This is a genomic window from Ensifer sp. PDNC004, from assembly GCF_016919405.1.
GTDB lineage: Bacteria > Pseudomonadota > Alphaproteobacteria > Rhizobiales > Rhizobiaceae > Ensifer.
This window is the reverse complement of the sequence record NZ_CP070354.1, coordinates 57,672-114,121: the sequence shown is the minus strand read 5'-3', so window position 1 is coordinate 114,121 and position 56,450 is coordinate 57,672. Positions and strand designations below refer to the sequence as shown.

Annotated in this window: 56 protein-coding genes (2 of these 56 cut by a window edge); 31 read left to right on the top strand and 25 right to left on the bottom strand. The window is 61.1% G+C overall.

Features of this window, described 5'->3' with window-relative positions:
• The 7 genes from JVX98_RS28875 to JVX98_RS28845 form a co-directional block, all read left to right on the top strand.
• Positions 1-685: the 3' portion of an amidohydrolase family protein gene (locus tag JVX98_RS28875; protein WP_192449025.1), read on the top strand. It extends 611 nt beyond the left edge of the window; the window shows 685 of its 1,296 coding nt (coding positions 612-1,296); the start codon falls outside the window, past its left edge; its stop codon occupies positions 683-685.
• Positions 686-739: 54 nt separating this feature from the next.
• On the top strand, positions 740-1,729 hold the full coding sequence (locus tag JVX98_RS28870; protein WP_246765110.1) for a BMP family protein: 990 nt from the start codon (positions 740-742) through the stop codon (positions 1,727-1,729).
• 70 nt (positions 1,730-1,799) lie between these two features.
• Positions 1,800-2,894 (top strand): ABC transporter permease, encoded by a 1,095-nt coding sequence (locus JVX98_RS28865; RefSeq protein WP_205239877.1) that lies wholly within the window; start codon positions 1,800-1,802, stop codon positions 2,892-2,894.
• A gap of 79 nt (positions 2,895-2,973) precedes the next feature.
• Positions 2,974-3,906 (top strand): ABC transporter permease, encoded by a 933-nt coding sequence (locus tag JVX98_RS28860; RefSeq protein ID WP_205239876.1) that lies wholly within the window; start codon positions 2,974-2,976, stop codon positions 3,904-3,906.
• Between the two features lie 5 nt (positions 3,907-3,911).
• On the top strand, positions 3,912-5,444 hold the full coding sequence (locus JVX98_RS28855; RefSeq protein WP_205239875.1) for an ABC transporter ATP-binding protein: 1,533 nt from the start codon (positions 3,912-3,914) through the stop codon (positions 5,442-5,444).
• Positions 5,445-5,501: 57 nt separating this feature from the next.
• Complete coding sequence (locus tag JVX98_RS28850) at positions 5,502-6,398, top strand: LysR family transcriptional regulator (protein ID WP_192449022.1); 897 nt, start codon at positions 5,502-5,504, stop codon at positions 6,396-6,398.
• 516 nt (positions 6,399-6,914) lie between these two features.
• Entirely contained in the window at positions 6,915-7,982 is a 1,068-nt protein-coding gene (locus JVX98_RS28845; protein WP_205239874.1) for a DUF2325 domain-containing protein, read from the top strand.
• A 42-nt stretch (positions 7,983-8,024) separates the two neighbouring features.
• Here JVX98_RS28845 and JVX98_RS28840 read toward each other — a convergent pair whose 3' ends face one another.
• The 3 genes from JVX98_RS28840 to JVX98_RS28830 are packed head-to-tail and all read right to left on the bottom strand — an operon-like array spanning position 8,025 to position 11,493.
• On the bottom strand, positions 8,025-8,732 hold the full coding sequence (locus tag JVX98_RS28840; protein WP_043621646.1) for a sulfite exporter TauE/SafE family protein: 708 nt from the start codon (positions 8,730-8,732) through the stop codon (positions 8,025-8,027).
• Positions 8,729-10,129 (bottom strand): amidohydrolase family protein, encoded by a 1,401-nt coding sequence (locus tag JVX98_RS28835; RefSeq protein WP_205239873.1) that lies wholly within the window; start codon positions 10,127-10,129, stop codon positions 8,729-8,731. Before JVX98_RS28835 ends, JVX98_RS28840 begins: the two co-directional genes overlap by 4 nt.
• Positions 10,126-11,493: a uracil-xanthine permease family protein gene (locus JVX98_RS28830; RefSeq protein ID WP_205239872.1), complete on the bottom strand. Its 1,368-nt coding sequence runs from the start codon at positions 11,491-11,493 to the stop codon at positions 10,126-10,128. The genes JVX98_RS28835 and JVX98_RS28830 overlap by 4 nt, the downstream gene beginning before the upstream one ends.
• Positions 11,494-11,630: 137 nt before the next feature.
• Here JVX98_RS28830 and JVX98_RS28825 point away from each other — a divergent pair, with 137 nt between their 5' ends.
• From JVX98_RS28825 to JVX98_RS28780, 10 genes are all read left to right on the top strand, one after another.
• The gene (locus JVX98_RS28825) at positions 11,631-12,641 is read left to right on the top strand and encodes a substrate-binding domain-containing protein (protein ID WP_205239871.1); all 1,011 of its coding nucleotides are present in this window, start codon (positions 11,631-11,633) and stop codon (positions 12,639-12,641) included.
• A gap of 276 nt (positions 12,642-12,917) precedes the next feature.
• A complete protein-coding gene (locus tag JVX98_RS28820; RefSeq protein WP_205239870.1) occupies positions 12,918-13,664 on the top strand; it encodes a GntR family transcriptional regulator in 747 nt (248 codons plus the stop codon).
• Positions 13,665-13,733: 69 nt separating this feature from the next.
• A complete protein-coding gene (locus tag JVX98_RS28815) occupies positions 13,734-14,420 on the top strand; it encodes an N-acetylmannosamine-6-phosphate 2-epimerase (protein ID WP_246765109.1) in 687 nt (228 codons plus the stop codon).
• Between the two features lie 2 nt (positions 14,421-14,422).
• Positions 14,423-15,295: an ROK family protein gene (locus tag JVX98_RS28810; RefSeq protein WP_205239869.1), complete on the top strand. Its 873-nt coding sequence runs from the start codon at positions 14,423-14,425 to the stop codon at positions 15,293-15,295.
• The gene (locus JVX98_RS28805; protein ID WP_043621630.1) at positions 15,292-16,626 is read left to right on the top strand and encodes an extracellular solute-binding protein; all 1,335 of its coding nucleotides are present in this window, start codon (positions 15,292-15,294) and stop codon (positions 16,624-16,626) included. The genes JVX98_RS28810 and JVX98_RS28805 overlap by 4 nt, the downstream gene beginning before the upstream one ends.
• Before the next feature lie 180 nt (positions 16,627-16,806).
• Positions 16,807-17,694: a carbohydrate ABC transporter permease gene (locus JVX98_RS28800; protein ID WP_205239868.1), complete on the top strand. Its 888-nt coding sequence runs from the start codon at positions 16,807-16,809 to the stop codon at positions 17,692-17,694.
• Positions 17,691-18,512, top strand: coding sequence for a carbohydrate ABC transporter permease (locus tag JVX98_RS28795; protein ID WP_205239867.1), 822 nt, complete (start codon positions 17,691-17,693; stop codon positions 18,510-18,512). Before JVX98_RS28800 ends, JVX98_RS28795 begins: the two co-directional genes overlap by 4 nt.
• Before the next feature lie 17 nt (positions 18,513-18,529).
• Positions 18,530-19,597: an ABC transporter ATP-binding protein gene (locus tag JVX98_RS28790; RefSeq protein ID WP_205239866.1), complete on the top strand. Its 1,068-nt coding sequence runs from the start codon at positions 18,530-18,532 to the stop codon at positions 19,595-19,597.
• A gap of 232 nt (positions 19,598-19,829) precedes the next feature.
• Complete coding sequence (locus JVX98_RS28785) at positions 19,830-21,077, top strand: low temperature requirement protein A (protein ID WP_205239865.1); 1,248 nt, start codon at positions 19,830-19,832, stop codon at positions 21,075-21,077.
• 156 nt (positions 21,078-21,233) lie between these two features.
• A complete protein-coding gene (locus JVX98_RS28780; RefSeq protein ID WP_205239864.1) occupies positions 21,234-22,154 on the top strand; it encodes a LysR family transcriptional regulator in 921 nt (306 codons plus the stop codon).
• Positions 22,155-22,185: 31 nt separating this feature from the next.
• Here JVX98_RS28780 and JVX98_RS28775 read toward each other — a convergent pair whose 3' ends face one another.
• The 5 genes from JVX98_RS28775 to JVX98_RS28755 all read right to left on the bottom strand — a co-directional run bounded on the left by JVX98_RS28775 (position 22,186) and on the right by JVX98_RS28755 (position 26,827).
• The gene (locus JVX98_RS28775) at positions 22,186-23,430 is read right to left on the bottom strand and encodes a Zn-dependent hydrolase (RefSeq protein ID WP_205239863.1); all 1,245 of its coding nucleotides are present in this window, start codon (positions 23,428-23,430) and stop codon (positions 22,186-22,188) included.
• 35 nt (positions 23,431-23,465) lie between these two features.
• The gene (locus tag JVX98_RS28770) at positions 23,466-24,746 is read right to left on the bottom strand and encodes a TRAP transporter large permease (RefSeq protein ID WP_205239862.1); all 1,281 of its coding nucleotides are present in this window, start codon (positions 24,744-24,746) and stop codon (positions 23,466-23,468) included.
• Positions 24,743-25,219 (bottom strand): TRAP transporter small permease, encoded by a 477-nt coding sequence (locus tag JVX98_RS28765; protein WP_205239861.1) that lies wholly within the window; start codon positions 25,217-25,219, stop codon positions 24,743-24,745. Before JVX98_RS28765 ends, JVX98_RS28770 begins: the two co-directional genes overlap by 4 nt.
• A gap of 80 nt (positions 25,220-25,299) precedes the next feature.
• Positions 25,300-26,298: a DctP family TRAP transporter solute-binding subunit gene (locus JVX98_RS28760; RefSeq protein WP_192449008.1), complete on the bottom strand. Its 999-nt coding sequence runs from the start codon at positions 26,296-26,298 to the stop codon at positions 25,300-25,302.
• Positions 26,299-26,434: 136 nt separating this feature from the next.
• A complete protein-coding gene (locus JVX98_RS28755) occupies positions 26,435-26,827 on the bottom strand; it encodes a RidA family protein (protein ID WP_205239860.1) in 393 nt (130 codons plus the stop codon).
• A gap of 445 nt (positions 26,828-27,272) precedes the next feature.
• Here JVX98_RS28755 and JVX98_RS28750 point away from each other — a divergent pair, with 445 nt between their 5' ends.
• On the top strand, positions 27,273-28,238 hold the full coding sequence (locus JVX98_RS28750) for a magnesium and cobalt transport protein CorA (protein ID WP_192449006.1): 966 nt from the start codon (positions 27,273-27,275) through the stop codon (positions 28,236-28,238).
• Here JVX98_RS28750 and JVX98_RS28745 read toward each other — a convergent pair.
• Positions 28,216-29,619, bottom strand: a complete 1,404-nt coding sequence (locus JVX98_RS28745) for an NAD(P)/FAD-dependent oxidoreductase (protein WP_205239859.1) — start codon at positions 29,617-29,619, stop codon at positions 28,216-28,218. The genes JVX98_RS28750 and JVX98_RS28745 overlap by 23 nt on opposite strands.
• On the opposite strand from JVX98_RS28745, the gene JVX98_RS28740 reads away from it, so the two are divergent.
• Complete coding sequence (locus JVX98_RS28740; RefSeq protein ID WP_246765108.1) at positions 29,619-30,389, top strand: sigma-70 family RNA polymerase sigma factor; 771 nt, start codon at positions 29,619-29,621, stop codon at positions 30,387-30,389. The two genes, JVX98_RS28745 and JVX98_RS28740, sit on opposite strands and share 1 nt — an antisense overlap.
• Entirely contained in the window at positions 30,386-31,039 is a 654-nt protein-coding gene (locus tag JVX98_RS28735; protein ID WP_192449005.1) for a ChrR family anti-sigma-E factor, read from the top strand. The genes JVX98_RS28740 and JVX98_RS28735 overlap by 4 nt, the downstream gene beginning before the upstream one ends.
• Before the next feature lie 153 nt (positions 31,040-31,192).
• Here JVX98_RS28735 and JVX98_RS28730 read toward each other — a convergent pair whose 3' ends face one another.
• Positions 31,193-31,594 carry a DUF2177 family protein gene (locus tag JVX98_RS28730; protein ID WP_205239858.1) on the bottom strand — a complete coding sequence of 134 codons (402 nt, stop codon included), beginning with the start codon at positions 31,592-31,594 and terminating at the stop codon, positions 31,193-31,195.
• A gap of 112 nt (positions 31,595-31,706) precedes the next feature.
• On the opposite strand from JVX98_RS28730, the gene JVX98_RS28725 reads away from it, so the two are divergent.
• Both JVX98_RS28725 and JVX98_RS28720 read left to right on the top strand, forming a co-directional pair.
• The gene (locus tag JVX98_RS28725; RefSeq protein WP_205239857.1) at positions 31,707-32,084 is read left to right on the top strand and encodes a DUF2147 domain-containing protein; all 378 of its coding nucleotides are present in this window, start codon (positions 31,707-31,709) and stop codon (positions 32,082-32,084) included.
• Between the two features lie 19 nt (positions 32,085-32,103).
• Positions 32,104-32,937, top strand: a complete 834-nt coding sequence (locus tag JVX98_RS28720) for a DUF1365 domain-containing protein (RefSeq protein WP_205239856.1) — start codon at positions 32,104-32,106, stop codon at positions 32,935-32,937.
• A gap of 593 nt (positions 32,938-33,530) precedes the next feature.
• Here the strand turns inward: JVX98_RS28720 and JVX98_RS28715 are convergent.
• The 3 genes from JVX98_RS28715 to JVX98_RS28705 all read right to left on the bottom strand — a co-directional run bounded on the left by JVX98_RS28715 (position 33,531) and on the right by JVX98_RS28705 (position 35,102).
• Positions 33,531-34,034 (bottom strand): SRPBCC family protein, encoded by a 504-nt coding sequence (locus tag JVX98_RS28715; protein ID WP_043621604.1) that lies wholly within the window; start codon positions 34,032-34,034, stop codon positions 33,531-33,533.
• The gene (locus JVX98_RS28710) at positions 34,027-34,374 is read right to left on the bottom strand and encodes a helix-turn-helix transcriptional regulator (protein ID WP_205239855.1); all 348 of its coding nucleotides are present in this window, start codon (positions 34,372-34,374) and stop codon (positions 34,027-34,029) included. Before JVX98_RS28710 ends, JVX98_RS28715 begins: the two co-directional genes overlap by 8 nt.
• Before the next feature lie 161 nt (positions 34,375-34,535).
• Positions 34,536-35,102 (bottom strand): TetR/AcrR family transcriptional regulator, encoded by a 567-nt coding sequence (locus tag JVX98_RS28705; protein WP_246810706.1) that lies wholly within the window; start codon positions 35,100-35,102, stop codon positions 34,536-34,538.
• 72 nt (positions 35,103-35,174) lie between these two features.
• Here JVX98_RS28705 and JVX98_RS28700 point away from each other — a divergent pair, with 72 nt between their 5' ends.
• Positions 35,175-36,065 (top strand): NAD(P)-dependent oxidoreductase, encoded by an 891-nt coding sequence (locus tag JVX98_RS28700; RefSeq protein WP_205239854.1) that lies wholly within the window; start codon positions 35,175-35,177, stop codon positions 36,063-36,065.
• Between the two features lie 239 nt (positions 36,066-36,304).
• Positions 36,305-37,414 carry an NAD(P)/FAD-dependent oxidoreductase gene (locus JVX98_RS28695; protein ID WP_205239853.1) on the top strand — a complete coding sequence of 370 codons (1,110 nt, stop codon included), beginning with the start codon at positions 36,305-36,307 and terminating at the stop codon, positions 37,412-37,414.
• 182 nt (positions 37,415-37,596) lie between these two features.
• Here the strand turns inward: JVX98_RS28695 and JVX98_RS28690 are convergent, their stop codons facing one another.
• From JVX98_RS28690 to JVX98_RS28660, 7 genes are all read right to left on the bottom strand, one after another.
• Positions 37,597-38,895, bottom strand: coding sequence for a DUF763 domain-containing protein (locus JVX98_RS28690; protein ID WP_205239852.1), 1,299 nt, complete (start codon positions 38,893-38,895; stop codon positions 37,597-37,599).
• Positions 38,896-39,082: 187 nt separating this feature from the next.
• Positions 39,083-39,553 (bottom strand): GNAT family N-acetyltransferase, encoded by a 471-nt coding sequence (locus JVX98_RS28685; RefSeq protein WP_205239851.1) that lies wholly within the window; start codon positions 39,551-39,553, stop codon positions 39,083-39,085.
• 251 nt (positions 39,554-39,804) lie between these two features.
• The gene (locus tag JVX98_RS28680) at positions 39,805-40,863 is read right to left on the bottom strand and encodes a response regulator (protein ID WP_192448995.1); all 1,059 of its coding nucleotides are present in this window, start codon (positions 40,861-40,863) and stop codon (positions 39,805-39,807) included.
• A gap of 8 nt (positions 40,864-40,871) precedes the next feature.
• Complete coding sequence (locus JVX98_RS28675; protein ID WP_043621596.1) at positions 40,872-41,438, bottom strand: chemotaxis protein CheB; 567 nt, start codon at positions 41,436-41,438, stop codon at positions 40,872-40,874.
• Complete coding sequence (locus JVX98_RS28670) at positions 41,435-42,274, bottom strand: protein-glutamate O-methyltransferase CheR (RefSeq protein WP_246765107.1); 840 nt, start codon at positions 42,272-42,274, stop codon at positions 41,435-41,437. The genes JVX98_RS28675 and JVX98_RS28670 overlap by 4 nt, the downstream gene beginning before the upstream one ends.
• The gene (locus JVX98_RS28665) at positions 42,271-45,717 is read right to left on the bottom strand and encodes a response regulator (protein WP_205239849.1); all 3,447 of its coding nucleotides are present in this window, start codon (positions 45,715-45,717) and stop codon (positions 42,271-42,273) included. The genes JVX98_RS28670 and JVX98_RS28665 overlap by 4 nt, the downstream gene beginning before the upstream one ends.
• Before the next feature lie 371 nt (positions 45,718-46,088).
• Entirely contained in the window at positions 46,089-47,114 is a 1,026-nt protein-coding gene (locus tag JVX98_RS28660) for a PAS domain S-box protein (RefSeq protein WP_205239848.1), read from the bottom strand.
• A gap of 273 nt (positions 47,115-47,387) precedes the next feature.
• Between JVX98_RS28660 and JVX98_RS28655 the strand changes: the two genes are divergently transcribed.
• The 3 genes from JVX98_RS28655 (at position 47,388) to JVX98_RS28645 (ending at position 49,193) form a co-directional block, all read left to right on the top strand.
• Positions 47,388-48,245 (top strand): TIGR02587 family membrane protein, encoded by an 858-nt coding sequence (locus JVX98_RS28655; RefSeq protein WP_205239847.1) that lies wholly within the window; start codon positions 47,388-47,390, stop codon positions 48,243-48,245.
• 8 nt (positions 48,246-48,253) lie between these two features.
• Entirely contained in the window at positions 48,254-48,661 is a 408-nt protein-coding gene (locus tag JVX98_RS28650; protein ID WP_205239846.1) for a TIGR02588 family protein, read from the top strand.
• Between the two features lie 85 nt (positions 48,662-48,746).
• Positions 48,747-49,193: a pyridoxamine 5'-phosphate oxidase family protein gene (locus tag JVX98_RS28645; RefSeq protein ID WP_205239845.1), complete on the top strand. Its 447-nt coding sequence runs from the start codon at positions 48,747-48,749 to the stop codon at positions 49,191-49,193.
• Positions 49,194-49,422: 229 nt separating this feature from the next.
• Here JVX98_RS28645 and JVX98_RS32385 read toward each other — a convergent pair whose 3' ends face one another.
• Positions 49,423-49,617, bottom strand: a complete 195-nt coding sequence (locus JVX98_RS32385; RefSeq protein WP_246765105.1) for a putative zinc-binding metallopeptidase — start codon at positions 49,615-49,617, stop codon at positions 49,423-49,425.
• Between the two features lie 275 nt (positions 49,618-49,892).
• On the opposite strand from JVX98_RS32385, the gene JVX98_RS28635 reads away from it, so the two are divergent.
• From JVX98_RS28635 to JVX98_RS28620, 4 genes are all read left to right on the top strand, one after another.
• The gene (locus tag JVX98_RS28635; RefSeq protein ID WP_043621874.1) at positions 49,893-50,144 is read left to right on the top strand and encodes a hypothetical protein; all 252 of its coding nucleotides are present in this window, start codon (positions 49,893-49,895) and stop codon (positions 50,142-50,144) included.
• 158 nt (positions 50,145-50,302) lie between these two features.
• Positions 50,303-50,623: a PepSY domain-containing protein gene (locus tag JVX98_RS28630; RefSeq protein ID WP_192448987.1), complete on the top strand. Its 321-nt coding sequence runs from the start codon at positions 50,303-50,305 to the stop codon at positions 50,621-50,623.
• 22 nt (positions 50,624-50,645) lie between these two features.
• Complete coding sequence (locus JVX98_RS28625) at positions 50,646-51,245, top strand: general stress protein (protein ID WP_043621578.1); 600 nt, start codon at positions 50,646-50,648, stop codon at positions 51,243-51,245.
• Positions 51,246-51,598: 353 nt separating this feature from the next.
• Positions 51,599-51,805 carry a CsbD family protein gene (locus tag JVX98_RS28620; RefSeq protein ID WP_043621574.1) on the top strand — a complete coding sequence of 69 codons (207 nt, stop codon included), beginning with the start codon at positions 51,599-51,601 and terminating at the stop codon, positions 51,803-51,805.
• A gap of 76 nt (positions 51,806-51,881) precedes the next feature.
• Here the strand turns inward: JVX98_RS28620 and JVX98_RS28615 are convergent, their stop codons facing one another.
• The 4 genes from JVX98_RS28615 to JVX98_RS28600 form a co-directional block, all read right to left on the bottom strand.
• On the bottom strand, positions 51,882-53,117 hold the full coding sequence (locus JVX98_RS28615) for an FAD-binding oxidoreductase (protein ID WP_205239844.1): 1,236 nt from the start codon (positions 53,115-53,117) through the stop codon (positions 51,882-51,884).
• 155 nt (positions 53,118-53,272) lie between these two features.
• Positions 53,273-53,905, bottom strand: a complete 633-nt coding sequence (locus JVX98_RS28610; RefSeq protein ID WP_205239843.1) for a BA14K family protein — start codon at positions 53,903-53,905, stop codon at positions 53,273-53,275.
• A 360-nt stretch (positions 53,906-54,265) separates the two neighbouring features.
• A complete protein-coding gene (locus tag JVX98_RS28605; protein ID WP_205239842.1) occupies positions 54,266-56,407 on the bottom strand; it encodes a response regulator in 2,142 nt (713 codons plus the stop codon).
• Between the two features lie 29 nt (positions 56,408-56,436).
• Positions 56,437-56,450, bottom strand: partial view of an HWE histidine kinase domain-containing protein gene (locus JVX98_RS28600; RefSeq protein WP_205239841.1) — the 3' portion only. It continues 2,593 nt past the right edge of the window; only the last 14 of its 2,607 coding nucleotides appear in the window; the start codon falls outside the window, past its right edge; it ends in the stop codon at positions 56,437-56,439.

The following is a 56,450-nucleotide window of genomic DNA, read 5'->3' as shown; positions in this document are numbered from 1 at the left end:
GGACCCGCCGCGCTACCTCGACATCCTGTTTTCCGCCGCTGTGAAATCCGGCAAGCCGATCGACCTGCATCTCGACGAACACCTCAATGCCGGCGTTCATCTTCTCGATGCCGCACTCGATCGCGTCGAGCGCTTCGGCATGCAGGGGCGCTGCGTCTTCAGCCACGTCTCGGTGCTGAGCGCCCTGCCGCGCCGCGATTTCCTTCGAATAGCGGAGCGTCTGAAGAAACTGGACGTCGGCGTCGTGACGCTGCCGGCCGCAAACCTCTATCTGCAGGGCCGCGACTACGACGTTCTGCCGCCGCGCGGAGTGACGCGTGTCGCCGAACTCTACCGCGCCGGCATCACCATCGCCACAGCGTCGGACAACATCCAGGATCCGTTCGTCCCGACCGGTTCGGGCGACATGCTGGAAATCGCCCGCTGGACACTGCTTGCCGGCCATCTGCGCGGAGACGAGCTCGCCGCCGCGCACAACATGATCACCGCGGCCCCTGCCCGGCTGATGGGGCTTGGCAAGGACTACGGTTTCAGACCCGGCGCGCGCGCCGACTTCGTCATTACCGACTGCATCGATACCGACACGCTGGTTGCCGGCGGGCCGGATCGGGCTTTCGTCTTCTCGAATGGGCGCCTTGTCTCGCACAGCGCCACAGAAAACATCCGCCTGAAGGAGGACGCATAAAAGGGAACGGCTGCTCCGGGGGGATTGGGACTTCAATCTAATGGGAGGAATGAAATGATTATCGATATTTCGCGTCGTTCACTGCTTGCGTCCACACTCGGACTGGCCCTTGCCGGAACGCTTTGGCTGGACCACGCACGAGCCGAAGACTTCAAGATGGGCCTGCTGGTGCCCGGTAGCGTTTCCGAGGAGGGATGGAACCGGATCGGCTACAACGCGCTCAAGGGCGTGGAAGAGCAGCTTGGCGCCAAGATCAGCTATGTCGAACTGCAGCAGAACCCGGCCTCGTTCGAGAAGGCGTTTCGCGACTATGCCAGCCAGGGCTACAAGGTCATCCTCGGGCACGGCTTCGAATTCCAGGACGCCGCACGGGACGTCGCAGTCGATTATCCGGACACCTATTTCCTGATTTCGTCGAGTGCGATCCATGAAGGCAACGTCATCGGGCTCAACACCGATACCAGCCAGCCCTTCTACCTGATGGGCGTGATCGCTGCGAAAATGGGCGGCAAGGCGGGCCTTGTCGGCGGCATGGAAATCCCGCCGATCCAGCAGGCTTTCACCGGCTTCAAGAACGGCGCAAAAAGCGTCAATCCGAACTTCCCGATCAGCGAAGCCTATATCGGCAACTTCACCGATACGACGGCCGCCAAGGAAGCGGCGCTCAGCATGATTTCGCAAGGTGCTGACTTCGTCGTGCCGAACGCTTCGGGCGCAACCGTCGGCGGCTACCAGGCGATTGCCGAATCCGGCCCGGACGTGCGCTCCTTCTCGATCTTCAGCGACTTTACCGAGGTTGCGCCCAACAATATCCTGGGGCTCTACGTCGCCGACTATGCACAAGGCGTGGTCGAAGTCGTCCGCGCGATCAAGGACGGCAATCCGCCGACGGAGAACGTGGTCTTCGGCCTGAAGGATCCGAAGGTCATCTCGTTCACCTTCCGCGACGACGGCCCGGTCTCCGTGCCGGAGGATGTTCGCGCCGAGGTAAAGGCGATCAGCGCCAAGATCGCCTCTGGCGAGATCAATACCGGCGGCCAATAGCTGCCTCCATGCTGCGGCAGGAGTTCCGGCCGCAGCCCTTCCCGCGTCACACCAATATCCGGACACACCCATGGCTGAGATAAACCAGGGAGTGCGTGAGACCGTGAATTCTCAAGCAGCCCAAGCTTTCTACAGGACACTTTCGCAGGCTGCGATCAGTGCCCTGACACCCATCGCGGCGGTTCTGGTCGCGCTCGCCTTCGGCGCGCTCCTCCTCTGGCTGAACGGCTTCAATGGCAGCGACGTCGTCACCGTCATGGTCTTCGGCTCGTTCCAGGACATGCGCTCGGTCGGAGAAATTCTCCTGAAGGCCACGCCGCTGATCCTGATCGGCGCGGGGCTCTGCGTCGCGTTCCGCTGTTCGATCTGGAACATCGGCGCCGAAGGCCAGCTTTATGTCGGCGCGATCGCCGCAACGCTCGTGGGCACCACCATCGACGGTCTTTCCGTCTGGGTGCACGCGCCGCTGGTGATGTTGGCCGGCGCATTGGCGGGCGCCGCCTGGGCTGGCATCGCTGGCTATCTGAAGGTGCGCTTTCAGGCGAGCGAGATCGTCACCACGATCATGCTCAACTACATCGCGCTCATCTTGACGAGCTATCTCGTCACCGGCCCGATGCGCGACGCGAGTGCCGCCTATCCGCAATCGGCAAGGCTGGTGCGCGAAGCCTGGACGCCACGCCTGGTGACCGACCTCAGGCTTCACATCGGCATCCTCGTCGCGGTGGTTCTGGCGGTTGCGCTCTACATTTTTCTGCGGAGAAGCAGCCGCGGCTTTGCGCTGCGCGTCGTCGGTCTCAACCCGCATGCCGCCCGCTACGCCGGCATGAACGTCGCCCGAAACATAATGATCGCGATGTGCATCAGCGGCGCGATGGCGGGTCTTGCCGGCGCCTTCGAGGTGGCGGGCGTCACACGTCGGCTCTACCAGAACATTTCGCCGGGCTATGGCTTCGAGGGCATCGCTGTGGCGCTCCTGGCGGGCAACAATCCGTTGGCGGCGATCCTGTCTGGCGGGCTTTTTGCGACGCTTCGCTCCGGCTCGGAAGTCCTCCAGATCACCTCCCAGGTCCCGCAGGTCCTGGTGCTGGTCATTCAGGGCATCGTCATCCTCTCGGTCGTCGCCTTCGCAAAGCTGCGCGACATCCTCAGGACAGTGGCTTGAAAGCATGGAAACTCCCATGTGGCTGTAGACCGCCCGCGGGAAAACAAAACTTTGGCGACATTCCTGGAGGGTCGACCCCATGGACGACATGATTTCTCTCACCTTTCTCGCGACGCTCGTCGGGGCCGCCTGGAGGCTTGCCACGCCCCTGATATTCGCCTCGATCGGCGAGGTCTTTTCCGAGCGCGCCGGCGTGCTCAACATCGGTCTCGAAGGCACGATGCTGGTCGGCGCCTTCTCAGGCTTCGCTGCGGCCTCAGCCACCGGCAATATTCCGCTCGGGCTACTGGCCGGCGTTGCCGGCGGCATGCTGTTCGGGCTCGTCTTCGCCTTCTTCACGATCACCATCAAGGCGGACCAGATCGTCGTCGGCGCGGCCCTCAACCTGCTCGGGATGGGGCTGACGGCTTTTCTCTTCCGCACCTATTACGTTTCGACCGGCAAGGGCATCGAGATCGCCCAGCCGGTCCACATTCCCTGGCTGAGCGACCTGCCCTTTCTCGGCGAGGCGCTCTTCCGCCAAAACCTCATCGTCTATTCCACCGTGCTTGTCGCCATCCTCGCCACCCTGGTGCTTTACCGCACGTCCTTCGGCCTGACGCTCCGCGCCGTCGGCGAGCACCCGAAGGCCGTCGACGTCGCCGGTCGCAGCGTCGTTGGCTACCGCTATGGCGCCGTGCTCGTTGGCACAGGGCTTGCGGGGCTCGGAGGCGCGTTCCTGACGCTCGGCCATTCCAACCAGTTCGTCGAAGGCATCACCTCCGGCCGCGGCTTCATCGCCCTCGCCGTCGTGGTCTTTGCCCGCTGGTCGCCGATCGGCGCCTTCTTCGTTTCGTTGCTCTTCGGCCTCTTTTACGCGCTGCAGCTCATGCTCCAGGCACAGGCATCCGTCGTCGTGCCCTACCAGGTGCTCCAGGCGCTTCCCTACATCATGACGATCGTCACGCTGGTCGCCTTCCGCGGCAAGGGCGCCGCACCCAGCAAGCTTGGCCAGCCCTACGAAATGAGGTGATAGACATGTCGAAAAAACCGTTCCTGCGCATCGACAATATCCGCAAACGTTTCGGCCCGATCGTCGCCAGCGATGGTGTTTCGCTCGAAATCGAGGAAGGCGAGATCCATTCGCTGCTCGGCGAAAACGGTGCCGGCAAGAGCGTGCTGATGAGCATGATATGCGGCATGGTACGGCCGGATGAGGGCGAGATCATCTACAAGGGGCAATCGGTGCGGTTCGCAAGCCCGCGCGACGCGATCCGCCAGCGCATCGGCATGGTGCACCAGCACTTCATGTTGGTGCCGAACCTGACGGTCGCGGAAAACTACATCCTCGGCCAGGGTTCAGCGTTCAGCGTCATATCCGATATCGACAAGGTCCACCGAAAGATCCGCGCCCTTTCCGAGCGCTACGCCCTCGACGTACGTCCCGACGCAATCGTCGAAGACCTCTCGGTCGGCGAGCAGCAGCGAGTGGAAATCTTGAAAGTGCTGTTTCACGGTATCGACCTGCTCATCCTTGACGAGCCCACCGCCGTTCTCACGCCACAGGAGACCGACCGTCTCCTGTCCCTGATGGGCGATCTCGTGAAGGACGGTAAGACCGTCGTCTTCATTTCGCACAAGCTGGACGAGGTGATGCGGGTCAGCAATCGCATCAGCGTCATGCGTGACGGGCGCGTCGTCAACACGGTTAAGGTCGGGGAGACGAATGCGCGTGAGCTCGCGCGCATGATGGTCGGTCGTGACGTCCGCATGGAGCTGCCGCGCAGCCCCAAACCTCCCGGCCGTATCGTGCTTTCAGTGGAGAACCTCACCTGCCGCGCCGAGACCGGCCTTCCGGCCGTGCGCGGTGTAAGCCTAAATGTGCGCGCCGGCGAAATCGTCGGCATCGCCGGCGTATCCGGCAATGGCCAGACGGAACTGTCGCTGGCGCTCTCCGGCCTGCTGCCGGTCGATGCCGGGCGTGTCATTCTCAACGGAAACGACATAACCGGGCTCGACCCGGCCGAAATCAATGCCCGGCGCTTTTCCCACATTCCGGAAGACCGCCACAAACACGGCATCGTGCTGCCGTTATCGCTGAGTGAAAACACCATTCTCCAACGCTACGACCAAAAGCCGTTCGCGACGGGCGGCATGCTCAACCGCAGGGTCATTGGCGAACACACCCGCGACCTGATCAAGCGGTTTCGCGTCAAGTGCCGGGACGAGAACCAGCCGATCGCAGCACTTTCGGGGGGGAACCAGCAAAAGCTCGTCGTTGCGCGGGAACTGGCGCGCGACCCAGATTTCATCCTCGTCAATCAGCTTGCGCGCGGCATCGATATCGGCGCGATGGAGTTCGTGATGGAGGAAATGCTGCGCCAGCGCGACAGCGGCCGGGCCATCCTGCTGATCTCCACGGAACTCGAGGAGCTGTTTGCGATCTGCGACCGCATCCTCGTGATGTTCCATGGCGAGATCCTTGGCGAAATGCCGCCGGACCGCACGCGTCTCGACGAACTCGGCCTGCTGATGGCCGGCAACAAGGATCAACCGGCACTAGCGGGGTAGACAAGCCAAGGCCTGGCGGGCTTTTATGGGAATGAGATAACGGGAGGCCGCGCGTACATGAACATTACCCTGCGGCAACTCAGGGCCTTCATCGCCGTGGCAGAACTCGGACAGTTCAACATCGCCGCACGCAACCTTCATCTCACCCAGTCTGCGGTCAGCATCCTCATCCGGGACCTGGAACGGGAGATCGGTGCGCGCCTCTTCGACCGGCACACGCGCATGGTCTCTCTCACCCTGGTCGGCCAGGAATTCCTGCCCCAGGCGCGCAAGATCCTGAAGGATCTCGAGCTTGCCGTTGGCGACGTGCGCGACAACGCTTCGCTGAAGCGCGGCCAGGTGACGATCGCCGCTGCGATCGTGCTTGCTGCAACGGTGGTGCCCCCGATCATCGCCAGATTCCTGAACAAGTATCCGGAAATCTCCGTCAACATTCGCGACATGCCTGAAGAGCAGATTACCCCGGCGCTCAAGCGCCACGAGGTCGATATCGCCGTCGGCACCCTTTCGGAGGAAGACCCCGAAATCGCCGCCACTCCGCTTCTGCGCGACAAACTGATGCTTGTCTGCCGCGAGGATCACCGGTTTGCCAAACGCAAATCCGTGCGCTGGGCCGAACTCAAGGACGAGACGCTTATCACCCTTGCCGCCTCCAACCCGCTGCGCAACATCGTGGAGCATAACCTCATTCGCGTCGTGCCGAACTATCGGCCGAAATACGAGGTCCGCTTTTCGACGACGGCGATCAGCATGATTGCCGCCGGAATGGGCGTTTCAGTGCTGCCTGAAAACTCCGGACAACTCGCCTCGGCCGTCGGAGTAACCACAGTCGACCTCGTTGACCCCGTCGTCATGCGTGACGTCTCTTTGCTTCAGCGGCGCCACCACAGCCTTTCGCCCGCCGCCGAGCATCTGAAAGCGGCCTTCATCGCCAGCGTTGCGAAACAGGTCTGAGAGACCTGGAGTAACGGCCGACCGTTCCAGAGCTGCATGGCGCCTTCCAGGCGCCTTTCTCGTATTCCCAAACAGGTGAACTCACGCCAATTGCTGCCAGAAAACCTTTTGGCGGCGCTCCATTTCAAACCTGCACGTCTGTTCGCGGCACGAAGCAGCGACGAAAACTGGGCGGGAATTCTGAGCTTCCCGTTGTGGCGGGCGTTTTCGACCATCGTTATATTTCTTGAAATATAACGATGGGTAGATTTACCTGTGATGACGAGACCCGTTCGCGGATGTGCGACGCGCGCGGCCGTATCTCGAAGTGCCAGCAACTGCCCTAGCTACGGAACGCCCATGCCCACGTTGCCCCGTCTCAAATCCCACGGTGTCCCTCTGCCTGCTGCGGCCTTGTCCTTCGCTGCACGTCCGGATGGTCACACGCCCAGGATCAGTGCCCATCGCCTGCGGACCTGGGACATTGCCTCGACCTTTCATTGCTCGATCATCGGCACCTGCTTGACGTCAGGAGAATTGCGCCAGGTTCTGATCAGGACCGGCCAGGATGATGCGCGCGCCGCGACCGACCATACCTTGCACAGCCGGGGCGTGTGGCTTGCTGGTCAACGGGATCAGGCGGCAAAGTTGCTCAACAAGGCGCTCGACAAACGCCACGAGAGCAGCATCAAGCGCATTCCCCGGCAGGCCGATCAAGACGAACTCCGCAACATCTGGCGCAGTTCCTTCGAGCGCGGCGACATCGCCGGCCCGTACTGGGCGCTGATGAGCCATCCGGTAACATCACCCGAATTGATGCGCGAGATCTTCGGGGAAGTGCATATGCTGTCGCACTTGGTCGGCAGCGCAAGTCGTCTCGACATCGCACGACTGACCCAGCTGGAAGAGGAACTCGAACAGGAACGCGAAAGAACCGCACGGCAGGAGACACGTCTGAAGGCGGCGGCCAATGAGCGTATCGCCTTGCAACAGCGCCTGCGGCAATTGGAAGAGAGAGCAATCCACGCCGAAGCAATCGCCGCGGCTGTCGCCCCCTCGGCGCGCATCGCAAGAAGCACGAGGGGTCTGTCTGAAGCCAAGGAAACGGACGACATCCGCAGCGAGGCCTTCGCCCAGCACCTTGCCGCATCCGAGGAGAAATCCGAAGCCCTGCAGCGGGAACTGGAGCAAATGCAGGACCTGCGTTATGCGGTCCTACGCGAGAACGAAGCCCTCGAGGCGGCAATAACAGCGCAAATCAGGGACGACAGCAACACGCCGCCCGCGCAGCTTACCGGCCCCGTGCTCTATGTCGGCGGCCGCCGCAATCTGTTTGATCACCTTCGCGCCTACGCAAGAATACGCGGCATCGACCTTCTCCTCCACGACGGAGGCATGGAAGATAGCACGACGCTCCTGCCCGCTCTCGTCGGGCAGGCAGCGACGATCCTCTTTCCGGTCGATCACATCAGTCACGCCGCAGTGGGCCTGGTCAAACGCCTTTGCCGCGAGCAGCAAAAACAGTACCTGCCGCTTCGCTCCGCCGGGCTTGCCAGCTTCCTCACCGCCCTCAGCGGAGCCGGCGGAGCCTATGGACGTCTATAGCTCCGGTGATCTGTCCATGACCTGCGGTCGCGATGGCCCCGTTCACCGGACGATCAGGAACACCCCACTGACGATGGCAAAGCCGAGGACGGCGATGCGCAGGCCGCGGCCACCGATGCGGCCATGGACGTGTCTTGAAACCGCACTTCCGAGCAGTACCGCCGGCGTCAGATAAAGGGCGACGAGCAGTTGCTCTGACCCAACGCGCCCGGATATGGCCAGCACGGCGAGGGACATGACCTCGCCGACGAAGAAGCAAAGGGCGACCGTTGCCCTTAGGACCGGCGCCTTGGCGTGCTGGTAGAGCAGCGCAAGCGGCGGGCCGCCGATGCCCGTGGCGGTTTCGGTGACGCCGGTGAACAATCCCACCCCCAGTGCGCTCGGCCTGTTCGGCGTGAACGGCGGGGCGACGAGAGCGGCAACGGCTGCAACCACCGTAAACACACCGACGGCAAGATCCAGTTGTTCGATCGAAAGCGCTGCCAGCAGCCACAGGCCACCGAAAGTTCCCGCGAAGCGACCGATCGTGATCCAGGTCGCACCCGACCAGTCGACATGGGCACGCTCTCGCGCCGCCACGTGCAAATTGAGCGGCAGCATCAAGAGAAGCAGGGTCACCGGCAGCAGATCGGGCTTCAGCATCCCGACGATCGGCGCGACGATCAGGGCAAAGCCGATGCCGATCGACCCTTGAATGAAGGCCGAGACGAATGTCACGGCGGAGAGAACGGCAAGAAGACCAAAACTCATTGGTATTGCCCAAGACGACGGTGCGCTTCGGAGAGCGGGTGAATGCGCTGGATCGGCGCCTCGGCAATGGCGGTTGCCGTCTCACCGCGCACCTCTTCGAGAAGCGCCCGGGCATCCCAGTCGATCGGCCAGCCTTGCCACAGCCGAAGCTGGCCGTTGGTAAACACCGCGTCGATCTGATCGCGATTGCCGTAGCGGACGAGCTCCCACGTCAGATCGTGTGAGGGCGTGAACTCAGGCCGGTCGAGATCGACGAGCAGGAAATCGGCCGCAAGCCCCTCGGTGATCGATCCGGTCACACCGGAAAGGCCCGCAGCATCTGCGGCGCCGGACGTTGCCCGATCGAGCCAGAGCCAGCCGCCGCCGCAGGAAGAGTCCCCGGTTGCAAGACCGAAGCCCGCGCGCTGAAGGCCTTCGGCCGCATCCATCAGACGGAACGCGTCGGCGCGCGTTCCGTCCGTTCCAAGCCCGAACCTAATGCCGAGCGCTGCCATCTGCAGGGCTGGTGCGACGGCATTCCCCTTCCATAAGGTGGCAACGGGGTTGTAAGCGACGGCGGTGCCTGTCTTGCGCAAGAGATTGAGTTCATGCGGCGTGACGAGCGTCGAGTGTGCCAGCAGGACCTGAGGCCCAAGAACTCCCAGATCCGCCAGGTGCTCGATCGGTCGCCGTCCTATTGCTGCCAACGAGCGTTCAACGGCAACGAGATGTTCGTTCACATGGGTCTGGAACACGACCCCGGACGCAGCTGCCATTTCGGAAACCGCTTTAAGCATCCCGTCCGTGGCGGCCTCCGGGATCGAAATCGCCAGCGAGGGGTGGATCAGAGGGTTTCGTCTGTAGGCGGACACGTGCTCTTCGGCCAGACGCAGGATGGCGGCGGGTTCGGCGATCTCAGCACTTCCGGAAAGATCGTTGCAGATAAAGCCGACGACGCTTCGAAGCCCCACCTCCCCTGCAGCCCGCACCAGCGCGCCGACATGGCCCTTTGAGCGGGTACCGGCGTCAACGGCGGTGGTAAAGCCGCCGCGCAACGCTTCCCATGCGGCAAGCTTTGCCGACAGATAGACCATGCGCTCGTTGAGACTGCCTTCCAGCGGCACCCAGACCCGCCGGAAGATTTCCGACGGTTCTCCAAAGACGAGGGCCTTGCCGAGCGACTGGGTCAGGTGCGTGTGGGCATCGATGAAGCCAGGCATCAGCAGATGGTCGGGCAGGTAGATCGGGACAATTTCGGGGAAGTCCCGGGCGATTGCTTCCACCGTGTCGATCCGGTGGAAGATACCGTCGCGCACGACAATGGCATTTCCGCTGCGCGGGCCTTCGGGCAGAAGCACCTGCCCTGGGCGCAGCACGAGGTCGCCGGTTGTCGACAGTTGTTGGCGGATTGCGCTCACTCGCTTGCTCCTTGAGTGGTGGATTGCACAGGCGCCGTCGCGATCGCGGATCGTCCTGATTGGCCCCAATGCGAAAAAATGGCGTTGACGACGACGGCGGTGATCGTGCCTGCGGCAAGTCCGTTGCCGAGGATCATCTGCGTCCATTGCGGGAACTGACTGTAGACACCGGGCACAAGGATCGGCAGGAGCCCCATCGACAGGGCAGAAGCGAGCGTGAACATGGAGCCATGCTCACGCAGATCGACACGACGCAGGAGGTCGATCCCGATGACGCCGATAATCGAAAAGACGATGACGGCGGTGCCGCCGACGACGGCTTCAGGCAAGGCCGTGGCCATCCGGCCGATCGGCGCGAAGAGAGCGATGAGAACGAGGATGGCACCCGCCATTGCCGTCACATAACGGGACCTGACGCCGGTCGCGCGCACGATACCGACGTTCTCGCCGCTGGTGATGATCAGCGATGTGCCGAACAGGCCACCGACAAGCGACATCAGTGCATCGCCGCGGATGGTCGCAGGCACGATTGCATGGGCATCTCCCCGGCGGCCGACGATTTCAGCCGTCGCGATCGTCTGACCGGTCGCCTCCGCCATGGAAATGATCGAGAACACGATCAGCGGGATGGCTGCGACGAGGTCGAACTTCGGCATGCCGAAGGGGAATAATTGCGGAACGGCGATGACCGGCCCCGCAAGAACGCCAGAAAGATCCATGTGGCCGATGGCGAGCGCGACAAGCGCGCCGCCGACCAGGCCGAGCATGACGGCAAGCCGCTGGAGCGTTCCGGAAAAGAACCGCGCGGCAGCGACCGTCAGGATGATCGTGATCAGCGCCAGTCCGACCTCGACGGGTGCTGCGAAACCTTCGCTGCCAGGCTTTCCGGTGATGGTCACGCCATAGATGCGCACGAGATTGACCGACACCAGCAGCAGCATCGTTCCAACGACGATCGGTGGAAAATAACGCAGCAGCCTGCGGAAGACCGGCAGTGCCAGAAAGTAAAAGAGGGCCGTTACGATGACGGCGCCGACGGCGGTCTGGACGTCGGTCTGCTGTGCGATCGCCAGAAAGATCGCAATCGGCGCGCCGCCCGGCACCATGACGAAGGGCAGGCGTGCGCCAAACCCCTTTGGCCCGAAGCTCTGCAGCATCGAGCCGAGGCCACAGACGAAAAACGTGGCGCTGATGAGCGAGACCGTCACCGCGTCCGAAAACCCAAGGGCCTTGCTGACAAGAAAGACGGCTGTGATGGGAGACGCGGCCATCACCAGCACGTGTTGAAGACCGAACAGGAACAGGCTGCGCAGCGGCAGCCCCTCATCGACCGGTTCGACCACTCCATTCATTTCACTTTGCATGTTTTTCCTCCTCCCGGCCTCCTCAAGCCGTTATGCAAATCGTTTTGCATGCGCATCCACTAACACAAAGTCGCGGCTTTGCAAATCGTTTTGCTTCGGTACGATCGGCGTGATAGGAGAGGTTGATCGGAGGACTGATGGGCAAACCTACTATCGCCGACCTTGCCAAGGTGGCCGGAGTGTCGGTCACAACTGTTTCGCACGCATTCAGCGGCCGGCGTTACGTCGAGCCGGAAACGCGCAAACGCATCGAGACGCTGGCGCAGGAGATGGGCTATCGTCCCAATCACCGTGCGCAGCGTTTGCGCACCGGCAGAGCCGGATCGATTGCGCTGGTTTCATCGATGCCCTTTGCGGTGGCCGCCGGACCGTCGAGGCTGGGTTTCCTCATGGAAATTGCCGCCGCCGCCGCAGTAACGGCTTTTGCCAGGGGCATTTCCCTTTGCCTCGTCCCGCCGCTCGGGCCTCGCGACCGCCTCGACGCGCTTGAGGTGGACGGGGCCATCGTCGTCGAGCCGGAACGGGACGACCCGGTGCTGGATTTCTTTTCCTCCCGCGGGACCGAAGTCGTGTGCATCGGGCGCGCGCCCGGCCGCAGCGATCTTCCGTTCGTGGATTTGCAGAGCACGGCCACCGCGCATCTGCTGCTCGATCACCTGTTTGCGGGCGACGGCCAGATCGGTTTGATAACGGGTGAACAAAGGCGCAATTCCTACATCGAGATGGAGGCTGTCTATGCGCAGCGCATGGCCGAAAGCGGCTTTGCGCCACTCGCCATTCGCATCGACGAACAGGGTGGCGAGCAGGCGGCGGCCATCGCGGCTGAAAGCTTGCTGCGCGCCAATCCCTCGATCTCCGCCCTTTGCGTGCCGGTCGACGCCTTTGCGACAGGCGTTGTCAACGCGGCCCACGCCACCGGGCGCCAGATCCCACGAGATCTACGGATCGCGACCCGCTACGACGGCATGCGGGCCAAGCTCGCCACCCCTCCACTGACAGCAGTTGATCTGCACCTTGGCGAGGTGGCCGCCGCCGCAGTCGACCTGCTCCTGGCGCGATTGGAGCAGGTGAACATCGAACCAGCGGATCTCCCGCCACCAGGGCTGATCCTGCGCCCCTCTTCGCTGGTATCGCGTGACACTCTCTGAGCAAGGCTCAAGCCAAGAGCGCTGTGGCCAGACATGCGCGCGGATGCCCGCATACTGCTTCACTCCGCGACGCGACCATTATGAGGTGGCCACCGGCGGCTCGAACCGAACTTGCAGGGTCCGCCCGTTACCATCCCTGAGCACATCGACAACAACCCGAAGATTCACTCGTGTCGGACACAGTTCACCACGACAGATTGAGACCAATCAGAACAATACCAGTTTAAAACCTAGGAAAAATTTTGCATAAGAGGTCATCCGGAAAGGTGATCTCCCATGAACGATCAGACAGCGCTCGCGTTTCTTGCCAACCAAATGTCAGGCGACAGCAGCGAGCCGCTCTATCGCCGTCTTGAAGAGGCGATCAAGCAGGCCATAAACGCATCGACACTCCGCCGTGGCGCCGTCATCCCCAGCGAGCGGGACTTGAGCGAGGGCCTTTCGATCTCGCGCGTAACGGTGCGCAAGGCGATCGAGGGCCTGGTTGCCGATGGCCTGCTCGACCGCCGTCAAGGCGCAAAGACCGTGGTTTCCTCACGCGTCGAGAAGTCACTGGCGACCATGACGAGCTTTTCCGAAGACATGCGCTCGCGCGGGCTCGAACCCGGCTGCACCTGGATCTCCCGCGAAATCAGTCGCCCGTCACCGGCCGAAATGATGGCGCTCGGCATTCCGGCGGGCGAAAAAATCGTGCGCCTCCGACGCCTGAGAACCGCCAACGACACCCCGATCGCGATCGAAACGGCATCGCTCCCTGCCCGCTTCGTGCCGGACCCCGGTGCAATCGGCGCATCCCTGTACGAGTACCTCACCACCCACGGCGCCCTGCCCGTTCGGGCACTGCAGCGCATGCAGGCCAAGCCCGCCAGCGAGGAGGAGCGGCGCCTGCTCGAAACGCCCGAAGGTACGAGCCTGCTCGTCATGGAGCGGCGCTGTTTCCTGGCCGACGGGCAGATCGTCGAGTTCACCCAGACCAAATACCGGGGCGACGTCTACGACTTCGTCATCGAACTGATGAGATAATACCAGTATAATTCCTGTTGCAATCTGGTCTTACACTGCTACCGTTAGGCCTCCATTGGGAGAGCCTGCGTGACCTTCGACATCCATAGCCTCAAGCACGGCCTGATCGTTTCTTGCCAACCGGTGAAGGGCGGCGTCATGGACAATGCCGCCATGGTTGTCGGTTTCGCGTTGGCCGCGCTCGACGGTGGCGCAACCGCCCTTCGCATCGAGTCCGCGGACTATGTTCGCGCCGTGCGACAGGCGACCGATCGCCCGATTATCGGCCTCGTCAAGCGCGACCTGGACACGTCACCGGTCCGTATCACCCCCTTCATCGAGGACGTCGACGCTCTGGCCGCAGCCGGCGCCGATATCATCGCCTATGATGCCACGTCCCGTGAGCGGCCGGTTGCGACCAAGACGCTCGTCGAGCGCATCCACACCGCCGGCAAGATCGCCATGGCCGATTGCTCGGTCATTGCCGACGCCGAGCGCGCGCTTGTCGAAGGCGCGCAGATCGTCGGTTCCACACTTGCCGGGTACACGGGGCCGGTCGAGCCGACGGAACCGGACTTCGCCCTCATCGCCGCCATGCGCAGTCTGACCCCTCACGTGGTTGCCGAAGGCTGTGTGCGCACGCCCGAACAGGCCGCTCAGGCACTTCAGGCAGGCGCCTTCACCGTCGTCGTCGGCTCCGCTATCACGCGTCCCGAGCACGTGACGGCGTGGTTCCGGCGGGCGCTCGACGAAACGCTAGGCGGAGGCGAGGCTTGACCATGAGCAAGCCCCGGACCGTTCTTTCGATCGATGTCGGCGGCACGAAGATGCTCGCTGCCCTTGTCCGGGGAACAGAGATCGTCGACACGCACCGGATGCCGACGCCCCGCGAAGGCGACCCGGCGCAATGGCTGACCGCCCTCTTCGGGGCGATCGGGTCCTGGCGCGGTGCCTATGGCTCGGTCGGCGCCGCGGTTACCGGTATTGTCGATAACGGCCAATGGTCGGCGCTCAATCGCAAGACCCTCGATATCCCCGACGGCTTTGCTCTGACGGAAACGATCGAGCGGCTCGCAGGTGTGCCGGTGCTGGCTGCAAACGACGCCCACGCGGCCGCTTGGGGCGAATACGCCTTCGGCGCAGGCAACCGCGAAGACATGGTTTTCCTGACGATCTCGACCGGCATCGGCGGGGGCGTCGTCCTGAACGGGCGCCTGCTCGGAGGGCTTGCCGGACACTTCGGCCAGTTGCGCAGCGCCGAATGGCCAGATGACGCGCTTGAAGACCACATTTCCGGCCACTGGATCGCCGGGCAGGCAGCCCCCCACCAATCGGGCGCAACCGCTCGCGACGTTTTTGCCGCCGCTCGCGACGGACACGACTTCGCGAGGCAAATCATAGCAACATCCGCAGAGCGAACCGCTTTGCTCTGCCGCAACATCCAGCTTTCGCTGGACCCGAGGCGCATCGTCATCGGCGGCAGCATCGGTCTGGCCGAAGGCTATCTCGCCGCCGTCGACCGCGGACTGGAAGCAGTGCCAGCACGTCTTCGACCATCGCTACACGCCGCCGCCCTTGGGGAGAATGCAGGGGTGATCGGCATCGCTGATCTTGCAGAGCGTCAACAAAACTTGAGGGAGAACCAAAGATGACATTTGCGACCACGAAAAGACATGCACTGCTTGCGGCCGCGGGCATTGCCGGGCTGCTGGCGGCGACGCCAGCCCTTGCGGAAGTGACCGTTCTCGGCTGGCCGGGCGGCCCGGAAGAGACAGCGCTGCGTGCCGCTGCCGATGCATACAACGCCAAGTCCGATGTCGCCGAGAACGACAAGGTCGAACTTCTGTTCTTCAACCGCGACGGCTTCTGGGACAAACTGCAGGCCGACCTCGCCGCCGGCTCGAAGGCCTTCGATCTCAATCTGCTTGCCACCTATTCGATCGGCCGCTATGCGCCGTTCATGGAGCCGGTCGAGCTCTCGAGCGAAGCCAAGGCGGTCTACGGCGATTCCGTTCTGTCGACCATGCAGTACCAGGGCAAGCAATATGGCGTGCCGACCGATCTCTCGCTCCATTTCATGTATTTCCGCAAGGATCTGATCGAGGCCCTGCTGAAGGATGACGCCGGCAAGGCGAAATATGCCGAGATCTCCGAGAAGTATCTTGGCAAGAAGCTGGAGCCGAAGACCCCGGACGAATGGACCTGGGACGATTACGCCGCCACCGCGCTCTATTTCACCCAGGCCGTCAACCCGGACAGCCCGACCCGCTACGGCACGGTGCTGCAGCTCAAGAACCTGCTGTTCAACATCATGGTCTGGCAGTCGGTACCGCGCGCCTATGGTGCCAACTGGATGGACGACAGCGGCAAGATCACCGTCAACTCCGATGCCTATCGCAAGGGCCTCGAGATCTACAAGCTGCTCTACGACAATGGCGCAACCCCGAAAGACTCGCTTTCCTACGAGTTTGCCGAAGCGAATGCCGCCTTTGCCTCCGGCCAGGTGGCAGCAATGCTGCAATGGAATGCGGCCGCCGGCGACCTGACGAGCAAGGAAAAATCGCCTGCCGTTGCCGACGTGACCGAAACGGTTGCGCCCCCTGCAGGTCCCGAAGGACGCTTCACCCACATCCACGGCCTCGGTTTCGGCCTCAACAAGAATGCCGAAAACAAGGAGGGGGCGGCCAAGTTCCTGAAGTGGCTGTCTTCCAAGGAAGCCGCACTGACCTACGCCAAGAACAACGGCGCGCCGGCCCTGACACCTGAGGTGGTTGCCGAAGTTGCTGAATCCCGGCCTGATCTCGTCAAGCTGGGTGAATTCGCCGGCAAGTACGGTTACGTCATGAACGGCGCTACGTCGGCCAAGGCGCTTTCGGTCTACGAGTTGCAGGCCAAGGAGTTCACCGGCTACTGGTCCGGCCAGCAGTCGATCGACGACGCACTCGCCAATACCGAAAAGGGCATGGCAGACCTGCTGAAGTAAGTGACAGGCTGCGGTGTCCGACAGCACGCCGCAGCCCTCCACGACAAGCGGGTACTGGGGAAGCTCCTCGGCTCTCAAGGATGTGGGCTGGCAAGAGCTCCCGTAACAGGCGCGAAAAAGAGGACCGAGGAAACACCTTGTGTCCCCTTGCCCGTCCGACAACAGACACAGATCGGTGCCATGACGATAGCCAGACCGCAATCCAATGCCCCTGAATTCCGGCTGCTCGCCACGCCGCTCGTCCTCTTCCTGCTCGTGTTTCTGGGCTTCCCGGCCCTCGTCAATCTGATCTATTCGGTCTCCGAGGTTTCCTTCGAAACGCTGCGTGAGCCGGCATTTACGGGGTTCAAGAATTTCCTCTTGGTCTGGAACGATGCCGCCTTCTGGCAGGCGAGCTGGTTCTCGCTGCGCTTCGGCTTGCTGACCGCCATTCTCGAATGTCTGTTCGGCCTGTTTCTGGCGATATTCCTGTCGCCACTGATCGAAAAGCGGAGCTGGCTGATGGCGATCCTGATGCTGCCGCTGATGGTCGCTCCGGCGCTGGTCGGCCTGATGTACCGCCTTGTCCTGCACGAGTTCGTCGGCCCGGTGCCCTACTATCTCTGGACCTATTTCGGCGCCAGCATCTCGTTCCTTGGGCCTGGCTCCGCTTTCTGGACTCTGGTCGTCGTTGAGACGCTGCAGTGGACACCGTTCACGCTGCTGCTTTTCTACATGGCCTATCAGGCAATCCCCTCCGAGATTGCCGAAGCATCCGCCATGGATGGTGCCAGAAGCCTGCAGCGCCTGTGGTTCATCGAACTGCCGATGATGGGACCGACGATCGCGGCCGCGTTGCTTATCCGCTTCATCGACGGCTTCCGGGTCTTCGACAATGTCTATGTGCTGACCGGCAGCGGTCCCGGCGGATCGACGGCATCGCTATCGATCTACATCTACGAGGCCTTCTTCAAACAGGGCGCCATCGGCAAGGCGGTTGCCGCCTCGGTCGTCCTGTTTATCGCCTCGTTCGCCGTGCTCTACGGCCTCAATGCTCTCGCCAGCCGGCGCAAAGGAACCAAGCGATGATCACAGCGCTCCGTTGGCTGGTTTTTGCGATTGCCGCCATCGCCTTGAACTTTCCGGTACTGGTGACACTTTCCACCTCGTTCAAAAGCGCGCGCGAGCTTTCCGGCAATCCGGGTCTTTGGGTCCAGGCACCGACATTGGAGAACTACCGCGCCGTCTTTGAGGTCTCCGACCGGCTGAACATCTTCCTCTATTTGTTCAACAGCCTCGCGGTCGCGCTGATGGGCACGGTGCTTGCCGTGGCGCTGGCGCTTCCGGCAGCTTACGCGATCGCGCGCGGCAGGATCGGCGAACGCACGCTTCTGCCCTTCATCGTCAATCTGCGCGCCGTACCGCTGATCATCTTTGCGATCCCGCTTTACATGATGTTCCAGTGGCTGGCGCTGCTCGATACGCGCCTGGGGCTCGGGCTGATCCTCACGATCGTCAACCTGCCGCTCGCACTCGTCATTCTCGTCAATGCCATCCGGGACCTCCCTTCAGAACTCGACGAGGCTGCTCTCATGGACGGTGCGAACCGAACGCAGATCCTCATCAAGGTCGTGACGCCGCTCTGCCGGCCGGCGATCGTCACCAGCCTGATCTTCGGCTTCATCACCGCCTGGAACGAGTTCCTCTTCGGCCTGATGCTGACGACCTCCAAGGCTGTTCCGGTCACGGTCGGCGCATCCTTCTTTTTCGCCGCAAGCGGCGGTGGCGTGCAATGGGGTGTCGCCTCGGCCGTGATGATCGTCGGCGCTCTTCCACCAATGCTGCTCGGCCTTGTTATGTACCGCCAGATCAGCGGATCGATGACCGCCGGCGCGGTCAAGGGTTGATAGTCCAGGAGACACGCATGGGTACGATTTCGCTCAAGAAAGCCGGCAAGCGCTACGGCGCGGTGGAGATCATCCGGGAGCTCGACCTCGAGATCGCCGACGGGGAATTCGTCGTCATCGTCGGGCCCTCCGGCTGCGGTAAGTCCACGCTGCTGCGCATGATCGCAGGCCTCGAGGCGACGACCGCTGGGCAGATCCTCATCGATGGCCGGGATGTGACGTCCGCTTCGCCGGTCGATCGGCAACTCGCCATGGTTTTCCAGTCCTACGCGCTCTATCCGCACATGACGGTACGGCAGAACATGGGCTTAGGACTGCGGCTTGCCAAGGTGCCGGCGGCAACCGCCAAGGCCAAGATCGAGGCCGCGGCAGAAACGCTCAAGCTCACGTCGCTGCTCGACCGCTACCCCAGGGAGCTCTCCGGTGGCCAGCGCCAACGCGTCGCCATCGGCCGGGCGATCGTGCGTGAGCCGGTCGGCTTCCTCTTCGACGAACCGCTTTCAAACCTTGATGCGGCGCTGCGGGTCGATATGCGGCTTGAGATCGCCAAGCTGCATCGCACCCTCGGCGCCACCATGATCTATGTGACCCACGACCAGGTGGAGGCGATGACGCTCGCCGACAGGATCGTGGTGATGAAGGACGGGCGGATCATGCAGCAGGGTCGCCCGAGAGACCTCTACGAAAAACCGGCGAACCTTTTCGTGGCGCAGTTCATCGGCAGCCCGAAGATGAACCTCCTGCCCTGCCGGCGCGACCAGGGCGACCGTCTCGACCTGAGCGGCGAAGGCAATCTGACGCTTCCCATGTCGGGGATGGCTGAACCCGAGCAATTGGGGGCGCGACCCGAGCACCTGGCGCTGGTTGCACCGGAGAGCGGTCACTGCCGCGGCGTCGTCGAGGCGAGCGAATATCTCGGCGGCAATATGAGCGTCTTCGTTCGCGCCGGCCGGCTCGGCCTGATCAACGTCAGTGCACCGGCCGACACGCCTTTCCAGGTCGGCGAAGCCGTCGGGATCCGGATCGATGAGAACCGGTCGTCGCTGTTCGATAGCGCAGGCGCGGCGATTGGTGCCTGGCGCTAGAGCGTCCGCCTCTGGTCTGTGAGCAGAGGAAGTCCGCAAGCCGTCTTGTCCTGCCCTTGGCCGCTGTCGCTGCACCATCCGCAAGGATGAAGGGCCTGTGACCTCAGGCGATTAAGGTTCATCAAGCAGTCCCCCTCCTCGGATAAAGGAGGGGCCATCCTTCATCGTTGGGGACATTGCTGGAACTCCAGCGCGCTCTACTTCTTCTCCATCTCTTGGCGGAGGAACAAAGATGTCTGTAACAGCGAGACCTCGAGCGGCATCCGCTCCGGCCGGGAAAACAGAGCCGGCAGCGGCCAAGCGGGCGGGATCAGGGAATCACTGGATCAGGAAGGCCGACGCCGACCAGACGAGAGCAAGCTTTCCCGAACTCTTCTTCGATCTCGTTTTTGTCTTCGCCCTTGTCCAGCTCGCAAAGACGCTCGCCACTGATTTTGGCCCGACTGCCCTTGCCGAGGCTGCTCTTCTCATCCTGGCGATCTGGTGGATCTGGATCCACACGACGTGGGTCACAAATCTGCTCGACACCGAGCAGGATCCGGTGCGGCTGATGCTCTTTCTCTTGATGTTCGGCGGCATTCTTCTGGCAATCGCCTTGCCGGGCGCGTTTGCAGACCATGGCTTTGCCTTTGCAATGATCTACTGCAGCATGCAGATAGGGCGGTCCGTGTTCATGCTCTTCGCCTATCGTCGTGTCGACGCCGCATCCTTCCGGACCTTCCTGCGCATTACCTTGTGGCTGGTCCTTGCGAGCCTGTTCTGGCTGGTGGGCTCGCAAATGGAGACGACGGCGCGAATTGCGTTGTGGAGTGTTGCCCTCCTCATCGAATACCTGGCTCCGGCCCTAAGGTACTATCTTCCAGGTCTTGGGAGATCGGCACCCGAGACGCTGGACGTTTCCGGCAAGCACATGGCGGAACGCTGCGCCTTGTTTGTGATTATTTGCCTGGGCGAAACGATCCTGACGACCGGGCGCAACGCCGCAGAGCACATGACGGACGACATGACCTTTGCCGTCTTTTGCAGCGCGTTCCTAAGCACCGGCTTCATGTGGTGGATCTACTTCCACCACGGGCAGGAGAAAGCCGCCGACAAGGCGGAAGCGACGTCGAAACCGGAAGCACTGTCCCTCAATCTGTTTACGTATGGCCACTTGCCAATCGTCTCCGGCGTCATTTTGACGGCGGTCGGCGAGGACTTCAGCCTGTCTCACGCCGAAGAAGAAAGCACGATGAAAACCGCCTTGGCGGTGCTCGGCGGTCCGGCGCTGTTTTTGGCCGGTAACATCTGGATAAAGTTGGCCGCGGCGCGCCAGTTCCCGATTTCACACGTTGTCGGGCTCGCCGGCCTGGCCGCGGCGGGCACGCTTTTTGCGGTTGCCGCCAACTATCACCTGCAGTTTCTGGCGACGACCATCCTCTTTGTCGTTGCCATCTGGGAGTATCTGGCATTGCGCGGTGCCTCAGCTTCAACGGCTTAACCGAGACGACAAACTGACGGGGCGACCTCCGAGACATGCGCGCCGTTGCTTAATGCTGAACGCGCCGGCCGATCGACACGACATAAGGCAGCGTTTCCACCACGCTCCCGAGTGCGTGAATTGCAGTTTCATGTTGGGGTGACTAAACATCGTGGAATGTTGGCTGATCTCAATCTCAATCTCCTGCGCTCGTTCTTCCTGATTGCAAAGGAGCGCAGCCTGACACGGGCCGCGGCGCGGCTGAACATGAGCCAGCCGTCGGTCAGCCAGGCACTCCAAAGGCTGGAAGAGCAACTGGGGTGCCAGTTGGTGCTTCGAGGCAGCCGCAAGTTTGAACTGACAGCGCCCGGGCAGAAGGTCTTCGAAGAGTGCAGCGAAATCTTCGAAGCCGTCGAGCGTATCGCCCAGCGAACGCAGGAACGGGCAGTCGAGGAATTCGGCGAGGTCCGGATCCAGATCATCTCAAACCTTGAATCGCCGCTCGTCAACGAAGCCCTCAGGCTCTACCACCAGCGCTACCCCTCCGTCACCTGGACGGTCGAGGTCCAGAACAGCCAGGATACGATCAAACGCATCCAGACGGAAAAGTGTGGCATCGGCTTCTGTCTGCTTTCCCGTCCCGTCTTCAGCCTCAGTTGCCAGCTTCTCTTCCGGGAGGAATTCAGCGTCTATTGCGGCGCGGAGCACCCCTTCTTCGGGCGCAAGGAGGTGGAGAAGCGTGAACTGCGGCAGGAGTCCTTCGTATCGTTTACCTGCGCGACCGAAGGCATGGGTCTCGAGCCGATGGCGGTGTTGAGCCAAAGTCTTGGCCTTGGCGAACGCATCAGCGGCCAGAGTCCAAACCTGGAGGAAGTCCGGCGGATGATCGTGGCTGGCCTCGGGATCGGCATCCTGCCTTTGACGGCGGTTCACGACGAAGTCGCCAAGGGCCTTCTCTGGCCGCTCGAGATCAAGGGATTTCCGCTTGGCGCGGATGTCTTCCTCGTGACACATCCCGAATGCGACTATTCCCGCGCGGAGCGACACTTCCTCGACCTCATCAAGGAACTGCGCATTCTTTACCCCGACATGCACTAGGGGGCGCCCAGGGCGCCCCCTAGCTCAAGGGTCAGCGGTCGGCCCGTGCAACAACCGAATGGAGAAGGACGTTGAGGCCCGGCGCCAGATCGTCACGGTCGCAGTCTTCCTCGTTGTTGTGCGTGATGCCTCCCTTGCAGGGCGTGAAGATCATCGCTGTCGGGCAGTGGCGCGCAAGGAAATAGGCATCGTGCCCGGCCTGAGACTGGATATCGCGCCAATCATAGTCCATGCGGACGGCTTGAGACCGGATGCCGTCAACCATGGACCGGTCGAAAATGTCGCCGCCCCAAAACCACTCATCCTCGATCACCGCCTCGCAACCCGCGCGGGCAGCGCTTTCGAAGATTGCACGGCGCATCTTTTCGCCCATCACGCGTGCTGTCGCTGGATCAGGATGTCGCACGTCGCAGATGGCTTGCGCGGTGTCGGAGAGGATGCCCGGCTTGTTCGGCCAGGCGGCAAGCCTTGCGCCCGTCGCCTTACCGTCGCCGACGGCAAAGTCCCACCCGATATCGTCCACCGCGGTCAGCCAACGGGCCCCGGCGATCAGCGCGTTGCGCCGCAGATCCATTGGCGTCGGCCCCGTATGCGCGGTTTTGCCTTCGAAGCGCACCCGCATGCCGTAGCTTGGGTAGCCGCCGGTGACCACGCCGACGTCGCGCCCCTCAAGATCAAGGATGGGGCCCTGTTCGATGTGCAGCTCATAGTAGGCGTCGATCTCACCGCCACGACACGGCCGGTTGCCATTGTAGCCGATGCGCTCCAGTTCATCGCCGAAGCGCGCACCGTCATCGGCGATCAGATTGCGTACCCAGTCAGCCTCATAAGCGCCGACGAAGCAGCCGGACGCCACCATGGGCGGCGAGAACCGCGCACCTTCCTCGTTCGTCCAATCGACGACAACGATCGGACGGCGAGTGACGTGGCCGGCATCGTTGAGCGTGCGGATGACCTCAAGCCCAGCAAGGACGCCCGCGATGCCATCGAAGCGACCACCGTTGATCTGGGTGTCGAGATGGCTGCCGATCAGGACGGGCGGCAAGGAAGGATCAAGTCCTTCCCGACGGCCGAAGATGTTTCCAAGTTCGTCGATCTCGACACTCAGTCCCGCGTCCCGGCACCAGGTAACGAAAAGGTCGCGCATCTGGCGGTCGGCATCCGTCAATGTCAGACGGGCAAGGCCCCCCGGCCTGCCCTGACCGATCTCGGCGGAGCTTTCGATGGTCGACCAGAAGCGATCGATATCGACACGGGTATTGGCTGCGAACGACATGGTTCACCTTTCAGATGCGATTGCGGAGGGTCTCATCACATGCCGAACGACATCAGCGTCATAAGGCCCGGGAACAGGACAAGCAGGAACATGATGAGCGTCATGACGCCGATGAACGGCAGGAGATAGCGGAAGGAGGCGGACATCGGTATGCCCCCGGTGCGGCAGGCGGCCATAAGGTCGATCCCGAGCGGTGGCGTGTTCGCGCCGATCGCCAGGTTAATCGTGAGCAGCACGCCGAAATAGACCGGATCGATCTCGAATGCCCTGAGCACCGGCAGGAAGACTGGCGCCAGGATGAGGATGATCGCGATCGATTCCATGAACGTTCCGAGCACCAGAACCGCGAGCATCATCAGCATCAAGGCGACGGTGGCACTTTCGGTCGCGCCGGTAATGGCGTTGACCACGAGTTGCGGCACCTGCTCGACCGTAAGGATCCAGCCGAAGACCGAAGCGGCGGCTATGACGATGAGGATCGAACCGGTCATCTCCGTCGTGTCGCGCAGAAGCGTGAAGACCTTTTCGAGCGAAAGTCGGCGGTAGACCAATGTACCCACAAGAAGCGCATAGGCGACGCCGATGCCTGCAGCTTCCGTCGGCGTGAAGATACCGAAGCGGATGCCACCGACGATGATCACGGGTGCAAGCAGCGCCAGTACGGATTCACGCAGCGCCTCTGACAGCCGGCCCCAGCTAAAGGGCTCGCCGCCCTTCCAGCCGTTCTTGCGCGAGATCCACCAGGCAACAACCATCAAACCGAGTCCGAGCAAGATGCCAGGGCCGATGGAGTGGATGAACAACTGGCCGATGGACGTGCCGGTTGCCGTGCCGTAGACGATGAGCACGATCGACGGCGGAATGACCGTGCCGAGCGATCCGGCGCAGCCGAGGCCCGCAGCGGAGAAGCCCGGATCGTATCCGCGTTCCTTCATCGACGGCAGCAGCATCGAACCGATCGCGACCACATCGGCGACGCCCGAACCGGAGAGCGATCCGAACATCATGCAGGCAGCGATCATCACGATCGCAAGACCGCCGGTGCGCTGGCCGACGACAGCCGCACAGAGATTGACGATCCGCGGTGCAAGGCCCCCATGCACCATCAGCAGGCCGGCGAGCAGGAACAAGGGAATGGCAAGCAGCGTAAAGCTGTCGATACCGGCAACCATGCGCTGCGCGACCACCATCACCGGAAGTGCGTCGCCCACCAAGAGATAGGCGACCGAAGACAGGGCAAGCGCGATCACAATCGGCGCGTCGATGAGCAGAAGCAGGACGAAGACGAGAAAGAGAACGATAAGCGCCAGGCTCATTTGCGAAGCTCCATGGCGAGAAGGGCGACGAAGGCGAGAGCGGCGGTGACCGGAAGGGAGAGATAGACGAGGCCGGCAGGCCAGCTCAGCACCGTCGTTTCGTGCGACCAGGTGAGTGCCGTGATCTTCCATCCAGACCAGAAGACGACCGCCAGGAACAGCAAGGCGGAAACGCGCGCAAGCAGCGCAAGAATGGCGCGCAGCCGGCCCGGCGCGACGATGAGATCCGTAAGGCCCGCGCACAGATGTGTGTTGCGCACGAACGCCGAGATCGCGCCGATGAATGTTACCCAGACGAGCAGCAGGCGTGGAATTTCTTCCGACCAGCGCGGGGTAAAGGAGAACGCATATCGGCAGATGACGACATAGACGATGATGGCGGTAAAGGTGGCGATTGCCAGGCCACCAATGGTGCCTGCTGCCCTGTCGATGGCAGTGGCAATGCGCGATTGCGGCATTGGTTGACTTTGCATGGAAGATCTCGCTGGTGTCAGAAGGACGGGCCGGTGAAACGCGCCGTCCTGCCCGCCGGTGGCGGGCAGGACGGAATGCGTCACTTGCGGTAGCTGTCCATGATGGCGAGCAACTCGGGACCGAAAACGTCCTTTTCGTTCTCCCAGATCGGCTTCAGCGCCTCGACGAAGGCGGCCTTGTCGACTTCGTTGAATTCCATGCCCTTCGACTTGAGCTTCTCGATCAACGCGACCTCGTTGTCGGCAACCATCTGGCGCTGGGCATTGCCCCACTTGACGGCCGCATCCTTGACGATCGCCTGATCCTCGGGCGAAATCTGGGCCCAGGTCATGCTCGATACCGTGAGGCAGGCCGCACCCCAGATATGGCCGGTCATCGAAACGTACTTCTGCACTTCGAAGAAGGACGAAGCGTCGATGATCGACAGCGGGTTCTCCTGGGCGTCGAAAACGCCCTGCTGCAGGGCCGAATAGAGTTCACCGAACGCGAGCGGTGCCGGCTGCGCGCCGAGCAGTTCGAATGTGGCGAGCCGCACCTTGTCCGGCGTCACGCGGATCTTGATGCCAGCAAGGTCAGCAGGCTTGGTGATCGGATGCTTGCTGTTGGTAATATTGCGGAAACCGTTTTCCCACCAGGCAAGCACCTCGATGCCCTTGGGACGAAGCAGATCGGCAAGCGTCGTACCCAGCTTGCCATCGAGCGCTGCAAACGCCTGCTCGCGACTGGTCCAGGCGTAAGGCATTTCAATGATGCCGAACTTCGGCTCGACGAACTGGAAGGAACCACTGCCGATCAGACCGGCCTGGACCGTGCCGATCTGCATGCCCTCGATGACTTCCTTCTCCGTGCCAATCTGGCCCGAGGGGAAGATTTCGATCTTCACGCGGCCCTCGGTCTTTTCGGCCACTTCCTTGGCGAAGTCAGTGGAAGCCTTATGCCAGCTGTGCGTATCGGCAAGCACGTGCCCAAGACGGATCGTGGTTTCGGCCATCGCGGCGGAGTGAGTGGAAAGACCGATGATGCCTGCCATCATCGTCGCGGCCAGACCGCGCGAAATCTTCGAAATGCCCAGTTTCATTGCACCCTCTTTTTGTTGCATTTGTTCTGGGCACATTAGGCAGACAGGACCGACCATAGACAAATAGCCAGTCCCAATGGAAAGCATTGCGTCTGCTTATGCGACGCAACGCAATTTTCTGTGGCAATCGCTCGCCTCATCCAATCGTTGCAATGCACTCGATCTCGATGTCGAACAGCGCCCAGGGCTTGATCGCGACGCAGCTTCGAGCTGGAAATCGGTCGGGGAAGTACTCCCGATACACCGCGTTCATTTCACCGGCCAAAGCATTGTCTGTGATAAAAACAAGTGATTTGAAGACGTTATCAAGCGACGACCCGGCGTGCCGGAGCGTAAAGGACAGTGCCTCCAGGCAGGCGCGCGTCTGGATCGCGATATCACCTCTGACGATTTCCCCCGTCTTGAGATCGATTGGCGGCATTCCGCAGGTGTAGAGAAGTCCATCGACACGAGAGAGAGCAGACGTGGGCGCACCGAGTTTTCGGATCGCTTCCGAAATCACAGGAATTTCAATAAGTTCATGCTTCATGCTTCGTCGTTCTCCTTGCCTGGCTGCAGATAGCGTTCGTGTCTTATTGCATAGCCTCGAGGCGATGGGGACCACATGGGCAGAGCGCCAAACGCGACCAAGCGGCGCTCGACATCCATAAGTCACGTCCACGGCCATGGCCGACTTCGGCCGCGATCGCCGGTTCCGCTCGCCCCACCCCGAAGCGGGAGGCGGCTTGCCTGGCCGACCGTCCTCCCCGATGACGCCGCCGCTGGCCGTCAGGCGCTGACCCAGTCGTCGAGCATGGTCAGACACCGAGCGGTCGAGCGGCAGGAGAAGCCGCGTTTAAATCTGGAATCATCCCGACTATGCCCCTTGCGCAAACCATGACCCGGTTGGATACAGATAGCCCCTCACCGATCTCGCTGCGCTCAGATCACGACAGGTCCGCCGCACAGGCCCAAAGCAACTCCGGAACACTGACATGCCAGTCGTCGCCTCCTACATGTATCGTTCGGGCAAGCGCGCCGAAGAAATCCCGCTTGCCGCCAAGCCATTCGAAGCATCAGGTGACGACTTCGCCTGGATCGGGTTGACTGAGCCGACAAAGGAGGAAATGGCCGATCTTCAGGCCATGTTCGCTCTTCATCCGCTCGCGGTCGAAGACGCCCTCAGCGGCAATCAGGTGCCGAAGGTGGACATCTACGGCGATCAGTTGTTCGTCATCGTCAAAACCGCCCAGCTTGAGGGTGACAAGATCACCTACGGCGAAACCTGCATTTTCGTGGGGAAACATCACCTGATTTCTGTTCGCCATGGGTCTGCCCGCTCCCATAAGGAGTTGCGCCAACAGCTGGAACAGTCGCCGAAGTTCCTTGAGCACGGCCCGGACTACGTCCTGCACGGCATTATCGACTTTGTCGTTGACGGCTATTTGCCCGTCGTCGAGACGCTCGAGGATAAGGTTCTGGAGCTCGAGAAACACGTCCTTGTGTCCTTCCTGCAGCCCGAGCAGATCAGGCGCATCTTCCGCATGCGCCGCCACGTCATCCGCTTTCAGCGGGTGCTCGGGCCGATGGGAGAGGTGGCGGGGAAGCTCACCCATTTCGAGCTGCCCTGCATCGACGACAATGCCAAGCCCTTCTTCAAAGATGTTCTTGACCATGTGAGACGTGTGGAAGGCCTGGTCGGCGGCCTTCGCGAGATCATGACATCCGTGTTCGAAGCGTCCAATCTCCTGGAGCAGCAGCGCCAAGGCACCATCACACGGCAGCTTGCAGCCTGGGCGGCAATCCTTGCCGTGCCGACCGCCATTGCCGGCATCTATGGGATGAACTTCGAGCACATGCCGGAGCTTGCGACCCGCTACGGCTACTTTGCCGTCCTCGGTGTCATTGCGACGCTTTGCTCAATCCTCTACTGGCGGTTCAAGAGGTCGGGCTGGCTGTAAGGGCCGCGCCGCCTTGCAACTCCGCCGCATGCCCCGCCAACGTCACGTCGAAGACAGGTTGCGCGCTCCGGAAAATTCGGTCCGAAAGTCCGGACGCCGTCCAAGGTCGTTGGATGCCGCCGAGGGCTTCGCCCACAGCGAGCCCTGCCTGGATGGCATCCTCGTGGAAACCTGAACCGAAATACGAACCGCAAAACCAGGTATTGGACTGCCCTTGCAGCGACCAAAGCTGCTTCTGTGCCGCAAGGGTGGCCGCGTTAAAGAGCGAATGCTGATAGAAGCCGCGCCAGAACACCTTGTGCTCTTCCGGCGGATGCAGCGGGCTGAGCGTCACGAAGAGCGGGCGCCGGCTCTCAATGCCTTGAAGCCTGTTCATCCAGTAGGTCACGCAGGGCTTGCGCCGCTCGCCGCCCTCGCGACCCGAGCGCGCCAGGTAGTTCCAGCTCGCCCAGACGCGATTTCGCTGCGGCATCAGGCTCTCGTCGCTATGAAGAATTGTTTCGTTCACCCCATAGGAAAAGGCGCCCAAGGTCTCGGCCTCTCGTTTCGAACGGTCGATCAGAAGCCCGAGCGCGTGGTCGGCATGGGCGCCAATCACGACGTGGTCGTACCATTCCGGTTCCGCGCCTGGCACCGTTATCTCTACCGCGCCGTTCAGCCGTCGGATCGCCGTCACGGGCGCTTTCAAACGGATGCGATCGCGAAAGGAAGCGGTAAGCCGTTCGACATAGGCGCGGCTGCCACCATCAACGGTCCGCCAGACAGGGCGGCGAAAGAACTTCAGGAGACCGTGGTTTTCACAAAACCGGACGAAGGAAACCGCGGGATAGTTGCCGATCTCGAGCGCCGGCGTCGACCAGATCGCGGCTGCCATCGGATAGAGATGATCCTCGCGGAAGGCTGTTCCAAAGCCCGCACCATTGAGGTAGTCGTCGAGGCTCGCCGAGGGGTCGAGGTCCCGCACGCCCTCCGGCGCCTCCCTGTAGAAACGCACCAGATCGCGCAGCATCGACCAGAAGCGCGGACTCGCAAGATTCCTGCGCTGCGCGAAAAGACCGGCGAGGCTGGTTCCCGAGTATTCGAGAAGGCCGTCATCCATAGAGACGGCAAAGGACATGTCCGAGGCCTTCGTCGGCACATCAAGGTGACGAAACAGTGCCGTCAGGTTCGGATAGGTCAGTTCGTTATAGACGATAAAGCCGGTATCGACCGCCGCGCCATCCGCGTCCACCGTGTGGCAGTGCCCGCCGATGCGGTCGTCTGCCTCAAACACCGTCACCTCATGACGCTGAGACAGCAGCCAGGCAGCGGAAAGACCAGCGATACCCGTGCCCACCACGGCGACTTTGAGGGGCCGGTCGGACCGCGAAATATGGCGCATTGGAAACCTTCCTGCCGCTGTCGATTTGTCTCATAGTTTCTGTAATTCTACGCGTGCGGAGCCCGTCCGGATCACCGTCGTTCAATAATTCCGAGCCGGTGATCCGCAGAAGCAACCGCCGCGTAAAAAGGCGCATGTATGGTAGCTCGACTGACATCGACGAAAAGGCTGGAAATGGCACGCCGCCAAAGCGGTACGCCATGGTGAGCCTCATTGAAAACCGGCAGGCGCCGACCCCCGAAGAGCTGATCGACCTTATCAAGGCCGTCTCGCGCGACCGGGACCGCCAGGCCTTTGCGCTGGTCTTTCAGCACTTTGGGCCGCGATTGAAGACATACTTCCTACGGTTGACCGTTTCATCGGGTATGGCAGAGGATCTCGTACAGGAGACGATGCTGAACGTCTGGCGCAAGTCCTCCTACTTCGACCCCGCGCGCGCCGGCGTTGCGACATGGATCTTTACGATCGCCCGCAACATTCGCATCGATCATCTGCGCCGCCAGCGCGATCCGTCAAAGCTGCCACCCGATCCGGAGGAGATGCCTGCTTCCGTCGAAGAACACGTCCTTGGCGCCGAGCGCGATGAGCGGGTCCGTCGCGCGCTCGCAGAACTCTCGGCCGAGCAGCAGACGATAATCCGCCTTTGCTATTTCAGCGAGAAATCACAGAGCGACATAGCCGCGGAACTGGGCGTTCCGCTCGGCACCGTGAAATCGCGAACACGCCTGGCGATCAACCGCCTCCGCACGCTTTTGGAAGACCAGACATGACCGCCAATCACCACGCAACGGATGAGACCCTGATGCGCTTTGCCGCCGGCACCCTCGCTGCGGGACCGGCAATCGTTGTTGAAGCCCATCTGGCGCAATGTACCGCCTGTCGTGCGCGCGTCGGTGAATATCAGGCATTGGGTGGGGCACTCCTCGAAGATACGTCTCCGACCTCTCTTTCGGCGACCGCACTGAGCGACGTCCTTGCGCTCATCGAAGCGGAGGAAGCGATCGACGCGCCCGCAACGCGTCCCCTCGCTCCGCTTGAGATCGACGGCGTTGTGCTTCCGGAGGCACTGCGCGGTTGCGATATCGGACGCTGGCGCTGGATCGGCCCGGGCATGAAGATGAGCCGGGTCGAAGTGCCGCACGATCCCGACGCCAATCTCATTCTCCTGAAGGTTGGGCCCGGCCGGGCCCTGCCCGATCACGGGCATGTCGGTACCGAGTTCACCTTCATCGTCTCGGGCTCCTACACAGACCGGTTCGGAACCTTTCAACCCGGCGATCTTGCCGAAATGGACGAGGACGTGGAGCACCAACCGATCGTCGACCAGGACGATGAATGCGTTTGTCTTGCTGCCATGGAAGGAAAGATGCGCTTCAAGGGGATGATCGGACGGATGCTGCAGCCAATCTTCGGGATCTGAGCCATGGTACCGGCAGCCTTCTTCCTCCTGCTCGCTGCCGCCCTTTCCCTTGCGATGATGCTTGCATGGCTGTCCGTGCTGGCCGGCTAGTGCTGCGATGCTGACGGGGTTTGTCGCGCTTGTTTTTCGAACCGCCTCGCCGAGGCCGAACGATCAGCCGAAGCGGTTGGCGACCAGAAATCCGGTTGACGCGCCGACCGCTGTCACGAAGGCGCCCCAGGGAATGTCAGCGAGCGTTACCGCCAGCGGCCAATCGCGCAGGGTGGCCTGGTTCGTCAGATCGTATGTGGAATAGGCGACAATCCCGAGCACTGCACCGTTGAGGGCTGCCTTTCCCACTCCGCCGCCCTGAAGCGCCGGCAGGACCGCGAAGAAGACGATACCCGCCACATAGATGAGGTAGAAAGAAATGGCAGGCGCGAGCTTGAACGCCGGTTCGAGCCTGTCGCCCAGCAAAGGTCGGTAAAGCGTGTCGGCCATGGTCGTCAGCCAAATGGCATCAACGACAAGGAACGCGATGCCGACGGCAAAATAGGCGATCAATGCGGTCTTCATGCCGAAACTCCGGTGGTCTCTTTCGGCTTTTACGCCTTCTCCGCCTCTTCGGATCACCTCAGAGTGAACCATTCGCCTTTCTGTCGCGTATGAAAGAGATGGAGGATACGCGATGAAAATCACTCTTCTGACAGCCCTTGCCTTCTCGACACTCGCCGCATCTGCGGCCGCCCAGCAACCGACCGACCCAAGCGGAGTCTGGATGCGCGACGACGGCAATGCCCGCGTACGCATCGCGCCATGCGGCACCAATATCTGCGCCACCAACCTTTGGATAGGCGATACGAGCAAGGGCGAGGAGGCCGGTGATCGTCTCGTGATGTCGCTCACGCAGAAAACGGCCGATACGCTCGCCGGAACGGCCTACGATCCCAAACGCAACAGGACCTATTCGATAACCGTGGTCGTCTTGGACAAATCACTGGTGACGCGCGGATGCATTCTCGGCGGCATCCTTTGCCGGGACGTGCATTGGGCGCCCGCACAGTGACGGCCGCAGGCAGGCTCAAATGACCCACCAGAGGATTTCTTGTATGACGGAAAACGGGCCGCCTTCCGAAGCGGCGGGAATCCTCTACTGCGGAAAGGTCATGCATCAGCGGCTGAGCCCCTTCGGCCACCGCTTCACCTATTCCGTCTTCTCCCTGCTCGTCGACATCGATCGACTGGAAGAGCTCGGCCGCATGACGAATCTGCTCTCCGTCGACCGGCCCGGCGTCCTGTCCTTTCACACGCGGGATCACGTCGAGCAGGAGAAAGAAACCGTGCGGGCGTTCGCCGATCGCCTGTTGGCCAAGGCGGGAATTGCAACGCCGGCAGAGCGCATCTTGCTGCTCGCGTTCCCGCGGATGTTTGGCTACGCGTTCAATCCGCTTTCCACCTATTTCGCCTATGACGCGCAAGGAAAGCTGATTGCCATCGTCTATGCTGTGCGCAACACCTTCGGCGAACGGCACAGCTATGTCGCCCCGGTGTTGCCCGGCGAAGAGAGCGCGGCCGGCATTCGCCAGAGCCGCACGAAGATCTTACATGTTTCACCCTTCATGGACATGGGCCTGCGCTACCATTTCCGGGTATTGCCTCCGGGAAAAGCCGTGCGGCTGCGCATCCACGAGACCGCGGGAAACACGCCTATTTTGGCCGCAACGTTCAATGGCAAAGCGGCTTGCGTCTCCGACGCCAATCTCGTTCGCGCCCTCGTGCGTTTTCCCTTCATGACGCTGAAGGTCATTGCCGGTATCCATTGGGAAGCGCTCAAGCTGTGGCTGAAGGGTGCCCGTTTCCGTCGCAGTCCACCGCCGCCAGCATCCGCGAGCTTTGGTGATGAGACCGGGAGCCCTTGAAGTGGCGCAGACCGGAGGCTGGCAACATCGTTTTCTATCCCCAGCGGCTGGCAACGGATCGAAGAAACCTACGCTCCCTATCAGCACAATGGCGCCGCCGGGCCAGCCCCTCCGACGCGTTTGGGTGAGCCGTCATGGCGCCAGCGCCTATGCTTGGTGTCGCATACGAATTCGTTCCGCTCGGTCACCCATCAAGACGCCGCGGATCGTCGCCGCGCCCCTAAGTTGGCTGAACTCCGCCACGCGCTCCAAAAAGGGGCCTCTTCTGATAACGAAGAGGCTCCAGTTGGACTACATGCTGCCGCAACAGGGGTCGTCGCCTGCCGCAACCGCACGATTTCAGGTTACAATGGCGCCAAATGAGCGCAATTCGCCCGATAGAAGTGTATCTAGCTGATTGGAATTACACTTCCCCGCGGGCGGCCTCGTTTCGATGATCGGTTAGATTGGCGAGCATGCGTGGATGACCGCCCCTCAGATGCGAAGCAGACCACCATTTCTTTACGCTTGGACGGGGGCTTGAGCCTCCGCGCCGGCGTTAAAGGCTGATTGAGGCCGTCCAGCAATCCTCCACCTAGGCGAATGGACCTGTGCTACTCTCCTCGTTCAGAAAGCAATGCGTCGAGCTGCTCCATCTGCTCCGGCAATGCGGTCGCCGAGCCCTGTAAAGCTTCCTCGAGCGCCTCCTTCGAAGGATAGATCTCGTGGAATGTCAGCAGCGTTTTCTCGCCCTGACCCTTAAAGGTTACGGTTGTGACCGCACCTTCTTCGCCCTCATCGTTGGTCCAGACGATGCGCTCGTTCGGCACCACCTCGAGATACTTGCCGTAGAAGGCCATTGTGTCCGAACCGCCAGCGCCGAATTCCAGTCGATATTTGCCGCCGGTACGCACATCCATTTCGCACGAGACGAGCAAGATGCCGGGTGCCGACTTCGGCACCCACCAGCGCTGGAACAATTCAGGCTGGCTCCATGCCCTGAAAACCGTGCTCGGTGACGCATCAAATGTCCGCGTTACGACGAGCTCGCGGTCCCCCTTGCGCTCGACCGACGTGCGGTTCTGCGCGCCAGCTGCGTCGTTAACTTGCTCATTCATCGCCTACCTCCCGTTTCAGTTCGTCGATGATTTCGTCCAGTGCCTCGAAGCGAGCCTCAAAGAGCTTGCGGTGCGCCTCGATCCACTCGGCCTCCGCCTGAAGACCGTCCTTCCCAAGCTTGCAGGTTCTCACCCGCCCGACCTTTTGCGTGACGACGAGGCCGGCCCGCTCGAGAACATGGACGTGCTTCTTCATGCCGGTCAGCGTCATGTGGAACTGGTCCGCGAGACTCGTGATCGACGCCTCCCCTCGCCCAAGCTGATCGATGATCCCGCGGCGGGTCGCGTCGGATAGCGCCGCGAACGAAAGATCGAGAGGGGAACCTATATACTGAACCATTCAGTTCAGTTTTACCCTACCGGCGCGCGAAGCGCAAGCGTCTCGGAGCGCGTCCGCGTGCTTGACGCTTCCGCCCGATCGGGGGCGCCTCAGCAGGCGCGAAATCTTGCGCTGGCTTGCCTCGTAGGGCCGAGACTGGGCCGAATGCCCGACGACGTGCACTAAACGACGCTTCCAACGATCATCGCGCCCAATGCGGCAACCGCTTCATCTGCCAGTGTCTGCACCGTTCGGGCTTCGCCTGCCATCGCTTCGGCTGCGCCCAAGATACCGACGCAGCGCAGGCTAAGCTGCTCATCCGTGAGGCTGGAGTGAACGCGCAGCGCTCCGCACATGATTTGCACGTATTCATCGATCATGGCTCTTTGTTGCGCCGCCATCTCGTCGGTGCCTTTGAGTGCCGCCGAGATGGCTGGTGCCTCGGCACCGACATCGGCGAGACAGTTGAAATATGCGCGGCTCATCACGTCGGCCAACGCCTGCAAATCCCCGGGAGCCGCGGCAAGAGCCTGTCGCAGTTTTTCAGCGTAGTTGTCTTCTAGGCGCTGGAACAGAGCCAGCAACAAGCCCGGCCGCGTGGCAAAGTGCTCATAGGTGACGGGGCGGCTGACGCCGGCGCGTGCAGCCAGTGTCGCAAGGGTCAGTTCGTCCGCCCCCTTGTCCCGGACGATCTCCATCGCCAAATCGATCAACTGCTCACGCCGCTGATCCTTGGGCATCTTCGCCATTCTCGCTCCACTTGCTTTCTACATTTTGTAAGTTACATTTTGTAGGAAATAAAATCAAGGAAGGAATGCGTGATGAGCGATGTCAGCGTAGTGGGGCTCGGAGAAATGGGCAGCGCGTTGGCGCGGGCCCTGGTCGGTGCCGGCAACGGCGTGACGGTCTGGAACCGCAACATGTCGAAGGCTCCTCCGCTGATTGCACTCGGCGCGACAGCTGCCGACACAGTCGCCGAGGTATTAAAAGCCAGTCCGGTGACCGTGATCTGCCTCTCGGATTATGCGGCAACACTGTCGCTCCTCGACGAACCTGTAGCCCGGGAAGCGCTCGAGGGAAAATTGGTGATCCAGCTCAGCTCCGGCACACCTGACCATGCCCGCTCGTTCGATGGCTGGATCAGAGACCACGGCGCGCGTTATATTGACGGCGCCATCGCTGCCTGGCCACGCCAGATCGGCGGTCCGGAGGCCGCAATCACAGTCGCCGGTTCCGAGAAAGCGTTTGCCGCCGCTGAGCCTTTGCTCAGGACACTGGCCGGCAACATCAACTATGCAGGTACGAACATTGGCCACCCGGCGACGCTGGCCAATGCCGGCCTCGCGTACTTTGCCGGACACTGGCTCGGCTTTGTCCACGGTGCCGCTGTATGCGAAGCAGAAGGCATCGATCCGGCCGTGTTTGGCGACATGATGGCTGAGATCGCGCCAATGTTTGCTGACGACATGCTGAGGATGGGCAAGGCCATGGCCGAAAACCGCTTCGACAGCGCCGAGGCTACCATCAAGACGATTTCCGCCGACCTCGGCTGGCTCGCCGAATATGCAGAGCGTACCGGGATCAGCAACGCGTTTCCACGGCTGGCGGCCGATATCTTTCAGCAGGCCCAGGATGCCGGCGCGGGCGCCCAACAGCATGGCGCCGTGATCAAGGTCATCCGGCCCACAAGCAATAGCCACCGCGACGCGTAGCGGATGCGAGCTAGCCGGTGGCCAATCGAGACATGAGGGCGAGTGATCAGGGCCTCGCCCTCACCTGCCCGGCTGCGTCCGCGACTGGCAATGTCTATGATGCCACCCTGTGTTGCGCCCCGTCACAGTTGACGGCTCGCGATCAGGGCGCATCGACCGAAAGCTCCTAAAGGCGGCGACCTGCCACTTGTTCTGCAGCCTTTACCGAAATAATCTTCGTTGGTGGGAGTGGCCTTCGCGTGAACACCAATGTTGTGATCGTCGGCGCCGGGCCCGCAGGCCTCGCGGTCGGCGCCTGCCTGACACGGGCGGGTCTCGATTTCATTATCCTTGAAAAGGCGCGCGAGATCGCGCCGGCCTGGCGACGTCATTATCGGCGCCTGCACCTGCATACGGTCAAGGCGTTCTCCTCGTTGCCGCACATGCCATTCCCGGAGGACTATCCGCGCTACGTGCCGCGCGAAAAGATGGTCGAGTATCTCGACGCCTACGCCGCGCGTTTCGCGCTCCGGCCGCACTTCGGCGAGACGGTCAACTCCATCCGCCGCGAGAACGGCAACTACCTCGTCGAGACCGGCACGAAAACCGTGTCCGCTCGCCACGTCGTCATCGCCAGCGGCAACAATGCCGAGCCCGTCGTTCCCAATCTGCCCGAAATGGGGACCTTCGCCGGCAGCCTGTTGCATAGCGCTGACTATGCCGATGCCACCCCCTTCGTTGGCCAATCGGTACTGGTGATCGGCATGGGCAACACCGGGGCCGAGATTGCGCTCGACCTTGCCGAGTTCGGCGCCCGGCCGACCCTGTCGGTACGCAACGGCGTCCACATTGTGCCGAGACAGCTCTTCGGCGTACCGATCCAGATGGTTGCAATGGCCACCCGGTTGCTGCCGCGAGCGGTGAACGACGCGTTTTTCCCGATCATTCTCGACTTTGCGCTGGGCAAGCCTGAAGAATTCGGCATCGTCAGACCAAAGCATGGCATCCTTGAGCAGGTCGCTGCCGGGCACATCCCGGTCATCGATGTCGGCACTGTTGCAGCGATCAAGTCCGGCAACATCAAGGTGGCACCTGCCATCACGCGTTTCACCGAGCGCGGCGTCATCTTTGTTTCTGGCAGACAGGCAGAGTTCGACAACGTCATCCTTGCCACCGGCTACCGGCCAAGTTTCGAGAAATTTCTGCCTGCGAACCTTCGCCCCGGAACAAGCGGCGTCACGCGGCAGTCCGCCGAACTCGGCCTTTATCTGGTCGGCTTCCACAATCCAGTCACCGGCCTGCTCCGGGAAATCGGCCGAGAGGCGGCCGCGGTGACCGCCAACATCGAGCGACAAAGCCGCGTAAGGTAATTGCTGCGAATGTGTGCGATGGTGGAAAGTGTGCGCAAATGAGGCGGGCTACCCGGTTCGTCTAGCCGCGTCCAAAACCAGCGCTCGCGTGGCATCATCCATCGACTCCGAAGTCGAAAGGACACGCGCGCCGATCGATTTTGGGAACGCCGACGAAACCGTCGATGCCGGCCAAGCGACTTTCAGCGTGTTTGACGACGGCCGTCTCGCCGGTATGTCGGATCCAGTTGCTTCGGCTCGCTCGCCGGTCCCTCTGTTTTCTCAAATCCAAACACGCTGCGGCCGCCCAATTCGGGCGAACGGTGAAACTCTCCGGCAACGATTTCCTTAAGGTCCGGGCCAGTGGCGTATCTCTCGAGCTGCCGTGCCTGGTCGTCCAGACGCCTCAGCGCCTCCAGCTCCTCGCCAAGTCCCAGCCGCGCCTTCGTCACTGCCGATCGCATGACCGCAATCGTGTGGTCATAGACCTTGAGCGGCACGGGAAACGGATGGCGATCCTTGCCTCCATGGGCAAGCGAAAACCGCGCCGGGTCGGCGAAACGGCAAGGGGCGCCGTGGACGACCTCCGCCACCATCGCGAGCGCGTTGACCGTGCGGGCACCGACGCCCGGAACCATCAACAGCTGCTCGAAATCTTCGGGGCCGCGATCGGCGGCCGCAGAAAGTGTCGCATGCAGCCGTCGCATGTTGACGTTTTCCTCCCGCACATCGTGGTGCGCCGGCATCACGAGATGCGGGAGCAAAGGCTGATCAACCTTTCTCGACCTTCCCTTTGGATCCAGAGCAACGACTTCCCGGACAATTCGGTCCGGCCCAAGCGACGCCAAAAGATCAAGCTGCCCATTGCGCGAGGCGGCGGCCCGCTTGTCTGCGAGATTGACGATTTCCCCCTGCCCTCTTCCTTCGATCGCTGCATGGGGAGAGTTGACGAAACTCGAAACACCTTCGGAGAACCAATGATAGCGCCGGGCCTGGCGTTTATCGCCGTTCATGCCCTGCTGCACCACCACCCATTTGCCGTCATCGGCAACGATGAAGCCGTGAAGGTAGAGATCGAAGCCATCCTGGACAGCCGCGCTGTCGACTTTTGCAACAAGCCGGCTGGTGTCAGCAAGCCCGGCACCATCGAAGCCGACGCGGTTGCCGATGGCAATCAGTTCGTCGGGCGTCTGCCGCGAATGCCGCCCGCGGCCACCGCAGACGCTTATCCCGAGATCCCGGGAACGAGAAGCCAGACCACGCTTGAGAGCGCCGATGACGCTGGTCGTGATGCCGGAAGAGTGCCAATCCATGCCCATGACGCAGCCGAAGGACTGGAACCAGAAAGGATGGGCCAGCCGACGCAGAAACTCGTCACGGCCATATTCGATGACGATGGCTTCGGCGATGATCGTCCCGAGCTTCGTCATGCGGTCTCCGAGCCAAGGAGGAACCCTGCCGCCATGAAGAGGGAGATCTGCACTTCCAGCTCGCTGAACCATTCGTGTCTTATAGGCCGCTTACAGGCGTTGCGACAGAGCAAAGTTCTGTGAATGTTCCAGCCCGCGGAATTCAGAACACGAACGACCTTGAACGCAGCACTTCGAACTGGCGGTAGCGAGAACAAACGCTGAGACCGTATCGGGCATGACGCTCCAGGAGATTCCCCTGGAGCGTCACCCGTTTGCCTCAAGCTACCTGGATTTGCCAGCAGATCACGTGACCATCATCGGCATCAATGCGCTCCCCCGTACGCAGGAAGCCATTGCTTTCAAGTACGCGCTGAGAGGCCACGTTTTCCGTGCCCGTTTCTGCCGAGACGTGCGTGACCCGCGGATCATGCAACGCCCATTCAAGCATCTGGCGCACACCCTTGGTCGCAAAACCGCGGCCTTGGCGACTTGGCGCGACCCCGTAACCGATATGGAGATCGCCTTCGGGCGAAACCCGTATCACAGAGCAAAGACCAACGATCTCGCCATCATGTACGATCCACCAAGCCGACGGGGCAAAACTTCGCCTTGTTTCGAAAGCGAGGTTGCGCAGCATTTCCATCACCTCTGGCGGAGCGATCACAGTATCTGCGGCAAGGTACAGGCCTTCGCGCACGACGCCTCCAGGCATCGCGATGAAATCATCATCAATTGCTTCGATGAGCATTTTTCGGCTTTCTGATCTGTCAGGTGTCCAAAGCCGAACAGTGAGCGCGCTTATCTATGCCGAACCTGACGACATCAACGCACGCACCGCTGCGGCCAACGATTTTGGGAACAACTCAACGGCAATCATAGGCCTTCTCCTGCGGTTGAGCGCGACGCTACTCGATCCCAGTCGAAACGACAACGCGTTGCTGCCCCTCACCGGTCGCGACTTTAAGGCGTAAGCAGCCCGGCAACGAGGCGATGCAGATCTCAGTTGTTGAGGCTTGCCAGCGGTATGCGAAGCGCCAGACAAAGTCCGTCGGTCCGCCAATTTCGCACCAGCGATCCGTTCAGCCCCAGAACGGCCGCTTTCTCCAGCGTCGTGCCAAATCCCGTCCTTTCGGAACTCTCGGATAACGGATGTGAGCCGTGTTCACTCCACTTGACGTGAAGTTCCTCGTCGATGGTCGAAACGTCGATGGTCAGTTGCCCCGCGGGTACGGAAAGGGCGCCATATTTGACAGCGTTGGTGGTCAGCTCGTGCAGAAGGAGCGCAAGGGACGTCAGTGCCTTGTCGCCGAGCGGAGCATCCGATCCGGATATCATGACACGAGAACCGTGAGCGTGGTCGTGTGGTGCAACGATTGCCTTCAACAGGGCTACAACCGTCGTCGCAATCTCTGCACGATTGTCCTCCCGAACAAGCTCGGGCAGTGTAAGCTCGTGAGCGCGAGACAGCGCGTGCAGCCGCGACCGCAGATCAGCCTCGAGATCGGAGACGGTTTCGGCTTGCCTGGCACTGACCGAGATCAACCCGGCGGTGAGGCTGAACAGGTTCTTGATCCGGTGATTGATTTCCCGCAGCAGAATATCCTTGTGCTCCGCTGCCTGTTTGAGCGCCTGCGCCTGGGCAGCGAGTTCATCTCGTTGGGCGGCAAGTTGCTGCCGCTGCCGGTAAAGTTCGAAGAACACGTTGATCTTGCTGGCCAGGACGTCCGGTTCAATCGGCTTTTGAATGAAGTCCACCGCGCCAGCTTCGTAGCCGCGAAATCGGCGTTGGCCGTCTGCGATACCGGCCGTCACGAAAATGATGGGAATGTGCCGCGTGCGCTCGTTGCCGCGCATCAGCTCGGCAAGTTCGAAACCGTCGAGACCTGGCATCTGAACATCGACGAGCGCGAGCGCTACGTCTTGTCGAAGCAGGATCTCAAGCGCCTGATCACCGGACCGCGCTTTCATGAGGAGGCGATCGTCGCGGCGAAGCAGCGCCTCCAGCGACAGGAGGTTTTCCTCGAGGTCATCGACCAGTAGAAACGGGACGGGCTCCATAATTATTCTCAGACCTCTTTCAAGTATTCGGCAATGGCATCGAGCGTCAGGATAAGAGCGCTCGGGCAAGACTGGATTGCGGCTTCCGGCATGGCGCGAGCGTGGGCGCCTTCAGGGTTTTGCACGATCGCCGTCCCGCCTGCTTCATGGACTGCCGCCAGGCCATCCGCCCCATCACGATTGGCACCGGTCAGGACAATCGCGACAAGAGCCGGCCCGAAGGCATCGGCAGCACTTTCGAAAAGTATGTCGATCGACGGGCGGGAAAAGAGGACAGGCTCATCCGAAGAGAGGGACAGGTTGCCGTCCGTTTCCACGAGCAGATGATAGTCCGGCGGCGCAAAATAGATCGTGCCGGCCTCGAGCGACTGCTTGTCCTCGGCCTCTTCGACAGGCAACAGGCACTTTGCACGGAACAGGTCGACCATAAGGCTCGGTCTGTCCGATGGAATGTGAACGACCACGATCACGGGCAGCGCGAAGCTGCGCGGCAGCGCCGGCAGGATGGCCGAAAGCGCTTCGACGGCCCCGGCCGACGCGCCAATGATCACTGCTTGGGCTTTTGCGGGCGTCATTCGGCACGCCTTTGGTAGATTTTCTCCTCACGCACGAAATCCGTGAACGCATCGGCATGAAGGGAAAATCGCAGGTTCTCCTTGGCGCCGAGCCCAAGGAAACCCTTGCGGGCGAGCGAGTCCTTGAAAAGACCCACGGCTCGGTCCTGGAGCGCGCGGTCGAAGTAGATCATGACGTTGCGGCACGATATGAGGTGCATTTCTGCAAAAACAGCGTCGGTAACCAGGCTGTGGTCCGAAAACACGACGTTGCGGCGCAAGGTCTTATCGAACAGCGCCTTGCCGTACGCCGCCTGATAATAGTCCGACAACGATGACTTTCCGCCGGATTTTCGATGGTTCTCGGTGAAAAGCTGTATTCTGTCGAGGGTATAGACGCCCGCCTCGGCCGCCTCCAGCGCTTCATGACTGATGTCAGTGGCATAGAAGATCGTTCGATCTTCGAGGCCTTCTTCCCGAAACAGGATAACAAGCGAGTAAAGCTCCTCGCCGCTGCTGCAGCCAGCAATCCAAACCTTCAAGGAAGGGTAGGTCTTCAAGTGGGGAACGACCTTTTCCCGGATCGCCTGGAAGTAACTGGGGTCACGAAACATCTCGCTTACCTGAACCGTCAGAAAGCGCAGCAATTGCGGCAGCATTGCCTGATCGTGCAGAAGTGCCTCCTGCATCGCCGAGAAAGTTTCGAACCCCAGTTGTTCGCGGGCCTTCTTCAGCCGTCGCTTGATCGACGCCAACGCATAGTTGCGAAAGTCGTAGTGGTATTTGAGAAACAGCGCTTCCAGCAGCAGCCGGATTTCGATGTCTTCCACCTTTTCAACCGCGGCGGCTTCGGTCATTTGGGCATCCATACGCGCACCAGCGACAGCAGTCTGTCGACGTCCAGCGGCTTGGCCATGTAATCATTCGCGCCAGCTTCGATGCAGCGCTCCTGATCGTCCGGCATCGCCTTGGCTGTCAGCGCAATGATCGGCAACTTCCTCCAAGCCGGGTTCCTTCGAATCTCGGCGGTTGCGACCAACCCATCCATAACGGGCATCATGACGTCCATCAGCACGAGTTCGATCGGGCGCCCTGAGCCAGATGACGCTTTTTCGAGGGCGTCCAGCGCCTCGCGCCCGTTGCGGGCGATCTCGACGATCGCGCCGCGCGGTTCAAGAATGTTGGTCAGCGCGTAGACGTTTCGGATATCGTCTTCCACCACGAGGATGCGACGGCCCTCCAAAAGCGCATCGCGGTTTCGCGCCTTGCGGATCATCTTTTGCTGCTCGTCCGGCAGTTCCGATATCACCTGATGCAGGAACAGGCTCACTTCATCGAGCAGCCGCTCGGGGGATTTCGCCCCCTTGATGATGATTGACTTCGAGTATCGCCTCAACTTCTGCTCATCATCCGCCGAGAGTTCGCGTCCGGTGTAAACGATGACAGGCGGGAAGGCATAGGCGCTCTGCGAACTCAACGTCTCCAGCAACGAATAGCCGGACGCGTCAGGCAACGACAGGTCAAGCACCATGCAGTCGAAAGTCTGGTGCTTGAGGAGGTCAAGGCATTCGGCGGCGGTGCTCGCGGTCACCGTCTCGACGTCCTGGGTACCGATCAGTTTTGCGACCGCCTCGCGCTGAACCGGATCGTCCTCGACGACCAGGACGCGATGCATCTGTTTCGTAAAACGCGCCTCAAGTTTTTGCAGAACTTTCAACAGCTCTTCTCGATTGACGGGCTTGATGGCATAGCCCGCGGCCCCGAGAGAGTAAGCACTCTCGGCATGATCGCTGCCCGACACGACATGGATGGGAATATGACGGGTCAAGACATCATGCTTCAACCGGTCAAGCACGGCCAGGCCCGATTGGTCCGGCAGCCCGATATCGAGTACGATGGCGCTTGGCATGAACTCCTTGGCAAGTGAGAGTGCCTCTTCGGCCGTTGCCGCGACAATTGCCTGGAACCCCATTTCCCTCGACAGGTCGCGAACGATAGCTGCAAAAGTGTCGTCATCTTCGATGACCAGCAACACACGTCTGGTATCGCTCAGAACGTCGCGGTCGTCATCGATCCGGCGGATCGGCACTGGCGTTGCTGCAGGCACCTTTGAGGCGGTGCCCGCCATCGGGAGCGAACGCGCGCGTGGTTCAAGAGGCGTTTGTTTGGCTGGCTCGTATCGCTCAGCGATCGAGAAAGCGAAGGTGCTACCCTTGCCCACCTGGCTATCAAGCGTGATCGCTCCTCCCAACAGCCGCGTCAATTGCCGAGATATGGAAAGGCCGAGGCCGGTGCCACCATACTTGCGACTGATCGTGCCGTCGGCCTGATGAAACGCGTCAAAGATCGCATTCTGGTGTTCCTGCGCAATCCCGATCCCGGTGTCGCTGACGCGGAAGCTGATCTTGCCGTCGCCCGCAGGCCCGATCGACAAGGTGACCTTGCCTGCCTCGGTGAACTTGATCGCGTTTGAAATCAAGTTCTTGAGGATCTGTTCGAGCCGCTGCGGATCGGTTTCGATGCTGACGGGGCATTCCTCAGCAAGTTCAACGGAGAACCCGAGTTTCTTCTCGGTCGCCAACGGCAGAAACACCTGGCGCAGGTTGCCGGCCAATCGCTCGAGCGACACGGTTTCCGGTCGGATTTCCACATGCCCGGCCTCGATCTTGGAGAGATCGAGAATATCGTTGATCAGGTTCAAGAGATCATTGCCCGAGGATTGGATCGTCTTGGCGAACTTCACCTGCTCCTGGGTCAGGTTTTCGTCTGGATTGTCCGCAAGCAGCTTGGCCAGGATCAGCGAAGAGTTGAGTGGCGTGCGCAACTCGTGGGACATGTTGGCAAGGAAGTCGGATTTGTATCGGCTTGCCTGCTCCAGTTCTTTCGCCTTGGCCGACATCGATACGTTTGCGCGCTCCAGTTCATCGCGCTGAACCTCGAGCCGCTGGGCTTGTGTTTCCAGCTGAGCATTGTTTTGCTCAAGTTCAATCTGCTGCTGCTCAAGGTGCGCCTGAGATTCCTTCAGCGCCCGCCCCTGTTCCTCGAGCTCCTCGTTGGAAACGCGCAACTCCTCGCTTTGCGTCTGCAATTCCTCGGACTGCCTTTGCGTTTCCTCCAGCAGGTTGTGGAGCTGGCCGCGATAGGTTGCTGACTTCACGGCAGTCGCGATTGCCTCCGACGCGCGATCAAGAAGGGTGACGATCGTCTCGTCGATCGGCGTTAGAAAGCCGAGTTCGATCACCGAATTCACCGACCCGTCGACCTTGCCCGTCTGAATCGCGAGATGGCGCGGCTTGTCCATCCCAAGCCCGGAACCGAAGGTCAGGTAGCCGTCCGGGACATCGTCGACCACGATTGCCCCCCCTTCCGCAACCGCTTGGCCCAGGAGACCTTCGCGAGGCCGAATAGTCATTGGCAGGTTCGCCTCGGGCGGAACGCCACGGACACAAGCCCGCTGGAACGAACCGTCACCGCGAATGAAGATCGCTCCGGCAACGGCGCCGGCATATGGCGCCAGAAAGTCGAGGATACTGTTGCCCAGCTGCTCGATCGACTGATCGCCCATCATCGCTGATGCCAACCCGACCTGCCCGGCCTGAAGCCACTCATCCCTGCGGCGGGCGATCGTGGCCTTGCGGATGAGGAGGACGATTGCTGCGGTCAAAGCAATGCCGAGAAGAGCAGAAAGCAGAGTGCTGAGGCGCGCCGTCTTCTGCGCGCTTTCCATTTCAGCCAGCCGATCAAGGCGAACTTCCAACTCTGCGCCCGATATTGCCGCGACTTGCGCGCGCACGGCATCCATTTCGATCTTACCGCGATCGGAATTCACCATCGCGATCGCTGCGTCCAGACCGTCGGCCCGTCTGACGTCAATGGTTTCGCCAAGTTCTGCAAGCTTGGCGTCCACATGTTGCCGGAGGGCGACGAGCCGCTGGCTCTGACCCGGATTGGCGGCCGTCAACTGGCCGATCTGATCGAGCTTCGGCCGGATGGCGCGAACTGCGGCATTGTAGGGAGCAAGATAGCCGCCGCTATTCGTCAACAAAAAGCCACGCTGTCCGGTCTCGGCATCCTGAACAAGCGACAACAGTTCGTCGAGAGAGACAATGGCCACGTGCGTTTGCACGATCCTCTCGTTGCCTCGCTGCAGCGCCTCCAGGTTGAGATAGGCAACGACGCTACTTGCGACAAAAAAGATGAGGGTGCCTGCCAAGCCGAGGGCCACGCCCGGTTCCAGGCCCAAAAGCGCTCGGAACGAGCGCGAACTCAAGCTCGGTCTTCTGGTTGCGGTCGCGGACATTCAGACTCCGGGGAAAAAGCAATTGCTGAGGGGAACAGCGGCCGTTTACGGACGTTGCATTGCTGATTGAAAGACCATCCATGCAGTGGCGGTTCCTGCCGAAGCCCGAATCCAACCAGTCCATACCGGTTCGCACCGCTTCTATATTGCAATATCAGGACTGCCCACCGATGCGTACAAACTTTTGAAACAAACGGCCGTTTGTTCACTCATCTTCCCAGAAACCTCCCCCTTGAAACCGCGCAATGCGGGACTTCGAGCTCTAACTATGGCTCCCTCATTCTTTTTCCATCTCCGGGCCACGACGTTATTGTAGGCAGGCACCACATGTCACATTTTGGTGACACCTCACGGCTGTCACCGCAGCGGCTTCACAAAGAAACGCGCGGCACCTCCAGGAAGCGTTCCGCAGGCCCGACCAATCGCCACCGGGCAAATCCATCTCCGTGGGCGGATTCTACCTTTGCGTTTAGGGCTTGCGGTACGGTCCTCTTCAGCACGACCGCGCCAAACCCTGAGTGCGGCAACTGGTAGTTGCAATCCTTCGAGCCAAGGTGCTCATCCCATATCATTGAGAAGGCAAGGCCCGCCGGAGACGTTGCCAGCGCCCAGGTGATCGAAATCGTGCCGTCGCCCATCCGCAACACGCCACCCTTTGATGAGTGCAGGGCCAACTCGTGGATCGCCATGCCAAGATTTTCGATTGCAGCCGGCGCAAGTGCTATCCCTGGGCCAGAGATCCGACAGAACGCTTCGGCATGAAACGCCGCGATCTGCTTTTCGACCAGACCTCTCAGATCCGTTGCTTGCCAATCCGCCGATGCGATCAGGTCGTGGGATGCCGAAAGGGCCCAGATGCGGTTCTCAAGGTCCTTCTGGAAGACCGCAGGTTCCGTGTCTTCGCTCCTGCTTTGCCTGATCATCGAAAGAATGATGGCATAGTGGTTCTTGACCCGGTGGTTGACCTCCCGCAGGAGCAGGCGAATTCGCCTTTCGCGGTCCTTTGCCGCCGTGATGTCACGGGCAACCTTGGAGGCTCCGATGATGCGGCCTTTGGCGTTGCGGATCGGGGAGATCGTCAGCGAAACGGTTATGTAGCTGCCGTCCTTGCGTTGCCTGACGGTCTCGAACGGTTCAATCCGTTCACCTTTGCGCAGGCGCTGAAGCAACTCTCTCTCTTCACCGTGAAGATGAGAGGGGATGATCGTCAGGATTGATTGCCCGACCATTTGCTCGGCCGGATAACCGAACATGCGCTCAGCAGCGCCGTTCCAGGTTCGCACAGTACCATCAAGATCCTTGCTGACGATGGCGTCGAAGGACGACTCCACAATCGCTGCAAGCCTCGCCCGCAAGATATCTTCACTCCCCTCCTTGTCGAAAGAACCCAAGGGCATCGCTTACTGCTCCAACTTCACGAACATTCCCTTTTCAAAGGGCTACCAACCCGGTGGAAAGACGTGGACGTAGTTATTGTTCCAATGCCCAGTGCGGACGGCTCGGCGCGATCGCGGTGCGGTTGATCGATGCACGCAGGGAACCGCCAGTATCCAGGGGTGCATGAGCAAGCCGGCGCATCAGGAACTTGGCGCTGGCTCTCGACGTTACCTCTGCCAACAGGACATGCTGCAGCGTTCTTGTGAGGCCGACACCAGCCTTGAGAGGGAAAGATGACCAAGGGCAGGACGCGGGCCGATTTTGACCATGGCCGCTTCGCGAAGGGCCTGGCACGGGGCTTTGCCGGCGCGCTGCTTTTTGCGCTGCCCATGTTCCTGACGATGGAAATGTGGGAACTCGGGCTCTACATCGACCGCGGCCGGCTGCTGGTCCTGCTTCTGGCCAACATTCCGCTGCTCGTCCTCCTTGCGCGTCGGATCGGCTTTGAAAACGTATCGACGTGGGGCGAAGCGCTGCGAGACGCGAGCATTGCATACTGCCTTGGTGTCGGGGCGAGTGGCTTTGTTCTTTTCATCATTGGCGTTCTAAAGATCGGCCAGGCACTGCCCGAAGTGCTTGGAATGATCACTATCCAGGCGGTCCCGGCCAGCATCGGCGCCTTGCTTGGCCGCAGCGAACTGGGGACACGAACCGAAGGCAGCGAGGACGAGAAGGATCCGATCGGCGAAACCCGGGGGGATGGCTACGGCGGCGAACTTTTCATGATGGTCGTCGGGGCTCTGTTTCTCGGTCTCAACGTCGCCCCAACCGAAGAAATGATCCTGATATCCTTCAAGATGTCACTGTGGCACGCAATTGCCGCCATATTGGCGTCGATCCTGCTGATGCATGGCTTCGTCTACGCCTTGTCCTTCACAGGCGGCCATGAACTCGATGAGACCACGCCGGGCTGGCATGCGCTTATCCGCTTCACAATGCCGGGCTACCTCATCGCGTTTGCGATCAGCCTCTATTGCCTGTGGACGTTTCATCGGCTCGACGGCCTTGAGCCAACCCAGGCGATTGTCGCCACGACGGTTCTCGCCTTCCCGAGCGCAATCGGCGCGGCGGCCGCGCGGCTCATCCTCTAGGTGATATGATGGCGAAGTCCCCCAAACCAGGCTCAGTTGAAAATCGCAAGGCGCATTGGATCGAATGGGCGACCGGTGCGGTGTCCTCGCTCCTGGTCATGACGCTTGTTGGCTGGATCGCATATGAGGCAGCAACACAGGATGACGGCCCCCCGGATCTCTCGGTGACCATCGTCAACAGCGTGGGGCGTGCTGGCGGATATCTGGTCATGTTCGATGTGAACAATGCAGCCGACCGAACGGCGGCGGCCGTCGTCGTGCGTGGCGAAATCACGGATCAAAACACCCTCATAGAGACCGTCGAAACCACACTCGACTATGTGCCGGCGCGATCGACGGCGCGAGGCGGGCTGATCTTTCGCAACGACCCCGCGGGCAGGTCCCGTCTTTTCGCGACCGGCTTCAGCGAACCATAGCGATCAAAGCGCGTCGGCTTGGCATCAAGGAACATGTTTGTGCCGTGGCAGTTAGAACCTGGAATCAGCCAATGGGAGCAAGGCAATGACTCTGACGCTAAACGACATCTCAGATCACCTGAAAAACATCGACTTCGGGATGTTGTCGACAAAAAAGGCGGACGGAACGATCGCCAGCCGTCCTATGAGCAACAACGGCGACGTGGAGTATGCGGGCGACACATGGTTCTTCTGCGACGCACAATCGCGCAAGATCAGGGAAATCATGTCGGACCCGAACGTCGGACTGACGTACACCGCTCGCCCAAGCCTGCTCGGCAAGCCCGGCATTTTCATTGCCATCGAAGGTCGCGCATCGCTCGTGGACGACAAGACGACATTCACCGAGCATTGGATATCCGAACTTGAGAGGTGGTTTCCACAGGGCGTCGACACGCCAGGCCTTTTGATGATCAAGGTTCACGCCTCAAAAATCAGCTATTGGGACGGCGAGGAGGCGGGCAACATCGCTGTCCAGCCAGATGGCCCTTAGGCAAATCGATCGCCGGGTGCGAAATCGATACCCGCGCAACAACGACCACGACCCGGCAATGCCGGCCCCGCGCGCCTGAGCAATCCGCCGATCGATAAAGTCCAACTTCACGACAACCGGCGGCAACAGGACGAACGGAGCGCGCTTGCCCATGGTCCCTAGGAGGGCGTTGGAAGCGAGATCCACCGGAACCCAAGGACCAATTGCTGCGCCGAGCCCCCTTTAAGGGTTAGTCGCCCTCTGCTTCGAGTTCATCGTGGCGATCAACGGTCCAAAGGATCTTGTCGTTTCGCGCGTCGACGATGTGAAACAAGTGCGCCGGGCTTTTTGCAATGTCTTCAGATGGATCACTGTTTGCGTAGGCGGAAATAAAGTTGCCTTGCCAGTTGACAGGTGGACCGGCGTGGTCGTTCCTTTCCCGCAAATTGGTAGAGGCGCATATCTCACGTCCACTCGCGCCGCCCAAGGCGCCGATAAAAGGCCATCGTGGCGGCGCGCATCGTCCAGAGGCGCCCGTCTGGCAGAGGTTCTTGCATCGATCGGGCAAAACAGCTGCGCGCGCATCAAACGCCGAAGACGCGCGGAAGTTCCTTGAAAAAACTTCGTTTTTCGGCGCCCCGAAGAGGGAACAGATCGGCTCGTTCTGCCGTTCAATCGCCGTGAAGGCCGGTGTCGTATCGGCCCATGGAGAAGATCACAATGCTGAAACCGATTGTTACTCTCGCCCTCGTCGCGGCGTTCGCCAGCCCGGTCCTCGCACAGCAGAAGGTCGTCTGCGACGAAGCCTCGATCGCCAAGGCTGAACAACAGGTCGCACAGATTTCCGACGGGGCTAAGAAGATCGAGTCCACGAAGGAATTGACCATGGCGAGGGATGCCATGATGGCGAACGACATGGAGAAGTGCACGTCGCATCTCGACAATGCCATCAAGGGCATGGACGCCATGTAGCATTCCGTTCGGACGGGTTCTCACTGCGCCAAGGCGCAGTGCTCCCGCCGAACGCCAGTCGAAATGAATTCGGGCGCAATCGGTTTTGCTCCTCGGACCTTAAGTCCCCGCAAATCGAGACGCCTTGGCCGGGAAGGCCACAAACAAGGAACCAGATCATGAAAAAATTGCTGCTCGCCGCGGTCTTCCTCGGCGCATCGACGATTGGCGCGCTCGCGCAGACTGCAACGCCTCCCGCCACCGCGAACGGCGATACGCCTGCGGTTGCCACACCCGACACGACCAACCCGACGGCTCCCGTTGCCGGCGCCAACAGCTTTACAGAAGCGCAGGCAAAAGATCGGCTCACAAAGGCCGGCTACAGCGATGTGACGGGGCTCAAGCTCGACGACAAGGGCGTCTGGCGCGCAACCGCATCGAAGGACGGCAAGTCCGTGCAACTCGCCCTCGATTATCAGGGCAACATTGTAGCCAACTAATTCCAAAAGCGAGGAAATCCCAATGAAAACCGTTAGTGGACTTTTTGACGACTATGCCGACGCCCGCGCCGCAGTATCGGCGCTTGAAGATCGCGGCATTCCCTCCGACGACATCAGCATTGTTTCCAACAATGTCGGCGATCGCTATGGCAGCGAAAAAGACAGCAATGCTGCCGAAGGCGCCGGCACGGGCGCCGGTGTCGGCGCTGCGGTCGGGGGCATTGGTGGCCTGTTGACCGGTCTCGGGGTCATGGCCATTCCGGGTGTCGGGCCGGTGGTCGCAGCTGGTTGGCTTGCCGCGACGGCAGCTGGTGCGGCGGCCGGCGCGGTTGCCGGTGGCGCCGCCGGCGGCATCATCGGTGCGATGACGGATTCGGGCGTTTCGGAAGAACACGCCCATGTCTATGCCGAGGGCGTACGCCGCGGTGGCGCCGTCGTCACGGCACGGGTCGACGACGCGCTCCAGGCGGATGCGGAAGCGATCCTGCGGCGCGGTAGCTGGGTCGACCCGGTGCAGCGCCGAGCGTCCTATGCCGAACAAGGCTGGCGCCGCTTTGACCCGACGCTCGCCCCCTACACGGCCGACGAGGTCGAAGAAGAACGCCGGCGCTACAGGCTCTGACGCCTTTTTCTGGATATCTTCTCGGTGTGTTAAGCTCCTCCGTTGCCAGCATGGTCCGCTGGCAACGGATAACTTTGTCGGCCGAAGGCACCTTGTTCTTCCTCAGGCCCCCTCGCCCGATTTACTCCCCGTGATAAAGATCGAGCCCCTCCCAGGTACGAATCCCCTCCCCAGATGTCGAGTTTGCGCGCAGCATCTGCTGCCTGGCCGCAGCATTTTATCGACCATCTTGCCGACCAGGCCTCGTCGACCGACCCCACCGCTTTGCCCACGACAACTTCGACAAAAAACGGAACAACTGCAAGGTTCAGTCGTTTCAGAAATGTACCTGAAACAACAATGGAGTGTCCTCGATGGATTGGAACCGTGTCGAAGGAAACTGGAAGCAGATCAAGGGCAAGGTCAAGGAGCAGTGGGGAAAACTGACAGACGACGACCTCGACCAGATCAACGGCAAGCGTGAGCAGCTCGAAGGCAAGATCCAGGAGCGCTATGGATATGCCAAGGATCAGGCAAAGAAAGACATCGACGACTGGTATTCAAACCAGCGCTTCCATTGAGCCAAGATGCGCTCGTGCTTTAGCTTTCAAGGTCGCCGTTCCGGCGGCCTTTTTGATTTGGGGTCCGGCGTCGAACTCAGCGAAAAGCGAACAGTTCGCTGTCCGGATCGCGGTGGCCCAGAATAGCTGACGACACGATCTCGGCAGCGATCTGGCTGTAGGTGATGCCATTTCCCCCGTAACCCATCACAGCATAGACATTGTTGAAACCTGGAACGGCTCCGATGATCGGCAAGCCGTCAGCGGTGGTGCCAAAGGGCGCAGCCCAAAGGTAGTCCGGTTCGCCAATTTCTACGTCCAGGAGCGCTGACAGCTTTGCGCGCAAGGTCTTGGATTTCGACTTGAGCTTTGAAGGGTCGGCAAAGGCCGTGTCACTTTCTTCGTCCTCCCCGCCAACAATCAGACGACCATCCATCGTCGAGCGAAAATAGAGGTAGGGATCGGATGCTTCCCAAACGACATGGTTCTTGAGCCAGTCAGGCCGCGGGTGATGCGGCTTGGTCGCAAGAGCCCAGGTGGATACCATGCGATGGCCTTGGTCGGCCACGGCGTCGAGAAACTCGTAGCCTGTGCAAAACACAACGTGCCTGGCCTGGATGATTTCACCTTTCGAGGTCGCGACAGCGTTCCATTCGCCAACGCTGCGAACATCCGTGATTTCGGTATCGGCAACGAGCGAGACGCCGTCATCCTGTACTTTATGCCACAACCCGGCTGTCAATTGCGCCGGATTGGCGGCTGCAGAAACATCGGACTCGATTGCCGCGGTGCGATTGAGACCGAACTCGTCGCGCAAGCAAGCGGACTTGAGAAACCTTGCTGAAATGCCGGCGGTCTGCCGCGCGTCGGCTTCCAGGCGAAGCGCTCGGGCACCATAGTCATTGCCGGACAAATAGAGAGACTTCTTCCTTTCAAGGCGACAGTCGATCCCGAGAGTGTCGACAAGCGTGATCAGTGTTTCAACCGCTTTTGCCGAGCGTTGCCAAGCCCGCCGCGCCTTGTCCTGTCCAATCATCGTGGTGAGCCGGTGGAGCGGCACATCGATCTCGTGCTGGATCATTGCGGTGCTCGCCAAGGTACTGCCCTTCCCCGGCCCGCGGCGGTCGACGACGAGAATTTTCATGTTTCGCTTGGCAAGGGCCAATGCCATGAGCGCTCCACCGATGCCCGCGCCGACGATCAGCACGTCGACGTTGTCGGCGCAGATCCGACTTTGCGCGGTAACCTTGATATGAGGCGTGTTGGACCACAGCGGCCGGTTGGCCCGCAGTTTGCGCTTTCGTGTAATCTCCTCCAACTGGGGCGTCTCCATGTTCCGGTAGATGGCGCATAGCCGGACGAATGCGCCTCATTCCGCTTTGGGCTTTGTACATTTCCGGATCCCTTGCATGCCGCTGGCGTCGCAACGCCCGGAAGAGAGGAGCCCCGCCGACAAGTGTTCGTGCCGCAGATAACAGCGCGGGCCGCTCATCGCCCTGACACGGGCAACACGCCGTTGCTCGCTTCGAGACGCGCGTCTTGGGATGGATGCAGGCAAGGCCTGCGAGGACCGCTGTATGGCTGGTAGGAGTTGTCAGCGGCGCGATACGACTGATAGCGGGCGCACGATGCTATGCGCAGATCGGCCGTCGCGTAGCCCACAAACCGCCGATTGATTTGCGCCGTCCGGCTCTCGTTCGTCGGATGGCCGGCCGCGTAGGGCGACCGGCACGCTCGCATTTGCCCGCCATACGCACGGTACGCGTTGGTTTCTGGGTCATAGGACTTGTAGCGGCTCGAGCACCAATCGAGGTGGGCGGTCGAGAGGCCGGCACGAGAGGACGCCCATTTTGGAGCGGTGGTTGCCATACGCCGCGACGTTAGCTTTACTGAAACCGCGTTCGTAACGTAGCTGGAATAGACGGGCGGCAAACGCTCGTAGTTCTGCTGGCTCCGATCGATCCGCACCGGCGTTGCGGTCCAAAGGTCTGGAGCTGAAGCCGCCTTGAGCAGAGGACGTTCGGTGGGCTCCGCCAGCACGAGTGAGGCCACCGATGCAGCCGCGGCGCTGGCGCAAACCGACAACGCGATGCCAAATGCCAGCGATCCTATCGCTTTCATGGTCTTGCCCCCTCCGTCCGCCACTGGGAATGCTTGTTGGTATCGGCGCAAAATCGGAAAACGATTGAATTTCCAACGAAAATGCCTTGCCGCGACGACCGTGGTCGCCGACAGCTAAATGCCGTGGCCGATTTTTTGTTCCCGCTTCCGTCGTTCGTCGGATGAAATTCAGACCAAGGGCGCAGCTTGACCAGAATGGGGCTGATCGAGCGCTTTGAAATCCCGAAAAGCGCGGACTTGGCGATGCGGCCTTGTCGACCGACTGCGCGCAGTCGGCGATCCACCAGTGAAATGCAAGGACGCCTGGCGCGCCAGGTCTGCTTTTATTGGCGGATCAAGCTTTCGACCCGCCAATAAATTTTATTGGCGGATCAAGCTTTCGACCCGCCGCGCCAGCACATCAGCGGTGAAGGGTTTCGTGACCACTTCCATACCATGGTCGAGGTGCCCGTGGTTGAGCACTGCGTTCTCCGCGTACCCTGTGACGAAGAGCACGTTAAGACCGGGACGCTGGACGCGCACCGCATCGGCAAGCTGCCGTCCGTTCATGCCATTCGGCAGCCCGACGTCGGTAACCAGAAGATCGATGGTGGGGCGTGCGTCCAGTATCTTAAGGGCAGAAGGACCGTCGCTCGCCTCCAGCACCTCGTAGCCCAGCTCTTCGAGGATTTCGACCGCGACCATCCTGACCAGAGGCTCGTCGTCCACGACCAGGATGGTGTGCACGCCGGACGCCGCAGGCGCAGGCCCCGCTTCGACTGGCATGTCGGGGCTATGGTCTTCGGCCGCGTGGCGGGGCAAATAGATGCAGATCATCGTGCCCTTGCCCACCTCGGAATAGATGCGCACGGCACCACCGGACTGGCCGGCAAATCCGTAGACCATGGAAAGGCCGAGCCCCGTACCCTGGCCGATCGGCTTCGTCGTGAAGAACGGATCAAAGGCGCGGGCGACCACATCGGGCGACATTCCGGTTCCGGTGTCGCTGACGCACAAGGAAACATATTGCCCCGGCAGCAATCCCCGTTCTGCCGCTGCGCGTTCGTCGAGCCATCGGTTACCCGTCTCGATCGTCAAGCGCCCACCATCCGGCATCGCGTCGCGGGCATTGATGCAAAGATTGAGCAGAGCGTTCTCGAGCTGGCCGACATCGACGAAGGCCGTCCACAGTCCTCCGGCCCCGACCGTTTCGACCGCCACCCCAGGGCCGACGCTGCGACTGATCAAGTCCTGCATGCCCGCAACGATGCGATTGATGTCCGACGGCTTGGGATCGAGCGTCTGCCTGCGGGAAAAAGCAAGGAGGCGCTGGGTTAGGCCGGCGGCCCGTTTCACCGCTCCTTGTGCGCCCGTCATGTAACGATCGATTTCACTCACGCGGCCCTGGGCCAGCCGCGTTTTCATCAGGTCGAGGCTGCCGCTGATACCGGCGAGGATGTTGTTGAAGTCGTGCGCCAGCCCACCGGTCAGTTGTCCGACGGCCTCCATCTTTTGCGCCTGGCGCAGGGCGTCTTCAGCCTGAACCAGTGCCGCGGTGCGTTCCTCTACCCGTTGTTCCAGCGTCTCGTTGAGGGTGCGCAGGGCCGCAAGGGCATCGTCACGTTCGGCCTCGACGGCGCGCCGTTCCTCGATATCGATAAGGACGCCGGGAAATTTGAGCGCAACACCGTCGCTGCTGCATTCTACGCGACCGTTCGCCTCGAGCCAGCGATATGACCCGTCCTCGCGGCGGGTCCGGTATTGTTGGGCATAGGCTCCGCCTTTTGCCAGGGCGTTTTTGACGGAGGCGGTGACCCGTTCCTGGTCGTCCGGGTGAACGGCGCCGACGATATCGGCAAGGCTGAGACCCGAACGCCCCTGCCCCGGATCGAACCCAAATGCAGCCGCGAATGCTTCGTCGACGGTGAAGCGGTCGGAAGGCACGTCCCAGAGCCACGTGCCGATGATCGCCCCTGCCGCCATCGCCATCTGCACGCGCTGGACGTTGTCGCGCGCGTAGCTTTCGCTCTCGCGCAACGCCGCTTCGGCTTTCTTTCTTTGCGTCACGTCGCGAAACAGCACCGCAACCTGACGCAGGCCTTCCGGCTCAATGCGCGTGGCGGAAACCTCGATGTGCCTGGCGACCGACTGGAACTCCTGCTCGAAGCGCACCGGTTTGCCAGTGCGCAACACGCTGCCGTAGATATCCAGCCAGACATCGGCGTTATCGGGCTCGATTTCGCGAAGCCGCTTGCCGATGATGTTCGAGATGCCTGTGTGTCGCCCATAGCCGGAATTGGCTTCGAGGTGCACGTAATCGCTGAGCGGGCCATGTGGTCCGTCGATGAAGCCGATAATACAGAATCCGTCGTCAATTGCCTCGAACAGCGCACGGTAGCGTGCCTCGCGCGCATCATCGCCGGCGTCAGCCTTCTTCTCGCTGACACCTTCCTGCAGCAAGGCCCTCAACCCCAGGATCTCTTCTTCGAGTTGCTCGCGAGACAACGATTGGATGTCGGACATCGATTTAGTCTTTCCTTCCCTCGCTCGCGTCACTGCGCTTTGC

Coding starts and splice junctions, on each gene's coding strand:
- JVX98_RS28685 (WP_205239851.1), bottom strand. CDS start 39,553: ATGCTCATCGAAGCAATTGATGATGATTTCATCGCGATGCCTGGAGGC.
- JVX98_RS28745 (WP_205239859.1), bottom strand. CDS start 29,619: ATGCGCCATATTTCGCGGTCCGACCGGCCCCTCAAAGTCGCCGTGGTG.
- JVX98_RS28785 (WP_205239865.1), top strand. CDS start 19,830: ATGTCTGTAACAGCGAGACCTCGAGCGGCATCCGCTCCGGCCGGGAAA.
- JVX98_RS28860 (WP_205239876.1), top strand. CDS start 2,974: ATGGACGACATGATTTCTCTCACCTTTCTCGCGACGCTCGTCGGGGCC.
- JVX98_RS28675 (WP_043621596.1), bottom strand. CDS start 41,438: ATGACGCCCGCAAAAGCCCAAGCAGTGATCATTGGCGCGTCGGCCGGG.
- JVX98_RS28665 (WP_205239849.1), bottom strand. CDS start 45,717: ATGTCCGCGACCGCAACCAGAAGACCGAGCTTGAGTTCGCGCTCGTTC.
- JVX98_RS28670 (WP_246765107.1), bottom strand. CDS start 42,274: ATGACCGAAGCCGCCGCGGTTGAAAAGGTGGAAGACATCGAAATCCGG.
- JVX98_RS28655 (WP_205239847.1), top strand. CDS start 47,388: ATGACCAAGGGCAGGACGCGGGCCGATTTTGACCATGGCCGCTTCGCG.
- JVX98_RS28750 (WP_192449006.1), top strand. CDS start 27,273: ATGCCAGTCGTCGCCTCCTACATGTATCGTTCGGGCAAGCGCGCCGAA.
- JVX98_RS28690 (WP_205239852.1), bottom strand. CDS start 38,895: ATGGTTCAGCGAGCTGGAAGTGCAGATCTCCCTCTTCATGGCGGCAGG.
- JVX98_RS28755 (WP_205239860.1), bottom strand. CDS start 26,827: ATGAAGCATGAACTTATTGAAATTCCTGTGATTTCGGAAGCGATCCGA.
- JVX98_RS28635 (WP_043621874.1), top strand. CDS start 49,893: ATGCTGAAACCGATTGTTACTCTCGCCCTCGTCGCGGCGTTCGCCAGC.
- JVX98_RS28735 (WP_192449005.1), top strand. CDS start 30,386: ATGACCGCCAATCACCACGCAACGGATGAGACCCTGATGCGCTTTGCC.
- JVX98_RS28705 (WP_246810706.1), bottom strand. CDS start 35,102: ATGGCGAAGATGCCCAAGGATCAGCGGCGTGAGCAGTTGATCGATTTG.
- JVX98_RS28710 (WP_205239855.1), bottom strand. CDS start 34,374: ATGGTTCAGTATATAGGTTCCCCTCTCGATCTTTCGTTCGCGGCGCTA.
- JVX98_RS28760 (WP_192449008.1), bottom strand. CDS start 26,298: ATGAAACTGGGCATTTCGAAGATTTCGCGCGGTCTGGCCGCGACGATG.
- JVX98_RS28770 (WP_205239862.1), bottom strand. CDS start 24,746: ATGAGCCTGGCGCTTATCGTTCTCTTTCTCGTCTTCGTCCTGCTTCTG.
- JVX98_RS28625 (WP_043621578.1), top strand. CDS start 50,646: ATGAAAACCGTTAGTGGACTTTTTGACGACTATGCCGACGCCCGCGCC.
- JVX98_RS28610 (WP_205239843.1), bottom strand. CDS start 53,905: ATGAAAGCGATAGGATCGCTGGCATTTGGCATCGCGTTGTCGGTTTGC.
- JVX98_RS28660 (WP_205239848.1), bottom strand. CDS start 47,114: ATGCCCTTGGGTTCTTTCGACAAGGAGGGGAGTGAAGATATCTTGCGG.
- JVX98_RS28865 (WP_205239877.1), top strand. CDS start 1,800: ATGGCTGAGATAAACCAGGGAGTGCGTGAGACCGTGAATTCTCAAGCA.
- JVX98_RS28615 (WP_205239844.1), bottom strand. CDS start 53,117: ATGGAGACGCCCCAGTTGGAGGAGATTACACGAAAGCGCAAACTGCGG.
- JVX98_RS28620 (WP_043621574.1), top strand. CDS start 51,599: ATGGATTGGAACCGTGTCGAAGGAAACTGGAAGCAGATCAAGGGCAAG.
- JVX98_RS28605 (WP_205239842.1), bottom strand. CDS start 56,407: ATGTCCGACATCCAATCGTTGTCTCGCGAGCAACTCGAAGAAGAGATC.
- JVX98_RS28725 (WP_205239857.1), top strand. CDS start 31,707: ATGAAAATCACTCTTCTGACAGCCCTTGCCTTCTCGACACTCGCCGCA.
- JVX98_RS28825 (WP_205239871.1), top strand. CDS start 11,631: ATGGGCAAACCTACTATCGCCGACCTTGCCAAGGTGGCCGGAGTGTCG.
- JVX98_RS28775 (WP_205239863.1), bottom strand. CDS start 23,430: ATGTCGTTCGCAGCCAATACCCGTGTCGATATCGATCGCTTCTGGTCG.
- JVX98_RS28870 (WP_246765110.1), top strand. CDS start 740: ATGATTATCGATATTTCGCGTCGTTCACTGCTTGCGTCCACACTCGGA.
- JVX98_RS28720 (WP_205239856.1), top strand. CDS start 32,104: ATGACCCACCAGAGGATTTCTTGTATGACGGAAAACGGGCCGCCTTCC.
- JVX98_RS28680 (WP_192448995.1), bottom strand. CDS start 40,863: ATGGAGCCCGTCCCGTTTCTACTGGTCGATGACCTCGAGGAAAACCTC.
- JVX98_RS28630 (WP_192448987.1), top strand. CDS start 50,303: ATGAAAAAATTGCTGCTCGCCGCGGTCTTCCTCGGCGCATCGACGATT.
- JVX98_RS28715 (WP_043621604.1), bottom strand. CDS start 34,034: ATGAATGAGCAAGTTAACGACGCAGCTGGCGCGCAGAACCGCACGTCG.
- JVX98_RS28850 (WP_192449022.1), top strand. CDS start 5,502: ATGAACATTACCCTGCGGCAACTCAGGGCCTTCATCGCCGTGGCAGAA.
- JVX98_RS28765 (WP_205239861.1), bottom strand. CDS start 25,219: ATGCAAAGTCAACCAATGCCGCAATCGCGCATTGCCACTGCCATCGAC.
- JVX98_RS28650 (WP_205239846.1), top strand. CDS start 48,254: ATGGCGAAGTCCCCCAAACCAGGCTCAGTTGAAAATCGCAAGGCGCAT.
- JVX98_RS28855 (WP_205239875.1), top strand. CDS start 3,912: ATGTCGAAAAAACCGTTCCTGCGCATCGACAATATCCGCAAACGTTTC.
- JVX98_RS28730 (WP_205239858.1), bottom strand. CDS start 31,594: ATGAAGACCGCATTGATCGCCTATTTTGCCGTCGGCATCGCGTTCCTT.
- JVX98_RS28645 (WP_205239845.1), top strand. CDS start 48,747: ATGACTCTGACGCTAAACGACATCTCAGATCACCTGAAAAACATCGAC.
- JVX98_RS28820 (WP_205239870.1), top strand. CDS start 12,918: ATGAACGATCAGACAGCGCTCGCGTTTCTTGCCAACCAAATGTCAGGC.
- JVX98_RS28780 (WP_205239864.1), top strand. CDS start 21,234: ATGTTGGCTGATCTCAATCTCAATCTCCTGCGCTCGTTCTTCCTGATT.
- JVX98_RS28790 (WP_205239866.1), top strand. CDS start 18,530: ATGGGTACGATTTCGCTCAAGAAAGCCGGCAAGCGCTACGGCGCGGTG.
- JVX98_RS28795 (WP_205239867.1), top strand. CDS start 17,691: ATGATCACAGCGCTCCGTTGGCTGGTTTTTGCGATTGCCGCCATCGCC.
- JVX98_RS28830 (WP_205239872.1), bottom strand. CDS start 11,493: ATGCAAAGTGAAATGAATGGAGTGGTCGAACCGGTCGATGAGGGGCTG.
- JVX98_RS28805 (WP_043621630.1), top strand. CDS start 15,292: ATGACATTTGCGACCACGAAAAGACATGCACTGCTTGCGGCCGCGGGC.
- JVX98_RS28810 (WP_205239869.1), top strand. CDS start 14,423: ATGAGCAAGCCCCGGACCGTTCTTTCGATCGATGTCGGCGGCACGAAG.
- JVX98_RS28840 (WP_043621646.1), bottom strand. CDS start 8,732: ATGAGTTTTGGTCTTCTTGCCGTTCTCTCCGCCGTGACATTCGTCTCG.
- JVX98_RS28800 (WP_205239868.1), top strand. CDS start 16,807: ATGACGATAGCCAGACCGCAATCCAATGCCCCTGAATTCCGGCTGCTC.
- JVX98_RS28700 (WP_205239854.1), top strand. CDS start 35,175: ATGAGCGATGTCAGCGTAGTGGGGCTCGGAGAAATGGGCAGCGCGTTG.